The organism is Actinomycetota bacterium (genome assembly GCA_018333515.1).
GTDB lineage: Bacteria > Actinomycetota > Aquicultoria > Aquicultorales > Aquicultoraceae > Aquicultor.
In genome coordinates, this window is sequence record JAGXSZ010000030.1 from 232,694 (window position 1) to 290,364 (window position 57,671).

At 51.9% G+C, this 57,671-nt stretch carries 52 protein-coding genes, 1 tRNA gene and 1 pseudogene (2 of these 54 running past the window's edge); 43 read left to right on the forward strand and 11 right to left on the reverse strand.

Going from position 1 to position 57,671, the window contains the following annotated elements; translation table 11 throughout:
• The 5 genes from KGZ93_08310 to KGZ93_08330 all read left to right on the forward strand — a co-directional run.
• Nucleotides 1-1,439 carry the 3' portion of a DUF3656 domain-containing protein gene (locus KGZ93_08310; GenBank protein MBS3909611.1) on the forward strand. 1,075 nt of this gene lie to the left of the window's left edge, so the window shows 1,439 of its 2,514 coding nt (coding positions 1,076-2,514); its start codon lies off the left edge, out of view; it ends in the stop codon at nt 1,437-1,439.
• A gap of 156 nt (nt 1,440-1,595) precedes the next feature.
• Nucleotides 1,596-1,901 (forward strand): hypothetical protein, encoded by a 306-nt coding sequence (locus KGZ93_08315; protein MBS3909612.1) that lies wholly within the window; start codon nt 1,596-1,598, stop codon nt 1,899-1,901.
• Between the two features lie 17 nt (nt 1,902-1,918).
• Nucleotides 1,919-2,881: an ornithine cyclodeaminase family protein gene (locus KGZ93_08320; protein MBS3909613.1), complete on the forward strand. Its 963-nt coding sequence runs from the start codon at nt 1,919-1,921 to the stop codon at nt 2,879-2,881.
• Nucleotides 2,882-3,031: 150 nt separating this feature from the next.
• The gene (locus KGZ93_08325; GenBank protein ID MBS3909614.1) at nt 3,032-4,762 is read left to right on the forward strand and encodes an aldehyde ferredoxin oxidoreductase family protein; all 1,731 of its coding nucleotides are present in this window, start codon (nt 3,032-3,034) and stop codon (nt 4,760-4,762) included.
• 91 nt (nt 4,763-4,853) lie between these two features.
• Nucleotides 4,854-6,026: a class II aldolase/adducin family protein gene (locus KGZ93_08330; GenBank protein ID MBS3909615.1), complete on the forward strand. Its 1,173-nt coding sequence runs from the start codon at nt 4,854-4,856 to the stop codon at nt 6,024-6,026.
• A gap of 38 nt (nt 6,027-6,064) precedes the next feature.
• Here the strand turns inward: KGZ93_08330 and KGZ93_08335 are convergent, their stop codons facing one another.
• Together KGZ93_08335 and KGZ93_08340 are read right to left on the reverse strand one after the other, a co-directional pair.
• Nucleotides 6,065-7,582 (reverse strand): trehalose-6-phosphate synthase, encoded by a 1,518-nt coding sequence (locus tag KGZ93_08335; GenBank protein MBS3909616.1) that lies wholly within the window; start codon nt 7,580-7,582, stop codon nt 6,065-6,067.
• A gap of 88 nt (nt 7,583-7,670) precedes the next feature.
• Nucleotides 7,671-8,918 carry a glycosyltransferase gene (locus KGZ93_08340; GenBank protein MBS3909617.1) on the reverse strand — a complete coding sequence of 416 codons (1,248 nt, stop codon included), beginning with the start codon at nt 8,916-8,918 and terminating at the stop codon, nt 7,671-7,673.
• A gap of 278 nt (nt 8,919-9,196) precedes the next feature.
• Here KGZ93_08340 and KGZ93_08345 point away from each other — a divergent pair, with 278 nt between their 5' ends.
• A complete protein-coding gene (locus KGZ93_08345; protein ID MBS3909618.1) occupies nt 9,197-10,246 on the forward strand; it encodes a glycosyltransferase family 4 protein in 1,050 nt (349 codons plus the stop codon).
• A gap of 723 nt (nt 10,247-10,969) precedes the next feature.
• Complete coding sequence (locus KGZ93_08350; protein ID MBS3909619.1) at nt 10,970-16,123, forward strand: GAF domain-containing protein; 5,154 nt, start codon at nt 10,970-10,972, stop codon at nt 16,121-16,123.
• Between the two features lie 4 nt (nt 16,124-16,127).
• On the opposite strand, the gene KGZ93_08355 is transcribed toward KGZ93_08350, so the two are convergent.
• Nucleotides 16,128-16,811: a hypothetical protein gene (locus KGZ93_08355; GenBank protein ID MBS3909620.1), complete on the reverse strand. Its 684-nt coding sequence runs from the start codon at nt 16,809-16,811 to the stop codon at nt 16,128-16,130.
• A gap of 314 nt (nt 16,812-17,125) precedes the next feature.
• On the opposite strand from KGZ93_08355, the gene KGZ93_08360 reads away from it, so the two are divergent.
• The 4 genes from KGZ93_08360 (at nt 17,126) to tusB (ending at nt 18,554) form a co-directional block, all read left to right on the forward strand.
• A tRNA-Pro gene (locus KGZ93_08360) sits at nt 17,126-17,199 on the forward strand.
• Nucleotides 17,200-17,469: 270 nt separating this feature from the next.
• Nucleotides 17,470-17,829: a sulfurtransferase complex subunit TusD gene (tusD, locus tag KGZ93_08365; protein ID MBS3909621.1), complete on the forward strand. Its 360-nt coding sequence runs from the start codon at nt 17,470-17,472 to the stop codon at nt 17,827-17,829.
• A gap of 9 nt (nt 17,830-17,838) precedes the next feature.
• On the forward strand, nt 17,839-18,216 hold the full coding sequence (gene tusC, locus KGZ93_08370; GenBank protein MBS3909622.1) for a sulfurtransferase complex subunit TusC: 378 nt from the start codon (nt 17,839-17,841) through the stop codon (nt 18,214-18,216).
• Nucleotides 18,217-18,260: 44 nt separating this feature from the next.
• On the forward strand, nt 18,261-18,554 hold the full coding sequence (gene tusB / locus KGZ93_08375) for a sulfurtransferase complex subunit TusB (GenBank protein ID MBS3909623.1): 294 nt from the start codon (nt 18,261-18,263) through the stop codon (nt 18,552-18,554).
• A gap of 3 nt (nt 18,555-18,557) precedes the next feature.
• On the opposite strand, the gene KGZ93_08380 is transcribed toward tusB, so the two are convergent.
• Nucleotides 18,558-19,883 (reverse strand): hypothetical protein, encoded by a 1,326-nt coding sequence (locus tag KGZ93_08380; GenBank protein ID MBS3909624.1) that lies wholly within the window; start codon nt 19,881-19,883, stop codon nt 18,558-18,560.
• A gap of 155 nt (nt 19,884-20,038) precedes the next feature.
• A pseudogene (locus tag KGZ93_08385) lies at nt 20,039-21,274 on the reverse strand (NAD(P)/FAD-dependent oxidoreductase).
• Nucleotides 21,275-22,179: 905 nt separating this feature from the next.
• Here KGZ93_08385 and KGZ93_08390 point away from each other — a divergent pair.
• The 6 genes from KGZ93_08390 to qmoC all read left to right on the forward strand — a co-directional run bounded on the left by KGZ93_08390 (nt 22,180) and on the right by qmoC (nt 30,410).
• Nucleotides 22,180-22,407, forward strand: a complete 228-nt coding sequence (locus KGZ93_08390) for a sulfurtransferase TusA family protein (GenBank protein ID MBS3909625.1) — start codon at nt 22,180-22,182, stop codon at nt 22,405-22,407.
• A gap of 701 nt (nt 22,408-23,108) precedes the next feature.
• Nucleotides 23,109-23,537, forward strand: coding sequence for an adenylyl-sulfate reductase subunit beta (gene aprB / locus KGZ93_08395; GenBank protein ID MBS3909626.1), 429 nt, complete (start codon nt 23,109-23,111; stop codon nt 23,535-23,537).
• A gap of 15 nt (nt 23,538-23,552) precedes the next feature.
• Complete coding sequence (locus tag KGZ93_08400) at nt 23,553-25,538, forward strand: adenylyl-sulfate reductase subunit alpha (protein ID MBS3909627.1); 1,986 nt, start codon at nt 23,553-23,555, stop codon at nt 25,536-25,538.
• Nucleotides 25,539-25,853: 315 nt separating this feature from the next.
• The gene (locus tag KGZ93_08405; GenBank protein MBS3909628.1) at nt 25,854-27,119 is read left to right on the forward strand and encodes a CoB--CoM heterodisulfide reductase iron-sulfur subunit A family protein; all 1,266 of its coding nucleotides are present in this window, start codon (nt 25,854-25,856) and stop codon (nt 27,117-27,119) included.
• Nucleotides 27,120-27,123: 4 nt separating this feature from the next.
• Nucleotides 27,124-29,268, forward strand: coding sequence for a hydrogenase iron-sulfur subunit (locus tag KGZ93_08410; GenBank protein ID MBS3909629.1), 2,145 nt, complete (start codon nt 27,124-27,126; stop codon nt 29,266-29,268).
• A gap of 11 nt (nt 29,269-29,279) precedes the next feature.
• Complete coding sequence (qmoC, locus tag KGZ93_08415; GenBank protein ID MBS3909630.1) at nt 29,280-30,410, forward strand: quinone-interacting membrane-bound oxidoreductase complex subunit QmoC; 1,131 nt, start codon at nt 29,280-29,282, stop codon at nt 30,408-30,410.
• Between the two features lie 135 nt (nt 30,411-30,545).
• Here the strand turns inward: qmoC and KGZ93_08420 are convergent, their stop codons facing one another.
• Nucleotides 30,546-32,078 (reverse strand): PAS domain S-box protein, encoded by a 1,533-nt coding sequence (locus tag KGZ93_08420; GenBank protein ID MBS3909631.1) that lies wholly within the window; start codon nt 32,076-32,078, stop codon nt 30,546-30,548.
• 223 nt (nt 32,079-32,301) lie between these two features.
• Here KGZ93_08420 and KGZ93_08425 point away from each other — a divergent pair, with 223 nt between their 5' ends.
• From KGZ93_08425 to KGZ93_08440, 4 genes are all read left to right on the forward strand, one after another.
• On the forward strand, nt 32,302-32,601 hold the full coding sequence (locus KGZ93_08425) for a hypothetical protein (GenBank protein ID MBS3909632.1): 300 nt from the start codon (nt 32,302-32,304) through the stop codon (nt 32,599-32,601).
• 30 nt (nt 32,602-32,631) lie between these two features.
• Nucleotides 32,632-33,192, forward strand: a complete 561-nt coding sequence (locus tag KGZ93_08430) for a polysaccharide deacetylase family protein (GenBank protein MBS3909633.1) — start codon at nt 32,632-32,634, stop codon at nt 33,190-33,192.
• 57 nt (nt 33,193-33,249) lie between these two features.
• A complete protein-coding gene (locus KGZ93_08435) occupies nt 33,250-33,735 on the forward strand; it encodes a GNAT family N-acetyltransferase (GenBank protein MBS3909634.1) in 486 nt (161 codons plus the stop codon).
• 96 nt (nt 33,736-33,831) lie between these two features.
• Nucleotides 33,832-34,422 (forward strand): NAD(P)H-dependent oxidoreductase, encoded by a 591-nt coding sequence (locus tag KGZ93_08440; GenBank protein ID MBS3909635.1) that lies wholly within the window; start codon nt 33,832-33,834, stop codon nt 34,420-34,422.
• A 35-nt stretch (nt 34,423-34,457) separates the two neighbouring features.
• Here the strand turns inward: KGZ93_08440 and KGZ93_08445 are convergent, their stop codons facing one another.
• A complete protein-coding gene (locus KGZ93_08445; GenBank protein ID MBS3909636.1) occupies nt 34,458-34,958 on the reverse strand; it encodes a DUF4829 domain-containing protein in 501 nt (166 codons plus the stop codon).
• A 295-nt stretch (nt 34,959-35,253) separates the two neighbouring features.
• Complete coding sequence (gene sat / locus KGZ93_08450; protein MBS3909637.1) at nt 35,254-36,474, reverse strand: sulfate adenylyltransferase; 1,221 nt, start codon at nt 36,472-36,474, stop codon at nt 35,254-35,256.
• Nucleotides 36,475-37,493: 1,019 nt separating this feature from the next.
• Here sat and KGZ93_08455 point away from each other — a divergent pair.
• From KGZ93_08455 to KGZ93_08525, 15 genes are all read left to right on the forward strand, one after another.
• Nucleotides 37,494-37,664 carry a hypothetical protein gene (locus KGZ93_08455; protein ID MBS3909638.1) on the forward strand — a complete coding sequence of 57 codons (171 nt, stop codon included), beginning with the start codon at nt 37,494-37,496 and terminating at the stop codon, nt 37,662-37,664.
• 14 nt (nt 37,665-37,678) lie between these two features.
• Entirely contained in the window at nt 37,679-37,816 is a 138-nt protein-coding gene (locus KGZ93_08460) for a hypothetical protein (GenBank protein MBS3909639.1), read from the forward strand.
• Between the two features lie 23 nt (nt 37,817-37,839).
• Nucleotides 37,840-39,066, forward strand: a complete 1,227-nt coding sequence (locus tag KGZ93_08465; protein ID MBS3909640.1) for a sulfite exporter TauE/SafE family protein — start codon at nt 37,840-37,842, stop codon at nt 39,064-39,066.
• A 96-nt stretch (nt 39,067-39,162) separates the two neighbouring features.
• The gene (locus tag KGZ93_08470; protein ID MBS3909641.1) at nt 39,163-39,615 is read left to right on the forward strand and encodes a universal stress protein; all 453 of its coding nucleotides are present in this window, start codon (nt 39,163-39,165) and stop codon (nt 39,613-39,615) included.
• Between the two features lie 311 nt (nt 39,616-39,926).
• Nucleotides 39,927-40,697, forward strand: a complete 771-nt coding sequence (locus tag KGZ93_08475; GenBank protein ID MBS3909642.1) for a hypothetical protein — start codon at nt 39,927-39,929, stop codon at nt 40,695-40,697.
• Between the two features lie 23 nt (nt 40,698-40,720).
• Nucleotides 40,721-41,197: a Na+/H+ antiporter subunit E gene (locus KGZ93_08480; protein MBS3909643.1), complete on the forward strand. Its 477-nt coding sequence runs from the start codon at nt 40,721-40,723 to the stop codon at nt 41,195-41,197.
• A 2-nt stretch (nt 41,198-41,199) separates the two neighbouring features.
• Nucleotides 41,200-41,454 (forward strand): cation:proton antiporter, encoded by a 255-nt coding sequence (locus tag KGZ93_08485; protein ID MBS3909644.1) that lies wholly within the window; start codon nt 41,200-41,202, stop codon nt 41,452-41,454.
• Between the two features lie 11 nt (nt 41,455-41,465).
• Nucleotides 41,466-41,783, forward strand: a complete 318-nt coding sequence (mnhG, locus tag KGZ93_08490; protein MBS3909645.1) for a monovalent cation/H(+) antiporter subunit G — start codon at nt 41,466-41,468, stop codon at nt 41,781-41,783.
• A complete protein-coding gene (locus KGZ93_08495) occupies nt 41,780-42,346 on the forward strand; it encodes a DUF4040 domain-containing protein (GenBank protein MBS3909646.1) in 567 nt (188 codons plus the stop codon). Before mnhG ends, KGZ93_08495 begins: the two co-directional genes overlap by 4 nt.
• Nucleotides 42,343-42,807 (forward strand): Na(+)/H(+) antiporter subunit B, encoded by a 465-nt coding sequence (locus KGZ93_08500; protein ID MBS3909647.1) that lies wholly within the window; start codon nt 42,343-42,345, stop codon nt 42,805-42,807. Before KGZ93_08495 ends, KGZ93_08500 begins: the two co-directional genes overlap by 4 nt.
• Nucleotides 42,800-43,174 carry a cation:proton antiporter subunit C gene (locus KGZ93_08505; protein ID MBS3909648.1) on the forward strand — a complete coding sequence of 125 codons (375 nt, stop codon included), beginning with the start codon at nt 42,800-42,802 and terminating at the stop codon, nt 43,172-43,174. Before KGZ93_08500 ends, KGZ93_08505 begins: the two co-directional genes overlap by 8 nt.
• A gap of 2 nt (nt 43,175-43,176) precedes the next feature.
• Entirely contained in the window at nt 43,177-44,658 is a 1,482-nt protein-coding gene (locus KGZ93_08510) for a monovalent cation/H+ antiporter subunit D family protein (GenBank protein MBS3909649.1), read from the forward strand.
• A complete protein-coding gene (locus KGZ93_08515) occupies nt 44,658-46,130 on the forward strand; it encodes a monovalent cation/H+ antiporter subunit D family protein (GenBank protein MBS3909650.1) in 1,473 nt (490 codons plus the stop codon). The genes KGZ93_08510 and KGZ93_08515 overlap by 1 nt, the downstream gene beginning before the upstream one ends.
• Before the next feature lie 78 nt (nt 46,131-46,208).
• Nucleotides 46,209-46,427, forward strand: a complete 219-nt coding sequence (locus KGZ93_08520) for a hypothetical protein (protein ID MBS3909651.1) — start codon at nt 46,209-46,211, stop codon at nt 46,425-46,427.
• Nucleotides 46,420-48,213, forward strand: a complete 1,794-nt coding sequence (locus KGZ93_08525; GenBank protein ID MBS3909652.1) for a Na(+)/H(+) antiporter subunit D — start codon at nt 46,420-46,422, stop codon at nt 48,211-48,213. Before KGZ93_08520 ends, KGZ93_08525 begins: the two co-directional genes overlap by 8 nt.
• Before the next feature lie 108 nt (nt 48,214-48,321).
• On the opposite strand, the gene KGZ93_08530 is transcribed toward KGZ93_08525, so the two are convergent.
• On the reverse strand, nt 48,322-49,878 hold the full coding sequence (locus KGZ93_08530) for a PAS domain S-box protein (protein ID MBS3909653.1): 1,557 nt from the start codon (nt 49,876-49,878) through the stop codon (nt 48,322-48,324).
• Nucleotides 49,879-50,355: 477 nt separating this feature from the next.
• Nucleotides 50,356-51,018, reverse strand: a complete 663-nt coding sequence (locus KGZ93_08535; protein ID MBS3909654.1) for a response regulator transcription factor — start codon at nt 51,016-51,018, stop codon at nt 50,356-50,358.
• 252 nt (nt 51,019-51,270) lie between these two features.
• Between KGZ93_08535 and KGZ93_08540 the strand changes: the two genes are divergently transcribed.
• From KGZ93_08540 to KGZ93_08570, 7 genes are all read left to right on the forward strand, one after another.
• Nucleotides 51,271-51,528, forward strand: a complete 258-nt coding sequence (locus KGZ93_08540) for a hypothetical protein (protein MBS3909655.1) — start codon at nt 51,271-51,273, stop codon at nt 51,526-51,528.
• A gap of 127 nt (nt 51,529-51,655) precedes the next feature.
• Nucleotides 51,656-52,900: a sulfite exporter TauE/SafE family protein gene (locus tag KGZ93_08545; protein MBS3909656.1), complete on the forward strand. Its 1,245-nt coding sequence runs from the start codon at nt 51,656-51,658 to the stop codon at nt 52,898-52,900.
• Nucleotides 52,901-52,902: 2 nt separating this feature from the next.
• Nucleotides 52,903-53,628: a hypothetical protein gene (locus tag KGZ93_08550; protein MBS3909657.1), complete on the forward strand. Its 726-nt coding sequence runs from the start codon at nt 52,903-52,905 to the stop codon at nt 53,626-53,628.
• 12 nt (nt 53,629-53,640) lie between these two features.
• Nucleotides 53,641-54,498: a universal stress protein gene (locus KGZ93_08555; protein ID MBS3909658.1), complete on the forward strand. Its 858-nt coding sequence runs from the start codon at nt 53,641-53,643 to the stop codon at nt 54,496-54,498.
• 36 nt (nt 54,499-54,534) lie between these two features.
• Nucleotides 54,535-54,675, forward strand: coding sequence for a hypothetical protein (locus KGZ93_08560; protein MBS3909659.1), 141 nt, complete (start codon nt 54,535-54,537; stop codon nt 54,673-54,675).
• A complete protein-coding gene (locus tag KGZ93_08565; protein MBS3909660.1) occupies nt 54,612-55,049 on the forward strand; it encodes a hypothetical protein in 438 nt (145 codons plus the stop codon). The genes KGZ93_08560 and KGZ93_08565 overlap by 64 nt, the downstream gene beginning before the upstream one ends.
• Nucleotides 55,050-55,371: 322 nt before the next feature.
• Nucleotides 55,372-56,238 carry a universal stress protein gene (locus tag KGZ93_08570; protein ID MBS3909661.1) on the forward strand — a complete coding sequence of 289 codons (867 nt, stop codon included), beginning with the start codon at nt 55,372-55,374 and terminating at the stop codon, nt 56,236-56,238.
• A 93-nt stretch (nt 56,239-56,331) separates the two neighbouring features.
• Here the strand turns inward: KGZ93_08570 and KGZ93_08575 are convergent, their stop codons facing one another.
• A protein-coding gene (locus KGZ93_08575; protein MBS3909662.1) for a DUF4445 domain-containing protein crosses the window boundary here: on the reverse strand, nt 56,332-57,671 show its 3' portion. 148 nt of this gene lie beyond the right edge of the window; 1,340 of the gene's 1,488 nt are visible here — the last part of the coding sequence; the start codon falls outside the window, past its right edge; the stop codon is at nt 56,332-56,334.

Below are 57,671 nucleotides of genomic sequence, written 5' to 3' on the forward strand. Positions count from 1 at the left end.
GCGTGCGCAACAAAGTCGAAAAGCTCTTTGTCGACGACAAGCAGGTTGAGTGCGCCCCCGCGGGTTCTAAGGCGGTCATAATAATCGACGAGAAACGGCACAAGATAAATACGGGTGACCGGGTTTTCAGGGTCCACAACGAGCGGCTGATACAAGCCGCGCGCGCTGCGATAACCGGCGGCGGCACACACAAGACGCCTATCGAGCTGTCGGCGCGGGTCGAGATTGGTGAGCCGGTCGAGATTACCGCCCACGTCAGCGGGCGTCCAAACGACGCGGCCCGGGTCGTAAGTGATTTTAAGGCGGAAAAAGGCGAGCGGCGAACGCTAGCCGAAACCGATGTCATCGCGCAGCTTGACCGGCTGGGCAATACCGTCTATGAGGCTGTGGCGTGGGATATCAGGGTCGGCGAAGGCGTGATGGTGCCGTTGGGCCGGCTCAACGAACTTCGCCGGGATCTGATAGACGCGCTCGACGCGGTCAGGTTGCAGGCGCGGCCTCGCACGAAGGTCTCGGTCGGCAAAGCGCGGCGGCGTCTCCAAGAGGATATGGCGCCTGAAAAAGCGGTCGCGCGGCGCAAACCGGTTATTAGTGTCGATATAAGTACGGTCAAGCAGGCCGTCAAGGCGGTCGAAAACGGGGCCGATTGGCTCTATCTTAAACCCGGTTTCACGCGGCAGGCCGGAGCGAGCATCGCGGAGGTCTCAAAAATCGCGGCGGCGCAAGGGGTACGTCTCGCATTGGCGAGCGGCAACATTCTCCACCAAGCCGAACTCGCCGCGTTTATGAAATACGCCCGGAGCAATAAAGCGATGCTCGACGCGTTGCTCGTCGACAATTTCGGCGTCAACCGGGAGGCCAAAGCGCTCGGTTTGCCGGTTTTTACGGATTATCATATCAACAATTTCAACACGCTGAGCGCCAGGCTTTTTCGCGATGACGGGGCCTCGAGGATATGCCTATCGGCCGAGCTGGCGCTGGAACAGATAAAGGATATCGCGGGCGCGGTCGATGTCGAGTTCGAGGCAATCGTCCATGGGTGGCTGGAGGTAATGACGACCGAACATTGCGTCGTCAGCGCGGGGAAAGAGAGTTGCTCGGCGTGCGAATCGCGCATGTTTTACATCGAGGACACCAAGGGCTTCCGGTTTCCGGTCGAACAGGACACCAGGTGCCGCTCGCACATCTATAATTCGCGTGAACTCTATCTCTTGCCGAACGTAAAGGAGATAATCGATGCCGGCGTCGCATCGGTAAGGCTCGTTTTAGACCGTTACGAGCCGGAGCTTGTAGGCGTCGTTACCTCCGCGTATAGGGAGGCGGTCGATTTGATTCGCCACGATATCGACGATATATCCAAGGTCATAAGGCGGGCGGAGAAGTCGTTTCCGCGCGGGTTCGAGTCGACGACCGGACACTACTTCAGGCCGGTTCAGTAGTCTCGGCGCCTTTCATAGGTTAAAACACGCCGTTCGTCCTACAATCGTTCCGCTTGCCGGAATAATATACCTACAGCCGCACTGGGATATTAAACTATAATTAATCCAAAACCATCTTCGGTTCCAGGGTTTTTAAAACAAAAGGAGATTTACCTGGTGATAGGTCAGCTAAGCAGTCAAGTCAGAATAGAGCTGTCGGAGAAGACCGGGGCGCGTAAGTGGAGCGTCGAGAAGGTCGAAAGCATAGTGGGGCAGCTCGGAGCCGAGCGCTGCGAGATCGCCTACCAGAGAAAGGTCGTCAAGCTCAGCGACCCGCTCGACCTCTATGAGTTTCTTTTAAAGATCGTTCCGGCCGCGCTCTCCGACCGGGAGCAAGCCCGCGTCTCTCGCCGCGAAAACCTGCTCCGTCTCGACGTCGGCGGATGGCGTTTCGAGACAAATACCGATTCGACCACCGGTTAAGGGTTGGAAAGGTGAGTATAAAGACTAAATTGCTTACCGCATCGGATATCTCAAGCATAATGCGGATGAAAGATGTTCTTATCGCGGTCGAGACCGCGTTTCGCGATTATGGAAGCGGCGTCGCGCAGATGCCGCCCAAACTCTATTTGACGCTAAGTCAATTCAACGGTGATTTTCGCGCGATGCCCGCCTACGTCGAGGGGTCGGCGGGGGTAAAGTGGGTAAGCGTCTATCCCGACAACCCGAAGATAGGGTTGCCGACCGTTATGGCGACTATCGTCTACAGCGACCCACAGACCGGTTTTCCGCTGGCCATTATGGACGCGACCGAGCTTACCAATTACCGGACCGGCGCGGCCGGCGGCGTTGCCGCGAAGTACTTGGCGCGGCCCGATTCGCGGACGCTCGGCCTTATCGGGGCGGGGGCGCAAGCGAGGACCCAGCTTCTCGCGGTGACGACCTTCTTCAGCTTTACAAAGGTCAAGATATGGAGCCCGGTCGGGGAGCAAATCGACGATTTAGCGGCGGAGTTTCCGGAGCTGCCTATCGAGCGGGCCTCTATCGACGAGGCCGCCGCGTGCGACATAGTCTCCACGACGACACCGGTGCGAGCGTTCATCATCGAGCGCGGCTGGGTCGGCGCCGGCGCGCACATCAACGCGATAGGCGCGGATGCGCCCGGCAAGCAAGAACTCGACCCCCAAATCTTAAAGGACGCCAAGGTGGTCGTCGATGATGTGGCCCAGGCCAGGCATAGTGGAGAGATTAATATAGCACTAAGCGGCGGCCTTTTTCTAGAGAGCGATATCTACGCGACGCTCGGCGAGATAGTAGTCGGCGCGAAAAAGGGGCGGGAAGCCGACGAGATAACGGTCTTCGACTCGACCGGTCTCGCCATACAGGACATCGCGACCGCGCGCATGCTCTTCGAAGTCGCCAAGCGTGAAGGCATCGGCTACGACTTCGATATGCCGGGGTAAGCTCGCAGCCGCGTTGAGTTCATTTTTAGAGACGCGAATCCGCTAAGCAACGAACTAAACCTTCACAGATGATGTGCATGTGTATTTGACCACCCCGCGTCCTTCCTGGTAACGTTGGACGTAGCACGCGAGGAGAATGGTGAGGCTATAGTGTTCGGCTGGACGGGAAAGATACTAAAAGTCGATTTGACGAGCGGCGCGGCGCACCGCGAGGATATCCCCGAAGAGATCTTATTGGAGTCTTTGGGCGGCAGGGGCCTGGGCGTGAGTTTTATGCGCGATTTTTACCGGCTCGACCCGTTCGACCCCGATATGCCGCTTATCTTCGCCGTAGGGCCGCTCTGCGGCACCTCTTCGCCGACATCGGCCAGGATGTCGGTCGTCTCACGAAGTCCCCTTACAGGGACGATTTACGACTCCTCCTGCGGCGGTCTTTTCGCGCACAAGCTAAAGGCCGCGGGGCTCGATGCCCTTATGATTACGGGCAAGAGCGACAGGCCGGCATATCTTAAGGTGATGGGCGAGGAATCGTCGGTCGCCGGCGCGTCGTCGCTATGGGGGTTCGATACTTTCGACACCATGACGGCCTTAATGGCGCACGGTAGCGTCGCGGCGATAGGCCCGGCGGGCGAAAACGGCGTGCTCTTCGCAAATATCATGGTCAATGCGGCAAACTCGGTGGGGCGCGGGGGGCTGGGAGCCGTCATGGGCGCCAAAAACCTCAAAGCGGTCGTGGTCGATGGGGGCGCGAAAACACTCGTAGCGGACGAGGCCGTTTTTAAGCAAGGCCGCGAGGATGTTATGCGCCTCTTTAAGGCATCGCCGATAATCTTCGGCGAGTTCGGGATAAGCGAATTCGGCACGCCGGCTCTGGTCGACCTGATGAAGCAGCGCCGGATGACGCCGACCGCCAATTTCAGCAAGACCTATTTCGAAGCGGCGAGCGATTACGCCGGCCCGGCGCTCAAGCGGACCTACCAGGCGAAGAAAGAGGGCTGCTTCGGCTGCCCGATACGGTGCAAGAAGGTCGACTCGTGCGGCAAAGCGCTCCCCGAATACGAGAGCGCGTCGCACTTCGGCGCGCTCAACAATAACAGCGACATCCACTCTATAGTCAAATCGAACGAACTCTGTAACGCGCTCGGCATGGATACGATAAGCATGGCGTCGACGATTGCCGCCTACGGTGAGGCCAAAGGCAGGTTCTTCGCGCCGGATGAGATAATCGAGCTGGTCGAGAAGACGGCTCTGCGAGTAGGAGAGGGTGATGACTTGGCGCGCGGCTCGGCGAGGGTCTGCGCGTCGCTCGGGGCGCCGGAACTCTCGATGTCGGTCAAAGGCTTGGAGCTGCCCGCCTATGACCCGCGCGGCGCCTACGGTATGGCGTTGGCTTACGCGACGAGCAATCGCGGCGGATGCCACCTGCGCGCGTATCCTATCGCCAACGAGATTCTGCGCAAACCCGTTGCTACCGACCGGTTTTCATTCTCGGGCAAAGCGCGCATCATCAAAATCGCCGAAGATACGAATGCGGTAGCGGATTCGCTCCTTACCTGCAAGTTCGCAATTCTGGCGGCCTCGCTCGAAGAATACGCGCACATCCTGACCGGTGTCACAGGGGGAGAGTATTCGGCGCAGAGCCTGCTCAAGATAGGCGAGCGAATAGTAAAAGAAGAGCGGCGTTTCAACTGCGATAACGGCTTTTCGGCCAAGGACGACGTGCTTCCTAGGCGTTTCTTTACCGAAGCGGGGACATCCGGCGACGGCATAGAGATACCACCCATCGACGAGGCTCGTTTTATCGAGGAGCTTAAGAAATATTATAAAATGCGCGGCCTAGACGCCAACGGGTGTTTTGAACAGCAAGCAAAAGAAGCATAAAGCAAGCACTAAAAAGAAACGGCAAGCACTAAACAACATACGCGAAATAGCAAGCCATAAGTGGTAAACCCTAAGAGGGAGAGGTTGATTCTTGCGCGACCAAATCGAAAAATACGCCAACAAACTGATCAAAGACGGCTTGGCAATGCCCAGGTCGATACGCTTTTACGCGCTCGACGACGAGTTCATAGTTTCAAAAGACGACGACTGGAAACCGGTTTTCGAGGCAGTCCTAGATGAAATCAGCGTCGTCGGCCTGCTTTTGGCCGCGCCCACGTTGCCGTTTGCCGATTATCTAATCGCGCGTTCGCCTGAGAGAGATTCGCGCATTTATCCGAAAGATAGCGAGGTCAAGACCTTTCTCCACGATATCCCGTTTATCAGGAGAAGCGCAATTGGCGAGGAGGGCGATTTAGCCGAGGCTATCGCGGCGATTTTGCGCGAGCGAAAGGGCCTCATAATCGAGGGCGTCGGCTTTGTCGCCACCGGCACCGTCACCCTTGAGCAGGCATATATCACGTACTCATCGATATTTCACGCGACCTTCATCAAGTATTTGCTGGAACTATTAGAGCACGGGTGGCGCCTTTCGGGCGAGCGAGAGGCTCTTGAGCGATTCAAGAACGACTGGTTGCGGCCGCCCGATGTCGAAAAACTTTCGTTTCGCGCCGGCCCGCTTGCCGCTCGTTCCGAAATAATAGAGGAGATATGCGCTGTCGGTCGCTACACCGTCGAGAGCGGCCTCGTCGACTCGTTCTTCGGCAACATCAGCCTCGTCGACGACGGCATCATCCATATCTCGCAGACCGGCGCGTCCCTGGACGAACTCGAAGGATTGATCGACCCGGTCCCGATGGACAATTCTTCGACCTACGGGATTACCGCATCGTCTGAACTCCCTGTTCACCGGCGCATATATGAGACTTCGAGCTATGCGACCATTATCCACGGTCACCCCAAGTTCTCGGTTATCATGTCGATGCTCTGCGCAAAGCGCGCGGCCTGCGATATCGTCGATTGCGGCAAGAACTGCCCGGAGACAAGGTTCATCGACGGCGTTCCAATCGTCTCCGGCGAAATAGGCGCGGGTGGAATAGGTAAAACGGTACCGCCGGTCGTTAAGGGGCATGGGCGGGCGCTCGTCTATGGCCATGGGCTGTTTTGCGCGGGCGCTGATGATTTTAAGGAAGCTTTTAGTCGGCTTGTTCAAGTGGAAAACCTCTGTCGCCGGCGCTATTTCGAGATGCTCGCCGCCAACCCTTAGCTTACCGGATTCAAAGCGCGTATATCCGCAAGAGCCGACTACAAAAGGTCGACCGACCTTTTCTTCTCCAGCTTGACCATATCTTTCAGCTGGTAGTGGAGCCATTTGATGGAGTTGTTGCGCGTCACTATCTCTTTCATAATAGCGGAGCGCGTCGCTTTGTCGCGCTCGGACATAGTAAGCGCCTCGTAAAGCGCGTCCGCTGTCTCGTCGATATCGAACGGGTTTACGACCAGGCCGACCTCGCGCAACTCCTCGCCGGCGCCCGCGTTTTCCGACAGCACCAGCACGCCGTTTCGCTCGTTGACGACGGGCCCCTCTTTGGCCACCAGGTTCATCCCGTCATATATCGGGTTTACCAGCAACACGTCGTAGAGTTTGAGCGCGGCGACCGATTCCTCGTAGTTATCGTAGAGGCGCAGGTAGATAGGCGTCCAGTCGGCGGTCTTTAAGCGGCTGTTTATATCCTCGACCGCTTGCTCGATCTCGAGACGGTAATCGGTGTATTCCTTGATGTTCTCCCTGGTGGGGTAGAGAAGGGCGAGGAATTTTACTTGGCCCGCCAGCTCGGGGTGCTTTTCTAATAGCGTCTCGAACGCCCGGAAACCCCGGACTATGTTTTTCGAAAGGTCGCTCCTATCCGAGCGCATGATGAGTTTAAGGCCCGCGTAATCCTTTTCCATTTGCGCTTGGTAGTCGTTGACGGTCCCGGTCTCGCTTAAGGTCCGCAGCGATTTGTGGTCGATAGAGATCGGGTAGGAGCGCACGTACACGTCGCGTCCTTGCCAACGGGCCGTCCGCCTTCGCCAGTTCACTCGACAGCCCAATAGCGTCCGGCAGCATAGCAAAAAGTTATTGGCATAGCGACGAGACTGAAACCCGAGAAGGTCGTTGCTGAGCATTCCTTCGAGCAACTCGACCCGGAATTGCCGTGGCAGGACGCTTAAATAGCCGGGTTCGGGCCACGGGATGTGGGTAAAGTGGAAGAGCAGGGGTTTATCGGTCATCTCGCGTATATGCTTCGCCGCTGTGTAGAGATGGTAGTCCTGGAGCATGATGATGGGGCGCTCATGTCCCCGGCACGCATCCGCCGCGGCCTCCGCGAAGATCTTGTTAGCCGCGACGTAACCGTTACGCCAGGCGTCGTGAATCTCGCTCGTAATCGACGGGTTCTTCGCCAGGTCCCAAATATAATGTTGCACAAACCAGAGGAGCGGATTACTGATGATGTTGTAATATTGGTTGTACATCGACTCCGGTATGTCTATCAAGCGCAGGTGGTAGAGCGGGTTCTCTTTAGGGAAAGCCAACGTGGCCCGCTCTCGCGCCAGCGAGCGCTCCGCGTCGGTCATCGCCGCCGATATCCAGGTCGCATGAGTTTCTTTACTGACGGCGGTCATCGCCGTAACGAGTCCGCCGCCGCCTCGTTTGGCTTCAATCCCTCCCGTTTCATCGTAATCGAATTGAATGGGACCCCGATTTGAAACAAGGATTATCGACCTGTCGGCAAGGAGTTTTTTGAGACTTCGTATGCGAGCCTTTTCTTTGCTTTGCAACTTATACCACCACTTTGCTACATAGGCCAACAAGGGCTTGCCGGGTCTATTGTCTATTATATCAGAACGATCGATAGCCGGGCCCTGATTACCCTATATGCAAGAACTTGAAGAGTTCCATATAGTCGGCGAGCTGGCGCGGGCTTAGAAAGTTCTTGCGGACATGCTCTCTGCCAAGTTTGCCCATTTCGGCTGATCTTTCCGGGTTTCTCAACAACTGCGCCAGCTTGTCGCCGCAATCCTCGGTGTCGCTGACGAGATAACCGTTGACGTCGTTGATTATCTGAAGCGGTATGCCCCCGACATCGCCGCCGATTACCGGTCGCTCCTTCCATAAGCCCTCGCTCACGACCAATCCGAAACCTTCACGGGTCGATTTCTGGATGATGACCTGCGAGGCGCGTTGGAATGCGTTGACCTCGAGATTGCCGACTCCTTCGAGGTTTGAGAGCAAGAAGATATCGGGGTCGCCCGCGGCGTGGCGCGATGTCTTCTCGTAATAGTGGAATCCTTCCGGGTCATCGCTTGCCATCGAGGCTATCATTAGAAGCTGCAACCCGGGGAATTCTTTTTTGGCTATACGATAGGCGTCGATGACGCCGAGCGGGTCTTTCCAAGGGTCGAACCTCGACACTTGTGTGGCGATAGGTCGATTCGGGTCTATATGATACCGGTTGAGGATGCTCCCTATAGTCTCCTCGTTGATATCCATGTTCTTTGAGCTTAGCGGGTCGATCGTCGGCGGCACGATGGCGATTTTGTCCATTTTAAAGCCGTCTTTTACATATTGCTCCATCGTGAAGACGGCCGCGTCGTATCGTTCGATATATGGCTCGAGGAAACCCCAGACGCTTTGGCGCGCATCGGTCAGGTCGATGTGGCAGCGCCAAATCCATTTACCCGTTTTCTTACCCTGTTTTTCAAGGTACGAGAGCATGGCGGCCGGTTGGGGGTCGTGGACCATGATAACGTCATACTCGCCGCCGAAGAGTTCCGCGTTGTTGAGATTTTGTTTTAGGTAGGTCTCTATCATCTCGGGGGTGGCCATGAGTTCCATGCCTTGGAGGGCGTTATGGAAGAGCTTGGTCACCGTGAAGAAGTCTTCACTGCCGGGGATTACCTGCCAGTCCGCGTCGAGACCGACGTCTTTCATCAGCGGTATCAGCGTGTAAAGAAGCTCAGCGACGCCCCCGCCAAAAGCGGTCGAGCTTATATTGAGGATTCTGGCGCCCTTGAGGTCGCGGCCAAGCCCTCGAACCTTTTCGATTATCTCCTCGTCGACAATACCCTCATACTCTTGGAGCGATTTAGTACCTACAGGCACGGAAGTCAACATGGTATCATTCTCCTTCTCGTTCGATTATTCCCATTTAATGTCGTAAAAATCTGTCTAAAGTTTCATGCCCCAAAAAGCACATAATACGCGACCTTCTTTAATTTTCAAAGCTCTTATGCATTTCGTATCAAAAATATCTAAAGTCCCTTTAGGCTTAGACGATATTTCTTCTAAACGTATCGGATTCTATCACGGTATCTGAAGAACCAGATGCGACATAATCAAACAAAGTAGATTTGAAGCTTGGTCATATCACACATGAAAGAGGAGATGAAGTAATGAAAATTGCGCAGATTGCACCGATTTGGTACGCGATACCCCCCAAAGGATACGGCGGCATAGAATATGTCGTTCACTGTATCACCAGGGGCCTCGTCGAAAAAGGCTACGACGTCACGCTCTTCGCTTCGGGCGATTCTGAGACAAAAGCCAAGCTCATAAGCGCATACGACGTCGCGCCGAGTGAGCTTATCGGTCAGACATTCCCCGACCTCGTCCACGTAATGCAGGCTTATTTGAAGTCGGACGAGTTCGACATCATCCATGACCACAGCGGGATAATAGGCCCTGTCATCGGGGCGTTTGCCGGTGTTCCGGTTATCCATACGCTCCATGGGCCGGCCACCGATGATGCCCGGAGTTTCTACGGTAAGCTCAAGGACCGCATTTATTTCAACGGTATCAGCGATTTTCAAAGGGAGAGATTTGGCGACCTCAATTTTGTCGGCACGATATACAACGGTATCGAGGTCGATAAATACGAGTTCAATGACGAAAAGGAAGATTTTATGTTTTTCCTCGGGCGCATGAATCCTGAGAAGGGGGCTCATGTCGCGTTAGAAGTGGCGAAGAAGACCGGCAAGAAGCTTGTTATGGTATCGAAGATGACCGAGCCGCACGAGAAGGCTTACTTCGAGAAGGAAGTAAAGCACTTGCTTGCGCCAAACGTCGAACTCATGGGAGAAGTCGATACCGAAACAAAGATCGAACTCTTCAAGAAGGCCGGCTGTTTCTTATTCCCGATACAGTGGCCGGAGCCGTTCGGGCTGGTAATGGCAGAAGCGATGTCTTGCGGAACACCAGTGTTAGCCGTCAATAACGGCTCGGTTCCCGAGATCATCGCTCACGGCAAGACCGGGTTTATCTGCGACACGACCGAAGATATGGTCGAGGCGCTCAAAAAGGTGGATCAAATCCAGCCGGCCGATTGTCGTCGCCATGTCGAGGAGAATTTCAGCACCGCTCGTATGGTCGAGCGATATATCGAAGCCTACACGCGTATACTCGAAAAAGAAGGCAAGAGCGGCAAGGCGGTAAAAGCCGCTTAGATCGGCAAGCGCTAAAAAGCATAGCAATTCGGTGCGAAAAGGCCGGGATAACCCCGGCCTTTTCGTTGTCTCGCCGACAAAGACGTAATCGCGGTATTATTGACACCGCCGTCTAGTACTCCATCACGCGTTTTATGAGTTGTCATTCTGAGTGAAACGAAGAATCTCTAAAGCTTGAGATTGTTCGGTCGTTTTCAACTCCCTCAGAATGACGGATACTAGTCGATGTATCTGTGATGGAGTACTAGTCTAGTGACCGCTATAATGACATGCGCATAGTAGTCTAACGGTAATTGAGCTTTCAGTTGTCTAACAGAGCAAGCCGCAATGAATTTTAACTGCTCACGCGGCGGCGCTATTTCGCATAAGCGTTAACGAAATGCCGCTCAAGCGAGAACGCTCCTTTGAAGTGGCCTTTTTCCTGGGAGTCTCTATAATCGCTCGGTATGCAATCGCACTATCTGCGGCAGTTCGTCTTATCCGACCGGAACTCAAGTTTTCCGGTTTTGCTTCAAGTGGTGCCGGTTATTTGTTATAAGATTAGAGAGTAACTCAAATGCGCAGGTATTCGGCTTGTTGGGCAAGCGCATACTGATATGGATAAGGTTTAAAGAGTCTTTTTGTGGGGTAGCTTAAACTTTAGTGCTTTTAGTTACCGCTTGTTGGTTATTGTGCGGCTTCAGAACAAAAATATTTTAGAACCACATAGGGGGCACCGCGTGTATGTCAGGTAACGATCGTAACTCCGTCCTCGAGCACATGGCCTGTCTCGAGGAGTTCGAAGAACTACCGGCCGGTGAGAAAAAACCCGCCCTGGGCTTGCTTGATAATAAATTCTGGCAGCAACTTATTGACAACTATGCCGCTGTCACCGATATGTCGATTGTGGTTGTCGCGAGTTCATATTCCATCGTCGCGTCGTCCGTAAATATACCGGAAGCCTTTATCGATACGGTTTTTCAAGGACATAAGCCGACCGCTGTCGATCTGTTGGCCAGACCGGACGCGGAAGCATATCTGCAGGCTCTTAAGTCTGAGACGAGGGTTGTATATCAGGGTGCATTCGGTCTGTTTCGCGCTTGGCTTCCGATAAAGATGAATGATGTTATGGTAGGCGCGATGTGGCTTGGTTGTTCGACGGGCGAACACGGCGATGATGACAGAATCGAGCCTGATTGTGCCGCAAACGGTTTAAACCCGGACCAAGTCAAGGATGCTTTAAGTAATGCCGGGTTTATGTCTATGAACGAGTTTATGGCTCAACTGAGTTTTATCGAGTTCAGTCTGGCTTCGGTGGCGCAAGGGCAGTTTTACCAGATGAAAAACATCAAAGCCGAGAAGCAAAATGTCTTTATCAATATGATTCAAAATAGTTTTGAGGTCGACAAGAACCTCGAAACGGTTCTCTCAAACGTGCTCGACTCGATACTGGCGTTGCTCCAAGCGCATATCGGCATCATCATGCTCAGCACTGAAGACGGAGAGTTCTACACCGAAACGGCCAGCCGGGGTTTTGCGGGTGACCACCCAATCGTCATCGACCGGCGCGGCGATGTAAGTGACAGCCTTCAGGCTTGCCTCTCGGACGATGTGGTCGCGCGTGGTTACGGGTTTGAGGTAATAGAGCTTAAAGCAAACGGTGCGCGACTTGGAATTTTAGTATTATATATACCGCGCGCGGTTTTGGATAAGCCGGAGAGCCGCAGAGTTCTCAACCTCGTTAAAGAGCATGTAAGTGCCGGCATCGTCCGAACGCGCGCCTATGACAAGATAAAGCGGCGCGACCTGTTGGCGAAAGCGAGTCTGATGCAGCTTGGCCGGGCTATGGGGAGCACACTAGACCCCAAACGCCTAACTCGTCAGATAACCCAGGCCGCAATGGCGGTTATGGAAGCCGAACTCTGCGATTTGCTCCTGATAAAAAATAATAACCTCGAGTTTCAGGTGGCGTCAGGGTTGAACAAAATTCTTAAAGGTTACGGGAATGTACCGCTCAAATTCGACCCGGCCTCGAACATCATCAAAAAGGGGAGACCGTTTGTTATTCGCAATATACGCTCAAATAGCCGGTTTTATGAGCGTCCATGGCTGAACCGGGAGAAGTTCAAGTCATATGTCGGCGTCCCCATAAAACAGGACGATAAAGTAATCGGCGTTCTCGAGGTCTTCAGCCGGGCTCCTTCAAGATTCGAACACGACGATGTGCGATTGTTGCAGTCGTTGGCCGGCCCGGTGGCCGCGTCGCTTAGAAACTTAGAACTCTTCAATGAGACCACAAAAAAGGCCGAAGAGCTGAAAACGCTCCATGCGCATACGTTGCGCATTGTCGCCGAAAAAGATATATCGAAGACGATGAAAGAGATAGTGGCGGCAGCCAAATCGGCCGCGGGTTCGCTAATGGCCGCGGCTGCCCTATACAACCCCGACACCAGCCATTTCGAGCATCGAACGACCAGTATCGACCCGAGTTTGGGCGAGCGGGCGCTAACCGAGACACAAGGCAAAACGGCGTCTTATACCGAGAAGGCTTATGCGCGGATATTGCGGACGGGCAAACCGGTCCGTCTAGACGATATCACGCTACTGCGGGAGGTGGGAGAAAGGCCCGCCGACCGACCCCCTCGCGGGTTCCTGGGAGTACCCTTAGTAGGCCAGGATATGAAACCCTGCGGTGTCGTTATGGTCAGCTTCAAAAAGGACGGCACGCTATTTACCGGCGCCGACGAGGAAGTCATTACGACCTTGGCCAACCAGGCTTCCATCGCGATTCAAAACGTCACGCTCTACCGTGATTTGAGCAGTAACGCCCGGGCGCTCGAGATCGCCAACAAAATAGGGCAGTTGATCATCTCGACGCTCGAGCTGAAAGAGGTCATCGAACAGATACTCAATTATACCTCGGCCCTGCTGGGGGTAGAGAGAGTCTGTGTCGCGCTTATAGACGAAAACAAGAGTTCGCGATGTCTTGTCTACGAAGCCGGGTTGGACGCACACAATATTCAAGCCCAATTCGTTCGCACATTGACGACGCGAGCTATTGAACAAGGCGATATTTCGGTCGTCGGCTCTGATGAGCTGGAGTCGACGGCAAAAGAGCATTCCCTAAAGTTCGGGGATGAAGAAATCCGGCAGATTCTATCGGTGCCCCTCGTCATCTTCGGCAAAGAACTCGGCGCGATACACGCGTTTGAAACCGTTGAGCGTACCTTTACGGCCGAAGAATTGACGATAATGCGCTTCTTTAGCGTGCAAGCCGGAATCGCGATCGACAACGCGCGCCTCTATCGCCAGCTCGAATATAGGGCGAAAGGATTAAAGAGCCTATTTTCGATAAGCCAGAAACTAAACGCATCCCATGACAGCAAATATATCGAGAAATCGATAATCGACGCGGTCGCTGATTTTGCCGAGTCGAAATCGGTCTTCATAGCCCTTTACGACGAGTCAGAAGATCTCTTCGAGGTCTCGCAAAGCATTTTCGGCGGCGTCGAGCATTATCCCAACGAAAGGTTGGTCCTTGCCGAGCGCAGGCGAGCGATGATCTTTGAGGAGAGGGAACTCTTTTACATCTCCGACACCGCTGAAGACAGGGGATTGGTCTTAGGGGATGGCTTGATAGAAGAGTACTTCCCATCTTTTCTTGGTATCCCCCTAGTCGTGAAGGACAAGGTCTTAGGCATCCTTGGCATGTCGGCCGATAAAGCGGACAATGAGCAACAGTTCGAAGAGGACTTGGAGTTGTTGCAGATATTTGCCACACAGGCGGCTATCGCGATAGATAATTCGCTTCTGTATGAGGAGACGCAAGCAAGGGCCGAGAATCTCTCAACCGCGCTCGAGGTATCTGAAATCGTTACCAGCGAAATCGACCTGAATTCGATATTCGAGCGCATAGCCCAGGCGTTAGACAAGATGTTCAGTGTCGATAACGGGTGTATTTTTTTGAGCAATCGCGGCGCGGAAGAACTGGAGCCGGCGTATATCTGGGGTTTGCCGAATACCGCGTTCAAGGAGACCCACCTCTGCCTTACAAGCGATTACGCCATAGTGAGAGCGCTCCGTGAAAAACGCCAGATCACTATAGATGATTCGGGTAGCGACAGTTCCGGCGAGAACAAGTGCATCGATTTCGGCGGGGATTTCAGGTCGGCTGTGATTATTCCGCTCATCGTAAAAGGTAAATCGCTCGGAGTCATGAAACTCTTTTCTACAGAGAAGGACTACTTCACGCGGGAGCGGATCATGTCCATAACGTTGTTTACGAACCAGTGCGCGATAGCTATTAGAAACAACCAGCTCTACGGGCGCGTTGTAGAGGAGGAGATAGCGCGGCGCGAGGCGGAGATATCCATCGAACTCCTCGAAGAGAAAGCGAAGAGTTCAGTTGTTATCGAGGGCACTACTGAAGGTATCTTCATGGTCGACGCGGACTTCAACATCGAGTTGTTCAACCCCGCGTTGGAGCGGATGACGGGCAAGAAAGCGCCACGGGTCATAGGAAAGAAGTGTTTCGATGTATTCAAAGATATCTTCGTCGAGGGAACGGTTTGCGAGCACTGTCCCATGATAACGGGGGAAGCATCGAAGCAGCTGAGCATCAAATCGAACATCCGACTTAAAAGCGGCGAGCTGCGTTATGTTCAAATAAGTCATTCGCTGATAGAGCACGAAGGCAAGAGGGCGGCGATAGGCTCGGTGCGCGATATTACAAAAGACCATGAGTTGGAGGTATATCGCCATGACCTCAGGGTCGCGACCGAGGTGCAGAACAACTTGTTGCCGCGGACTAAACCTTATGTCAAAGGGCTCGATATCGGCTTTATCTGTAAACCGGCCAAACAAATCGGCGGGGACTATTTCGACTTCATACCCCTCGGCAACGACAAGCTCGGTATCGCCATCGGGGATGTTGCGGGCAAAAGCCTACCCGCGGCGCTCCTGGTTTCGATGCATAAATATATCCTGCGTTCGGCTGCGGCCAACACCGATTCGGTCATTTCGCCGCTCCGTGCGGTAAATCGGATACTGTGGGAGGATACCTCGCCCGAGGTCTTTGTTACGACCATCTACGGGGTTTACAATTCGAAGACGTCGACGTTTGCATATGCTAACGCCGGCCATCTGCCGCCTCTTTTAGCCTCGAAAGGGGTGGTCGAATATCTCTGGGACCCGCAGACTCCGCTGGGAATACGCGAGAGCCTTTTCGTCGACCAAAAGCAAGTAGTGCTGGGAGCCGGTGATGTTCTGGTACTTCTGAGCGATGGCGTAACCGATATACGCGACAAGCGCGGCGGGTGTTTCGGTTTAGACCGCTTGAAACGGCTTGTTAAGAAAAACGTGACCTTGGGTGCCCAAAGGCTTACGGATTTGATCTACAGGCGAACCATCGCTTTTTCAGCGGGTGAGCTAAACGACGATTTCACGATAGTTGTTTTAAAGTCCACCGAGGAGGCGAAAGCGCCGGCTTTGAGCGAGTTCGTCGTGGCCAACAAGCCGGTCGCCGTCAACGATGTCAGGCGTTTCGTCGCGGAAGAACTGAAAAAAGCGGGCATGCCGCGAATCGACACATCGGACGTGCTGGTCGCGGTCTGCGAGGCTGTGACCAACTCGGTTATGCATGGGCAGTCTCCGGATGGCGAGAATAACAATATTCGCGTTACATGCGCCTTGGGGGACGATTGCTTTAAGATACGTATCGCCGATAACGGCATAGGCTACAATCCCAACCTTGCCGAGTGGCGGCCGCCGGATCTGATAAGGGATAGGGGGAGAGGCATTTTCCTCATGCAAGAACTCGTCGACGACATCGACTTTATCGCCACCGACCGAGGGACGGCTGTCCAGTTGAGTAAGAAAATCGAACTCAATGGTGAATAAGCGGTTACGCGAGCCTGTCCTTGATGAGCCGGATTATCTCACTTCTCATTCGCGGGCTTAACTCGTCCAGCGATAGTTCGACATTGAACTTTATCTTCATGCCCTTGTCGTCCGCAACCGGTTCGAGGACTGTCGAAACCGGTATCGTCGGCATCTGTACCGGTACACTTTCGGGTAGAAGCGGTGTTTCGTTTAAGATAAAGCGATCGCTTGAGTTCTTCTCGATAAAATCGGCCGTGAGTAGCCAGTCTATCAGGACGGCTGCCTTTTCTTTGTTGAGATCGACATCGGGAAGTTTCGCTTCGACGAGCATTCTTTGAACCAGCGAATCTTTATCGACTGCGCCCACCAGGCGTAAGAGTTCGCGTATGAATGAGCCGAACCATGTTTCGGCGACTAGCGCCCGCAGCCGCTCCTGGGCGGAATAGTTCTCCCCGTCCGCGAAGTAGTTGATTATTCGCACCGCTTCTTTTGTGGGCCGGTATTTATGGCCCTCTTTGATGAGCAGGCCGATATCGACTAAGAAGCGGTGGCATTTTGAAATCCGGTCGCTTTTGACCGGAGAGAGCGCTTTTATTTCTTCGATTCTAACCGGATTCGCGCCGTCACCGCTTTTCTGAACATAGATCTTAACGAGCGAAAGCTGGTTTTGCGCCGAAACCTCGTTGGTCGGGAGCGAATATCTCATAATGACACCCGTCTTAGAGTAGCGTGCGCTAAATTAATAATAGCGTGTCGCGAATTTCTTACCCGCTATTATATCAAAGATAAACCGCGAAACGTCAATATTTAGTCGGTGCGCGGGCAAAAACATCGATCATCATGGCTATCGAACGCGTATCGAATGGTAGCTAGCCGGCAGAATAATAGTGCGCGCCATGGTTTAATGCGCAACTTTAAAAGTAGGCGCGGCTAATCTGACGATGTCGCGGCAGAATAATAGTGCGCGCCATGGTTTAATGCGCAACCGAGATTTGCTATAATGTTGCTGCATTACATATACGGGGCGTAGCGCAGTTTGGTAGCGCACACGGCTGGGGGTCGTGTGGTCGCAGGTTCAAATCCTGTCGCCCCGACAAAGTTTGGGCCTTGTGAAACATGCTTTCGCAGGGCCTCTTCTTTCGTGGGGTAATTTTTTGGTCTTGGCTCGCGCAGCTATAGGCCATGGTAGTATGGGTATAAATAACAGCAGAGCAGTTAAGCCCTGTATAAGCTATTGACACGATACCCTACGGGGTATATGATAAGATATCATAAGTATAGTTTTTGCGTATTCGACACCGGCTCGATAGAGGGCCAAGTCTTTGCGGCAACGTAGATTTAACCATGTGGAAGGAGCGATGAGTATGAAGTTCGGCGTTTTGGTTCAGGAGGGTCCGTATCAGCACGAGTCTTCCGACAGCGCCTATCAGTTCGTCAAAGCCGCTATGGAAAAAGGGCACGAAATCGTAGGCGTCTTCTTTTATCACGACGGAGTTATCAATGCCACGAAATTGACCGACCCCCAGCAGGATGACCGCAATGTCGTCAAAAGATGGTCCGGGCTGTCCGAAAAGGGCATCGACTTAATCGTCTGTATCGCCGCCGCGAAGCGCAGGGGTATCAACGACGACGTATTAGCCCCGGGCTTTAGGATATCGGGTCTCGGCCAATTGACGGAGATGGCTATCAATGCGGACAGGTTTGTCACATTTGGAGCTTCTTAGACAGAAAGGATGGATAACCTCTTGAGCGATATGAGAAAGATCATGATTATGATGCGTAAAGCACCATACGGGACGATATACTCATTTGAGGGCCTAGAATCGGTATTGATTATGGGCGCGTACGAGCAGGATATCACGATGATATTCATCGACGACGGCGTCTATTCGATAAAGAAGGGGATGGACACCTCAGCGGTAGGCATTAAAGATTTCTCGCCGACATTTAGGGTTCTTGAGATGTACGATATCGAGAAGCTCTATGTGGACAGGGAATCGATGGAGGCCAGGGGCTTGACGGCGGATGACTTGATTGTCGGGGCCGAAGTGGTCGACACAGAGACCATAACCAAGCTTATGGAAGAGCAAGACGTGGTATTGCCGTTTTAGTGACGGTTTTAAGTGTTAATTCTAGTCGGAGATGAGGAGGCACGATGCTTCATTTAGTAAATAGGTCGCCATATGTTTCAACCAGCCTGGACAGTTGCGTCAAATTCGCCAAGAAAGGCTCGCCGATTCTGCTCATAGAGGACGCGGTCTACGGAGCGATGGCGGGAACCGCGCTCGAGAAAAAGATGGAGTCCATCATGAAGGACTTTACTGTTTATGCTTTAAAAGAAGACCTTTTGGCGCGGGGCGTGGTTAACGTCATTGCCGGGATCAAAGAGGTAGACTACACCGGGTTTGTCGACCTTGTCGAAGAGCATAAACCGACGACCTGGACCTAGGTTTTATCGCCTTCGAAGAAGCGTGAGCACCAACTCGTCTATCTTGTCGAGGATGTCCTTGAAGGGACCACCAAAGCTCTTCGTGTTTGAAAAAAGCTTTTCCCTCAAGGCCCGTATCTCGGGGTCGTCGCTTTTTAGCGGTGTGATATATCCTTGCCCGATAGCTCTTTCTTCAAGTTCGAGCAGCTTTTTGGCGTCGTCGGCAAAGGATAAGACTCGCGGGTAGGCTTCTTCGAGCGCGCTCCCAAGATGTATATTATTCCCGGTCTCTTCCGCCACCAGCTCGGAGAGCGCTCGCAGCATGATAAAGAGCGTGCAATATTCGATGCCCCTGACACCGCGCCGCCACTGGATAATCCAAGGGTTTCTCCAAAACCACAGACCGAGCTTCTCACCGAAACCTATGAGGTCGAGCGCGGTAGCCTCTAAGGCTTGGGCCGCGGTGACGGCTTTTGTGCTATCACCGGTGACAGGGGAGGGTGCGGCTTTGGCTTGGCCGCTCGGCGCGTGCTTTTTCGACAGCGGGCTTTTGCCTGCCCCGAGATATGAGAGCATGTTAAGGAGGACGGCGTGCCCCAGGCTGTCGCCGGGTGTCTCGAAGTGGAGGTAGGATAAGAGCACTCTGCCGTCACCGTAGGTCGTCTCGATAACCGCCGGTTCGCCTTGGATGCGCGCCGGGTTCAAGTTGGTTCGGTACTCACGTTCATGTTTATCCCAGTCGACCGAAGGCTCGACCATCAGGTCGGCTACGTATGAGCCGGCTTGCGCGCCCCCATAGCGCGCGAGGGTTTTGACGCGGGCGGTTTCCTCAACTGAGAACATGCCGGGCCACCAGGCGTAAAAAGAGCTTCCTTCAGCTATGCCGTCCCATATCGGGTGGTCTGACGCAAGCTCCCTAAGCTCGATTTTACCGCTAAAGCTCGGTACGCGCGCGTCCGTCGGTTTTCTGCCGACCGGCGCGAGCGCCAGCCCGTTCTCATGCGCGAGCGCCAGCCCGGCGCCGCCGCAAAAACCGAGATAGGAACCGCCGTTACCGACAAAGCTGCGAATGCGCTCAACACCGTTTGCCTGAAGCGCTTTGATTTTATTGCTCGCCCAACCACCGGGAACGAATAGTATTTCATAGGAGTCGAGCGCGCCGTCCCTGATATCGGCGGCGGCCACAAGGTCGAAATCGGCGCCGGCCGCGCTCAACGTCTCGTAGGCGATAAGTCCCCAAAGAAACGATTCATCCCAGAAGAGTGCTGTCTTCGCGCTCGACTTCGCGTTTGTTTCCGCAATGCTATCGGCGATCGTCTTTGCTCTGTCGCTTGGTGCGGAGTCTGTCAACGGTCTTCTCCGGGTCCACGATTATCGGCGATAACGCCCATCATCAGTATCATCATCGGCTTGCCCTCTGATTATAAAAGATAAGGCCGCTCTCGCGGCCCTTATCTTAATGTTTTAACGCTAACGCGACGAATAAGTTTGCCGCAATCGAATTACTATTCGTGATCGATGTCCTTGCCGCAGAACGGCATCGACGACTCGCCCATGTGGCGTCCTGGGAGAAGAGCCGCCCAATAGAGATAGCTAAACGCCTTCTTGCCATACCAGTTCGCCCTGGTGTCTTTGAGTAGCGACATCGGACCCCACGCGTATGGGAATTTGCCGTGTTGCGGCTCGACTTTGTAGTTGAAGTCGATTAGTACGGAGCTTCCAGCCCCGGTAACTATAAATCAGGTCGCATGGCCGTCGAACATCGGCATCGCCTCACCCCCGCAAATCTCGCTGAGGATGTTGTAAAGGACGACTTCCACCTCGTAGTGGACGACCGAGCCCGCTTTCGAAGTCGGGACGTTGGTGGCGTCACCTAAAACATAGACGTTGTCGTGCTTCTTCGCTTTCAGGGTGTGGTGGTCGGTCGGGACATAACCCATGCCGTCGTCGATACCGGAGTCGCTGATGGCTTTGTCTCCGATTGTAGTTGGAATCGAGACGAGCAGGTCATAATTGATGCGCTCGCTCGCCTGCAAGTTCTCTATCCACTTCTCGTCGCCGTTCGCCAAGCCGAGGCCGAAGTTAGCCGTGATATTGATATTCTTCTCCTCGGCTATCTTTGTCAGTACCTTGGTCGCTTTAGGCTTGGTAAACGCGCCCGGGCCCGGCGTTACAAAATGGATGTCGACTTTGTCGCGCATCTTTCTAGTCTTAAAATACCAGTCGGCCAGGAACGCGAACTCAAGAGGCGCCACCGGGCACTTGATGGGGAGAGACGAGATGTCGACAACGAGCTTGCCGCCTTGGAACTCCTTGAGCGCTCTGCCAAGCTGTATCGAGCTATCTAAGTCATAGAAGGTAAAGACGTCGTTGCCCATCGCTTCGGCGAGGCCGTCATCTTGAGTCGGATCCGGGCTGCAACCCGTGCTGATGACCATAAAATCATATTCGAAGTTTGTGCCGCTCTTCGTAGAGACCTTTTTGTTCTCGGTATCAATATTAGTAATCTCATCCATTACGAAATTGATACCGGGTTTGATGTACTTGTTTCTCGGCTTAACGATCTTTTTCGGGTCGTCGAGGCCGAACGGGATCAACAGCATGCTCGGCTGATAGATGTGCCGGTTATCTCTGTCGATAACGGTGATGTTCCAATTCTCCGTTGAGAGTTCATGTCTGAGTTTGTTGGCGATCATCGTTCCGCCGTTGCCGCCTCCAAGAATCAGAATGTTTTTTGCCATCTTACATCTCCTTCTGCTTAATAAAGGGCATATGAGACCCGCGTCTCACTTACGCTACCGCTCCTTAAAAGACCGAACTATGCGATTTGTCTAGCAAGCACAGGCTAATAAGGTTCTTTCCGCGGAAAACCCCGCCACCTCCGTTCGCTTAGTTTGAAACCTAAACCGGCTAGGCGCCCGAGGACAAAAGTCATCACACGCCGACATCGAATACCTGAGCAAGTCCGCCGTATTTATTAATTACCCCATTTGCATCCATCAAATTCCAATACAATATTTATGTTAAAGAAGCGATCATTTCCTAAGTTTCGGATTTGACGTAATGCCGATTTAGATAACGATCGATTCGAATGTCGTGTCGTCCGTGCTTGATACAAAATCGAGCCGTGCTCGTTGAAGCGACGGTACCGACGTTGCCGCGAAAACCGGTTTAACATATTCGTGTAAAGCGGGCATGCGCACAACTTCTATTATAGCATAGAGCGTAATATGCGCTCTATGCTATAGTGCGCTCATGCGTTGCGAAAACATTAAGTGTAAAGTGCGCTGACCGTTGCAGCAACTCAAAATCAAGAATGAAGCCGTAGCGAAATCGAGTATTTAACAGTTTGTAACAATTGCAACACGATGTTAGCAGTTAGCTCAATCTTTGTCAAGGCTGGATTGCAGGTAAAGTGTTGTGAAACCCGGTTTGACGGCTTTTCAATGAGCGAAACCCGAGGGGCGATTATCAGCGCCAAGTATGTCGGCTCGACGGCAAAGAGCTTAAGCGCGGCGGTTGAAATTATCGCCGAATTTTGTTATTAACCATAGAGAGAGTTCTTTATATGATGATAAGATATAAGCGGAGTGTCGTTCTCAGGCTCGATTTCAAGGATACCCGTTCAAAAGGAGGGATATTTAGTATGCAAGCAGATGAAGTTTTAAATGCTCAAGGTGACGTTTGCCCAATGCCGATTTTGAAAACAAAAAAGGCTATGGATAAACTATCTACAGGCCAGGTGCTGCTTTTGCAGAGCACCGACCCCGGTTCACATCAGGATTTGGTCTCATGGTGCGAGCGCACAGGAAACAAGCTTGTCAAGCATGAAGAAAAAGACGGTGTTTATAGCTATTGGGTCGAGAAGAAATAGCCTATAGCGCGCGAGCGCCGGTCCCGCCGGCAAATTCAGCGCAACCGTCCGCGCATCGGGTGGGCTCCGAAGCCTAGGCGCGGCCTTCGAATTGGAAGTATGCCTTCCAGGGTTCGACCAGGTCTAGGCTTCGGAGCCTAGACCCAACTCGGTTGAATCCCCGTCGTAGATGATAATCCTCGACGGGGATTATCATCTACGTGCGCGGCGGGGAATCAGCTTTAAGTCTGCTATGTGAACCGGGATGAGTTTCGCGCTTAAACGAGGAAAATTTGTTTGATAGGCTCTTGACAAAGAAAAGGGTAATTGCTATCATCCATGTAACAATTGGTACATGAGTCGCGTGACCATTGGAATTTCTTTCCCGAATTTCTTTTTTTGTATTAATCGAATGATTAAGAATGACCGCGGGCCACTATTGTTTTGGCTACAGTTGTTTATATGCTTACAGTCCTCGATGCACTCACAACCGAAGACACTCGACGGTAATTTAGCTCGATGAGGCAATCCAAGCTCAATGAGCTTAACATACGCAAAGTGGATTGCATAATTGCATTAGCTTGTCTATATTGGCACGAAAGGGGGTCTGTTAACAGGCCGAGAAGCGGTTATGGAGGCATTCTCCATGTACAACGGCTAGCGCTTATGATAGCGCACTGTAAGGCTAGATTTAAACTCATAACATTGTAGGGAGGTAATGTATGCCCAGTTTCGTAATCAAAGAAAAATGTGACGGCTGCAAGGGGCAAGATAAAACAGCGTGCATGTATATTTGCCCGCACGACCTTATGACACTCGACAAAGACGGGTCGGAAACCGGTACTGAGATGAAGGCTTATAACCAAGAGCCGGAGCAGTGCTGGGAGTGCTATAACTGCGTTAAGATTTGTCCGCAGCAAGCAATCGAGGTTAGGGCCTATGCTGACTTTGCCCCGTTGGGTGCGAGCGTTATCCCGATGAGGGGTACCGACTCCATCATGTGGACGGTAAAGTTCAGAAACGGCGTTCTCAAGAGGTTCAAATTCCCTATCAGGTTGGTTCCGGAAGGTTCCGTAGACCCGTATGCGGGGACACCGGAGCCTAATTTTGATGATATCAAAAAACCAGGGTTCTTTAACTATCCACTATAAGGGAGGAGGGATAACATGGAGAAAGAAGTAAATAATTTTCAATTTGTAGAGAAACCGGAAGTCGTGGAAATAGAGACCGATCTTCTATTTATCGGCGGCGGTATGGCCGGCGCGGGCGCCGCTTTCGAGGCATGTCGCTGGGCAAACGCAAAAGGTCTGAAAGTCGTTATGCTCGACAAGGCGGCCGTTGACAGAAGCGGTGCCGTCGCGCAGGGTCTCTCGGCCATCAACACCTACATCGGCGAGAACGATGTTCAGGATTATGTCCGCTACGTAAGGGCCGACCTGATGGGTATCACCAGGGAGGACTTGGTTTGGGACCTCGGCAGGGTCATCGACAACTCCGTACATCTCTTCGAAGAATGGGGTCTCCCGATTTGGAAGAGAGCCGACGACGGCTCGTCGATGGACGGTTTCCAGGCTCGCGATGCCGGCAAAGCTCTGTTGAAAGACGGCGGCGCGCCGGTTCGTTCCGGTAAGTGGCAAATCATGATCAACGGTGAGTCCTACAAGGCCATCGTCGGTGAGGTTGCCAAATTAGCTCTCGAGTCCAACAGGCAAGCAACCGGTATGGACCAGAACCTCTATGAGAGGGTCTTCACCACCAGGCTCCTTCTCGACGCCAACGTCCCGAACCGTGTCGCCGGCGCAATCGGCTTCAGCGTACGGGAGAACAAGGTCTATGTCGTTAAGGCAAACGCTACTCTTAACGGAGCGGGCGGCGCTGTAAACATCTTTAGGCCGAGGTCGGTCGGCGAGGGCATGGGCCGCGCATGGTTCCCGGTATGGAACTCGGGCTCCGGTTACGCTATGGGTATCCAGGCCGGCGCCGAGCTTACCCTCATGGAGAACCGCTTCGTCCCGATGCGGTTTAAAGACGGTTATGGCCCGGTCGGCGCATGGTTCCTCTTCTTCAAAGCCACCGCGACAAACGCGCTCGGCGAGGATTACTGCGTGAAATATGCGGATCACCTCAAAGAGATGTATGCACCGTACGATAGCCCGATGACCACCAACCTCAGAAACCATGCCGCTATGCTGGACATGAAGGCCGGTAACGGTCCGATCTGGATGCACACCGACAAAGCGCTCCAAGAGATGGCTAAGACGATGGATGCCAAGAAGCTCAAGCACCTCGAAGCAGAGGCGTGGGAAGACTTCCTTGACATGACCATTCCGCAAGCTGGTCTCTGGGCGGCAAACAACATCGAGCCGGACAAAGTACCGTCCGAGCTAATGCCGTCCGAGCCGTATCTCCTCGGCTCGCACGCCGGTTGCGCCGGTTTCTGGTGCAGCGGTCCCGGCGATATCCCGGGCGCACCCGCCGATTGGTCATGGGGCTACAACAGGATGTCGACGGTCGACGGTCTCTTTATGGCGGGCGACGTCGTTGGCGCGTCGGGTCACAAGTTCTCCTCAGGCTCACACGCCGAGGGCCGTATCGCCGCTAAGTCGATGGTATCATGGTGCCTCGATCACGCCGACTACAAACCGGCGGTCAAGGAGAGCATAGATGACCTCGTAGCCGAGATTTATCTGCCGATGGAGATCTACGGTAAGTACAAACAATACACGACATCACCGGATAACGTCGATGTAAACCCGAACTACATCAAACCGAGGATGTTACAGTTCAGGCTCATGAAAATCATGGACGAGTATGTGGGTGGCGTTTCAACCTGGTATGTGACGAGCAAGACGATGCTCGATGAAGGCCTCGCAAGGCTCGCGCTCCTCAAAGAGGACTCCGCGAGGATGGCCGCAAAAGACCTCCACGAACTTCTGCGCTGCTGGGAGAATTATCACCGGATTTGGGCCGCGGAAGCTCACGCGCGCCACATCCTGTTCAGGGAAGAGACAAGGTACCCGGGTTACTACTATAGGGGCGACTTCCCGAAGATCAACGATACGGATTGGAAATGCTTCAACAACTCGAAGTTCGACCCGAACACAGGCGACTGGGTCAACTTCAAGAAAGATTACGTCAAGTTGGTTGACTAGTAGAAGAAACTCATCTCCAGGCGCCCTTGCGGCGCCTGGAGAGTTTTTGTGTTTTGCGATTCAAAATTTATCAGTTGAACCGGAGTTATTCCTTAAGCTTAAAATTTTGATGGCCGCGTTTTTAGTGTATAATTTGCATAACCAAGGGCCGGCCCGGCATGGAAGCGGGAGCCGCAACACTCTCTTAAATTCCTCGAAGGTTTTGGCCCGGCGGTGAAGCCGGGGCAAGCTTCACATAGATTGTGTATTGTGACGATTAGATACTGGTTGTTGTGATACTTACCTTGAGAAAAATCACAACCGGGAGGAACACAAATGTCAGAAGAGAAAAATTTAGGAAGCATTCTAGTTGTTGGAGGGGGAATAAGCGGCCTGACGACCGCCATCGAAGCCGCCGAGGTAGGATACGACGTATACCTGGTTGAAAAGAACCCATATTTGGGCGGCAGGGTCGCTCAGCTCAACAAGTATTTCCCAAAACTATGTCCGCCGGCGTGCGGCCTTGAGATCAACTTCCAAAGAATCAGGAAGAACCCCAAAGTGAAATATTTGACGATGGCCGAGGTGGAGAGCATCTCCGGTCAGCCAGGCGATTACGATGTGACCGTCAAGGTCAAAGCGCGCAAGGTGAACGAAAATTGTACGGCGTGTAACGCTTGTGTCGAGGCTTGTCCCGTCGATAGACTTAACGACTTCAACTTCGGTATGGACTCGACGAAGGCCGTTTACTTGCCGCATCAAATGGCATTTCCGATGAGGTACGTTATCGATGAAAAAGCCTGCAAAGGGTCTTCGTGCGCGAAGTGTGTCGAGGCTTGCAAGTACGATGCCATCGATTTGGAGATGGGGGCCGATACCGTTAACTTCAGAGTAGGTTCGGTGGTATGGGCGACCGGTTGGCAGCCGTACGAGGCATCACAGATAGAGACACTCGGCTCCGGCAAGGTGCCGAACGTCGTCACCAATATGATGATGGAGAGGCTGGCGGCCGGCAACGGCCCGACCGGTGGTCAAATCCAAAGGCCGTCAGACGGGAAAGTCCCCGAGACCATCGCGTTCGTACAGTGCGCGGGCTCAAGAGACGAGAATCATCTGGCATATTGCTCGTATATTTGCTGCATGGCTTCGCTGAAGCAGGCGACCTATATACTCGAGCGGAACCCCAAAGCCAAAGTTTACATATACTATATCGACCTCCGGACCCCCGGCAGGTACGAGAAGTTCTTAAAGAATATCGAGGCCAACGAGAACGTGGTCATGATAAAAGGAAAAGTCGCCAATATCACGGCGGACCCGGAATCGGGCGACCCGGTGGTCGTGGCGGAAGACATTCTCGGCGGCGGCCTGATAAGGCAGAGAGTCGATATGGTCGTACTCGCTACCGGCATGCAGCCTTCGACCGCCGAGAAGAAGGCGCCGCTTGATTTCAAATATGACGAGCATGGGCTAATCCTAGAAGATCCACAGGCAGTCGGGGTTTACGTTACCGGGTGCGCCAAAAATCCGGTAGATGTTACCTCGGGCGTAAAGGATGCTACCGGAGCGGCATTGAAGGCCATTCAAACTATGGTGAGGAGGTAGCGCTGTGGAGAAGAAACTAGGAATATATATCTGCACAGGCTGTAGTATAGGGGACGCCCTCGATATCGAGAAACTGACGGCTCTTGCGGGGACGCAGGGCGCCGCCGTCGTCAAGACAGACGAGTTTCTTTGCGGGGACGAAGGCGCCAAGGTAATAGAGAATGACATCTCGGGAGAGGGCGTAAACACGGTCGTTATCGCGGCGTGTTCGCAACGTGTCAACTTCGATGTCTTCAACTTCCCCGATACGATAATCGAACGTGTTAATTTGCGCGAGCATGTCGCGTGGTCGCATACGCCAAACGACGAAGATACCCAGATGCTCGCCGAGGACTACCTGAGAATGGGGGTAGCCAAAGCGAAAAGAATGGAGCTTCCCGAGCCGCATATCGAAGAGGACATCTCGAGGACGGTTCTCGTCATCGGCGGCGGTATCTCGGGCTTGACGGCCGCGTTAGAGGTCGCCAAGACCGGCTACGACGCGGTCTTAGTCGAGAAAGAAGCGGAACTCGGCGGCTTCATGAATAAGATGCATAAAGTCGTCCCGAGAAGGTATCCGTTCGCCAAGCTCGAGGCCCCGAGCATCGGCGCGGTTATAGGTGAGGTTACGGGCGACCCGAATATCAAAGTATACACTTCGTCGCAGGTCGAGAAGGTAGAGGGGCAGCCCGGTAAGTTCAAAGTCACAATCGCTTCGCCGCAAGGCGCGGTCGAGACGCCGGCCGGCGCGGTCATCATGGCGAGCGGCTGGAGGCCGTATGACGCGAACAAGCTCGACAATTACGGCTTCGGGCAGTTCCCGAACGTTATAACGAACGTAATGATGGAAGAGATGGCCAAGAACGGCCCGATAACTCGCCCGTCGGACGGCGCGCCCGCGAAAAGTGTCGCTTTCATACAGTGCGCGGGCCAGAGGGACGAAGAACACCTGCCATATTGTTCATCGGTATGCTGCTTGGGTTCGTTGAAGCAAGCGACTTATGTTCGCGAGAAAGACGCGAACGCGAAAGCATATATATTTTATAAAGACATGAGGACACCCGGCCAGTACGAACTCTTCTATAAGAGCGCGCAGGACGACGAGGGCATCTTCATGACAAAGGGTAATGTCACCAGCGTAGGCGAGGGCGACGGCAACAGCCTCGTCGTCGAAGTCGAAGAGACCTTGCTCGGCGAGCCGGTCAAGGTCGGCGTCGATTTGCTCGTGCTGGCTACCGGTATGGTTCCGACCACCGTCGACGACCCGGTTCTGAACCTGGCTTACAGACAAGGCCCGGGCCTTCCCGACCTCGAACTCTACAACGGGTTCGCCGATTCGAATTTCATCTGTTTCCCGTATGAGAGCAGAAGAACCGGCGTCTTCCCGACCGGTGGAGTTAAGATGCCGCTGAGCGGGGCAGAGAGCATCGAAGATGCGACCGGTGCGGCGCTCAAAGCTATCCAGGTCATCGAATCGGTAGCGGTCGGCAAGGCCGTTCACCCGAGGTCCGGCGACTCGACATATCCGGAGTTCTTCCTCCAAAGGTGCACGCAGTGTAAGCGTTGCACGGAGGAGTGCCCGTTCGGCACGCTCGATGAGGACGAGAAGGGCACGCCGCTGCCGAATCCGAACCGCTGCAGGCGATGCGCAATCTGCCTAGGCGCTTGTCCGGAGAGGATCATCAACTTCAAGAACTACAGTATCGATATCTTAGCCTCGGCCATTAAGGCGATCCATGTCCCGGAAGAAGAAGAAAACAAGCCGCGCGTAATAGCGTTTGTCTGCGAAAACGACGCGTATCCGGCCTTCGACATGGCCGGCATCAACCGTCTGCAGTATAATCCAAACGTCAGGATGATACCGGTACGCTGCTTGGGCTCGGTGAACACGGTTTGGATCGCCGACTCGTTGTCGGCCGGCATCGACGGCATCATGATGATCGGATGCAAATACGGCGATGATTACCAGTGCCACTTCGCGAAAGGTAGCGAGCTTGCCAATTACAGGATGGAGAAAGTCCAGGAGACGCTCAACAGGCTGGTGCTGGAATCTGACCGAGTCAAGATTCTACAGCTCGCCATAGACGACTACGATAAGCTCCCGAGCATTATCGATGAGTATATGGAACAACTTGATGGGTTTGGACCCAATCCCTACAAGGGCTTTTAGGGGGTATGAAGATGTCGGAACACCATATTGTCGAACCTGATTTGAAATTCATAAAGGACATGAAGAAGGCCGGCGGCGATTCTATGAAGAAGTGCTTCCAGTGTGCGACATGCTCTGTTGTATGCAACTTGACGCCCGACGACAGTCCTTTCCCGAGAAAAGAGATGATTTGGGCGCAGTGGGGTCAGAAAGAGAGGCTTTTGAGCGACCCGGATGTGTGGCTCTGCCATCAGTGCAATGACTGCACGGCGAAATGCCCCCGGGGAGCTAAGCCGGGCGATGTATTGGGCGCGGTAAGGAACATGTCGTTTCAGCACTTCGCGTTCCCGAGCTTTATGGGCACGATGCTCAGCAGGCCTGCGTATCTGCCGATAATCTTGACGGTGCCGGCTATAATCCTTTGGATTCTCGCGGGCATGTTCGGAAGTTGGGAATATCCGGAGGGGCCGATAATCTATGCGAATTTCTACCCGGAACTTCTCGTGGACGGCGCCTTTATGACCTTCGCGTTTCTCGCGGTCATTTCACTGGGTATCGGGTTAAACCGGTTCTGGAAGAGTATGGTTCACTATCACGGCGAAGCCGGCCTCATGGGCGCGCCGGTGCCGAACCTGCTCGCCGCGCTGCCGACGATATTCGCGCACAGACGGTTCAAGGAATGTGATGAGAGCAAAGACCGCTACTGGGGCCACATGGGCGTCTTCTACGGCTTTATCGGCCTCTTCATCACGACTATGATCGTTGCCGGTGCGTACTGGACCGGTCTCGGGCATACTCCGTATCCGATGAGCCATCCGCTCAAGTGGTTGGCGAACGCCAGTGCGGCGATTCTCGTGGTCGGCGCCATTATAATCACGGTAAGGCGTATAGCCTACACCAAGAGCGTATCGAGCTACTATGACTGGGCGCTTATCGTGCTCGTTCTTGGCCTCGGTGTGACCGGCTGGGCGACGCAGTTCGTGCGCTTGGCGGAGATGAAGGGCATCGCGTATCAAGTCTACTTCGTACACCTGCTCTTCGTCGCCTACCTCTTCTTGTATGCGCCGTATTCAAAGATGGCGCACCTCGCGTACAGGACCGTAGGCATGACGTTTGCGCGCCAAGCCCAAAGGGACCTCGTGGCGAAAGAGGATATCGCGTAGGGTGGTAGTATGGTCGTGTCGCGGCGCGAAGTGTCGCGTCGAATAAAATAAAGTACCCTGAAGGCGGGCGGTATGCCCGCCTTCAGGGCGCTCAGCCTATCGCTATGCGGTATTTCTTAATCAAGCGCTCTGATATTATGTTAGTTTCCGTTCCGAGATATCTTCGACGACGGCTATATAGTAGCGCGGCTCACCGTCGTCGTTTCTGACAACGGATGCGCTCAGATTGACCCACGCGATAGAGCCGTCTTTTTTGATATAGCGCTTTTCCATGGAGTAGGTCTCTATTTCTCCCGCACGCAGCGCTCGTAGTTGTCGCAGGTCATTCTCTAAGTCGTCGGGGTGCGTGATATCCTGGAATCTTAAGTTGGTAAGCTCTTCTTTTGGATAGCCGACGATATCGCAGTATATCTTATTGAGTCTGATGAACCTGCCTTCCAGGTCGACATGGGCGATGCCTACGGCGGCCAGCTCGAAGGTCGTTCGGAAGCGCTCCTCGCTCTCCTTTAGCTCTTCTTCGACTCGTTTTCGATTCGTGATATCGGTGGCGATACCGCAGAGCGCATAGACGTCGCCGTTAACGTCTCTCAAGGGGAACTTTACCGTAAGATAAGTATGGACGCCGTCATCATGGAGTGCCGTCTCCTCGAACTCCTGTAATTGTCCCGTCTCGAATATCTCCCGGTCGTTCGCCGCGAATCTCTCCGCGATGTCCGGCTCGAACAAATCGAAGTCGGTCTTGCCGAGAAGTTCTTCTTTGCCTACTTTAAAGACCTTCTCGAATTCATGGTTAACCAGGACGAAGCGCCCCTGAGTGTCTTTGACGAATATAATCGATGACGTGCTGTAGATGATGCCGTGGAGTAGCTGCTGGTTTTCCCGTAATTCCTGAGCTATTCGTTTTTGTTCGGTTATGTCTGAAAAAAAGACGGATAGGCCGTTTTTATATGGATATGCATCGACCTTCAGCCAAATCTCCAGGCGCGGATAGTATGCCTCGAACGAGACCGGCATGTTCTCCAACTTAGCCCGCTTGTACTCCCTGGAAAAAGTCGAGTCGACCTCTTCGGGGAACTCGGTCCAAATGTTGCGGAAGAGAAGCTCCTCTTTCCTTCGTCGCAGAAGCTTCTCCGCTCTCTGGTTGAGGTATGTAAAGCGCCAACTGTTGTCGAGCGCGTAAAAAGCGTCGCTGATGCTGTTGAGGATATCGATGACTTGTTTACGCGATTCCCGGACATCCTCCGCGCTCTGTTTGCGCAGGGTGATATCTTGAAAGATGCCGACCGCACCGAGGATGGCGCCATCCTCGGCCCTTATCGGAGCCGTGTTCATCAGTAGGTCGCGTCGCTCGCCATCGGGCCAAACCAGGGTGAGTTCGATACTCGTGAGTGTTTCTCCTTTGAGCGCCGAGCGTCTCAACGGGAGGTTTTCCGGATTATATGGTTTATCATCCGAATCCACAACCGTCAACGAGGTAAGCCCTTTAAAAGCGCTCCGGCGTGAGACAGGGTGGCTATAGAGTTCATCGGCAGCCCCGTTCGTCAGCACGACATCGCCCTTGCTGTCGGCGACGACGATACCTTCCGGCGCACTATCGATTATTGCCCGAAGCATGGCTATATCGCTCTCGAAATCGGCGAATCCTTTTTTGCGGTCGTTGTTGTCCAAGGCGGGCTCCTGTGGTAAGTTTCTTATATGATTTATTACCCAAATAGGGAGCGTGTCGAACCCAACCGTAACATGATAAGCGAGCGTGAGCTTAACGGCTTTCTAATGGCTGCTCCCGATTTGCCGACCGCAAACAGCCGGGGGCTACATGGGTCTCGTTAGGCTTTGCTTCAACCTGCCTTTTGGTTATTATTAGTATACCGCTTACAAAGGAGACAATATCTTGAACAAAAGGCCATTCATATTCTTGCTGTCCGTTATGCTAGCCGCAGGTTGTCTTGTCGGCTTCGGCGTTATTTACAAGCTCTCAGGACGCGACTTCGTCCCGCAGCAACCCCCGCCGACCGTTCGCGAGGCTGAAATATTGCGTGTTACCCGGGAGATGTCGCCGCCGGTCGTTGAGCGCGAAAGCGAGTCTGTGGCTGAACAAGAGGAGCCGGCTACTACTGTTGCTGAGACGGCGGTCGCAGGGGAAGTGACTCTGCCGCCGGTCTTGCCAGGGCTTATCGAGAACGGCTCGTGAGAGGCGTCGCAGGTGGCGCTCACCTTTGATTTGTGCGAAGGAGAAAGGGATAGCGCTGGTTTCGATGAGAAGATTGTGCGCATTCTACAAGCAAGGGACGTTAAGGCTACTTTCTTTATGGGCGGCAAGTGGGCCGAGACGCACCCCGATGCGGCGCGAATGCTCGGCTCTGAAGGGTTGTTCGAGATGGCCAACCATTCGTACTCGCATAATCTCTTCACGGATATTTCGAGCGATGAGATGAAAAGCCAGGTCTTGAAAGCACAAGACAGTATTCGTCGGAATACAGGTGTAACTCCGAGATATTTCAGATATCCCGCGGGCGCCTATAATGGGGCTGCGCTACAAGTGGTCGCCGGCTGCGGGCTTGTGCCTATTCAGTGGGATGTGGTCACCGGCGACCCCGACCCAAATGTGAAAGCGACGGCGATAATTCGCGTCGTGAAGGAGCGGGCGCGCAACGGCTCAATCGTTATCATGCACGCGAACGGGCGCGGTTGGCACACAGCCGAAGCCCTGCCGGCCATAATCGACGAGCTGCGCGCGAAGGGTCTTGCGCTGGTGACGGTTTCGGAGTTGTTGGGGGAGTAGTGCGGCATCGCGAAGCGAATAACTAAACTCGGCTGATGTATGGAAGGAGCGGCGAAGATGATAAGAGAGTGCACCGAGCGGGACTTCGAGGGCATATATTCTATTATCAACGAAGCGGCGCAGGTGTATGAGGGCGTTATTCCGGCGGATAGATTCAAAAAGCCATACATGTCGAGAGAAGAGCTTCGACACGAAATCGATAAGGGCGTCTCGTTCTGGGGCTTTGAAGAGAATGGCGAGCTTGCCGGTATTATGGGCATCCAACCTGTGCGCGACGTCACGCTGATACGCCATGCCTATGTCCGTCCGGATATGCAAAGAAAGGGCATCGGGGCGATGCTGCTGTCACATCTTAGGGGCCTTACCGCAACGCCTATCCTCATCGGCACGTGGGCCGACGCTTTCTGGGCGATACGGTTCTACGAGGGCCACGGCTTCAGGAAAGTTGACGTTGAGGAGAAAAACAGGTTACTAAAGACCTATTGGTCGATTCCTGAGCGCCAGGTTGAGACATCGGTCGTCTTGGCCGGCTACGAGCGCTAACGCAAGTGATGTATCATCATGAAGGGTTGAAACGCGCGGAAGGTTTCGCTAACGGTCTCGATGACGCAAGCCAAATGATCTAGCACAGGAGTAGACATGAACATATCGGTAATACTTGCCCATCCGTCAAAAGACAGCTTCAACCATGCGATTGCGCATATTGTCGACGAGACGCTTCGGGCTAATGGGCATGCGGTGCGTCTGCGCGATCTCTACGCTGAAGGCTTCGACCCTGTATTGCCCGCTGAAGAGATAATAAAAGGCGCGAAGCTCGACGTCGTTGTCAGCGCGCATTGCGAGGAAATCGCGACAGCGGATGGGATAGTCATTATCCACCCCAACTGGTGGGGACAACCCCCGGCGATTCTTAAAGGCTGGGTCGACCGTGTCATCCGCCCTGGTATCGCATATGGGTTCGAAGAAGGGGATGGCGGTGAGGGTGTGCCCGTCGGGCTGCTCAAGGCGCAGAGCGCGCTTGTCTTTAACACCTCCAACACACCGCCGCGGAGAGAACTAGAAGCCTTTGGTGACCCGCTGGAGACATTGTGGAAGAACTGCATCTTCAGTCTTTGCGGCGTTAACGAATTCTATAGGAAGATGTATGCTGTAGTCGTGACAAGCACACCCGAAGAGCGGCAAGCCTGGCTCGAGGATGTTAGGGTGACAATCGACCACTTCTATCCGTAAGTCCCGCGTTGCTTATCTATGCCATTGTCTGTTCATCAAGGACCGCTCCCGATGCCGATTATTCTCCAGGGCGATTCTTTTGTCTCTTTTGCGACATAGACGAACATCGACTCTTGACCGCTTGGCGAAACACCGCCGCCCATCTGCCAGGCGCTATACTCGACATAGTATAGCCGTTCGTCGTAATTAGTACTGTACATGCCTTTGAGCCGCAGTCGTGCTCCTTTGCTGATTTTGACGTCGCCTAGCCAGACGGTATATATGGGGCTGATGCCTGCGAGTTCGCGGCGGTAATCATCCGAGAGGCATCGATTCGCGCCGGCGGTATCGGTCAGGGCTAATCTCTTGTAATAGGCTAATACCAGTTGCCGGGGCCCTAAAGCATCGATATCGGGCATCGGCTTGATAAAGCCCAAGAATACGCCTCGTATTCCAGAGAAGCCGGCAATTATGAATATGGCCGCAAAGACGCCTACCAGTATTTTCTTATACGGCATTCGCAACTTCAAGGTTAGCTGCTTTCCATGGGTTCGCATCGCATAGATCCTAAATGCCCGTGGTCACTACAATAATCCTATTAGTAAATGATAGCAGAGGAGTGGAGTGCTGAATAGCAGGAATCGGGCATTGAATAGACACAAGAAAGCGCATAATAATCGGCCCAGAGGGAGGCTCGCTCGCAATATCACACCGCAGAAAAAACCACGCCCCGTGATGAGGCGTGGTTTTTGTGCTAGTGCGCCCGGCATGGGCGATAGCCTGGCGGTGAAAGTCCGCTATATGCTTGGCGATAGGCTTACACCATAAACCCCGGGCACCTTACCGGGCGGCCTACTTCTCGCCTTCGGAGTATTTGTGAAGCTTGACTTCGACTTTCTCCTCGAGGCCCTCATAGTACTCTCTCAATATCTCGAGTACCTCCGGGCGGCTGAAGTGGTCCGGCACCTCTTCGTTCTGGGAGAGCATGCTTCTTAGCTTAGTACCGCTCAGTAGCATCCGGTCTTCTTTGCCGTGCGGGCAGGTTCTCATCGAGGCCATGCCGTCGCACTTGGTGCAGTAGAAGGTCCAGTCGATTTTGAGCGGCTGGGTAAGGAGCGCGCCCTTCGGAATCTCGTCGAAGATGTGGTGCGCGTCGAACGGGCCGTAGTACTCGCCGACGCCCGCGTGGTCGCGGCCGACGAGGAGGTGGCTGCAGCCGTAGTTCTGCCTGAAGGTCGCGTGCAGGAGCGCTTCGCGCGGACCGGCATAGCGCATCTCCATCGGATAACCCGCTTGGATGACGGTGTTGTTTACAAAATAAAGCTCCACGAGTTTGTCGATTGCTTTAACCCTGACCTCGGCCGGGATATCGCCGGCTTTAAGCTTGCCGACGAGTTGGTGGATGAGAACGCCATCGGTTACCTCGACGGCGATTTTCGCGAGATACTCGTGCGAGCGGTGCATCGGGTTTCTGAGCTGCAGTGCCGCAACGGTGCTCCAGCCCCTCTCCTCGAACGCCGCACGGGTCTCGGCCGGGCGCATGTAGACGCCTTCGAACATCTTAGGGAAGTAGCTTTCGCTAAATACTCTCACGTTACCGGCGATGTTTACATCGCCTTGCGCCATGACCTTTTGGACACCCGGGTGGCCCTCCATGTCATCGGTTCTAAATACCTGCTTGCACTCATGGACCTTGTCGATCTCATAGGTCTCGGACACCGTCAAGCTGCCCATCAGCTCGCCGCTATCGGTATCGATGAGCGCCACCTCTTGGCCTTCTTTGAGACCCGCAGCTTGCTCTTTCGACGTGGACAATGTGATCGGTATCGGCCAGAAGACTCCGTCGGACATCGTGTACTCGTCTACGACACCCTGCCAATCGGCTTTGTTCATGAAGCCGTCGAGCGGGGTAAACGCACCGATACCCATCATGATAAGGTCGCCGGTCTCGCGCGAGGTCATCATTACCTTCTCGAGAGTTTTGGCCTTTTCCATCTCTTGCTGCAGCTCGGCGCCGCTGAGCAGTAGCGGTTTTAAATCACCGCCACCATGTGGGGGAACTAATCCTGCCATTTTACCTCCTTATACTGGTAGACGCTATTGATATTGGATGTTCGACACAATCTAAATTCAAGGCTGCGAGCTTTTTTTGTGGTTCCTTCTCTAAGGTTGGAAATACCCAAAAAAGCGGATTGCCGCCTGAAAAACCGAAAATTAACAAAAGACACCCCAGGCAATATGTATGCCCGAAGTAGATAAAGCTTGAACCTGCTGCGTTTAATCCGAAGTATTTGCGCGCCCATGGTGGACGACCTCCGGTAATGTGACCGCTACGAGTATGTAACAATTGTTCCAATTAGCGTATCATTTAGGATTTTCTTTGTCAAGCTCATAGCAAAGATATATTGCCCGAGGGCAAGGGGGAGAGCCAATCGAATTAAGGGAACCGCGACCTGTTTCAACATCCGGTCTTATTCGGTCTCGCACCAACAAGCATTCGGACATTGGGTGTCAGAGACCGGGGTATGGTTGAAAGACCAGTTCGAGTAATGGATGCACAGATGGGCCTACAAAAGAGGGATTAGAGCGATAACGCTTGGTTGCTGAGAGAAAACACTCTAAAGAAACTAGCGAAATTACGTATTTTGGTGTTGACGATAACACTTATAGTGATATAATGCAGTTTATACAGTTGGTACAAGCGCACAAACCGCAACGGCATGTATTGCTGAAGCGTAAAACTATTAATTACATTCCTGGCGTGATGGATGAGTTCATGCGCTAGATCGGGAAGCCTGCTTTTTTAGGTATTTGCGCTCAAATAAGCGTAAAGGCCAAGTCATGCCCTGGACATTTATGCCCCGGACAGCTTTTGAAAAGGCCCTTGAGGCTCTTATATCACTTTAAGCTTTACCTATTGATTCGCTTTAAGTTTCGTGATTGTTCGCGATTAATGATGTTTTAGGATTACTAGAACCTATCTCACAAATGCCATTTCGGCCCGACCGAAACCGTGTTACCCGGAAGTTTGTTTATCGCGGCGTATTTCTGAGACGAGTTCTATTCAAGAACAGGGGGAAGGGGGTGCGACGATGGACGGCATTAATAATTGGCTTGTGGAACTGAACAAAAACAGTCCCATATGGTTTGGAGTGGTCACAGTTTTAACTATGTCGGGGATGGGTGTAATTATCGCCACTATCATAGAGGTTTTATTCAAATTATTGGGTGTAAAGGGTGAAAGAATAGAGATCCATCACTAGTTCGAGGAGGGGCCATGGAGGTCGTAGTTTTGAAATTAGTTCCAGTTGTGATCACAGCCCTAGGGCTTATCGCCTTCATGGCGATTGCATTAATTGTAGGCAATGTTTCAGGTAGGTTGTTGAGAAAAATTCTGGGCATAGGAGGCAAATAGAAATGGAGATATTTTCAGCTCAGATATATCTGCCTATATCGGGTGTAGAAATCGCGATCTGGAAACTCATACTCCTCGGTTTTACGGTGGGGGTGATTGGAGGCTTCTTCGGTGTTGGCGGCGCTTTTATGGTTACGCCGGCGCTGAATGTATTCGGATTTCCAATGGCGTACGCGATTGGGACCGATATGGCTCATATAGCGGGCAAATCAATTGTAGCGACCGCAAAACACAGAAAATTCGGCAATGTGGATATGAGATTAGGCGTATTAATGATAATCGGAACGGCGATAGGCATAGAGGGCGGCGCTATGACTATCATGTGGCTAGAGAAGTTGGGACAGGTAGATTTTATAGTAAGAATAACATATATGGTTCTGCTATTCGGTCTCAGTAGCTTTATGCTTTATGAGTATCGTAAGCTTACAAGAGGGTCAACGCCGGAGAAGGCAAAGGCCGTAGCGGATGCGGGAGCCTCAGGGCTTGCGTTAAAGATGCAGAAATTAAGAATACCGCCGATGATAAATCTTAAGGTCTCAGGATTCCAAATGTCTTTATGGGTGATTATCATAGTTTCAGCATTTACCGGTTTTCTTGCGGGGTTCTTAGGGGTCGGCGGCGGATTCATAAGGATGCCCGCTCTTATGTATGTTATCGGTTGCCCGACAAGAGTAGCGGTCGGTACAGACCTCTTCGAAATCGTCGTTACCGGAGCTTATGGCGCATTCAGCTATGCGATGAAGGGAAGGGTCGAGCTTGTAGCGGCAGCAGTAATGCTCATCGGAGCAGCGGTTGGCGCTCAGTTTGGGACACTTGCAACTCAATATGTGAAGGGTCTGAAAATACGGCTCTATTTTGCGGTCACAATGGCGCTTGCGGGCTTGTCCGTTGTCTTTAAGCACATCGCCGGCACTTACAAGGCAGTTTATAGCTCAAGCCTTAATGCCTGGGTAGAATCGAACCCGAAGTTTATTGAATGGGTAAAAGCGGGAGGTTCATCAGCAGATTCCATTAAGCCCCAAATCGCGGAGTGGATACAGATGAATAAAGATGCGGTTAAAGGCTGGATGGCTCAGCAGTCAGACGTGGTTCAGCAGGCCAAGGCAATGGAAACAATGTGGACCGATTATTCAGGCTATCTTATGATCGGCGCCGCGACTGCTCTGAGCGCTCTTATTATTATAAGAATGCTCCAAGGCATAAAGCTTGAGAAAAAGCTTTTGGCGGAAAATGTGGGGAAGCAACCGTAGGCGTTATCAGATAAAACATAGTAAGGAAACCTGGAGTGTATAGGATATGGATGAGATTGTGTTCCGCGGACTTAAGGCCCTGAAAAGGAGAGTTCGATGAAAAAAATACTTGTTGGCATAGATGGCTCGCAAGCATCTATGAATGCCCTTAAATATGCCGTAAAAATGGCCAAGCTTATGGGCGCGCAGATTACGGGAATCAGTGTAATCAATGAGCCTTCGTACAGGGAATATTATAGAGATATCTCGAGTAAGCTAAAGGCTGAAGCAGAGGCTGTGCTGAACAAAGCGATATCGGAGGTTAGCGACGAAGGAATTACGATAACGACTGAGGTCGATATCGGGTCTCCTGATGACGTCCTTGCCGAAGTGGCAAATAATGACAAGGATGTCGTCATGATAGTGGTGGGCGCAAGCGGAAGGGGAAGAGGATCCAGGATTTTTGTGGGAAGCATAACGCATGCGCTTGTGAATCATGTGGCCGCGGGACTTCAATGCCCGGTTGTCGTAGTTCCGGGAAGTTCTGAGGAATTTCTAAAGTTGATGTAACTACAGCTAAATTTTTTGAAAAAAGTTGATTTAAGAATATGCATGCCTGGACCGGGGGACGAACTGTTAAACCTCCGGTCCAGGCATGCATCGCTGATGTTCTGTAAACCGCTAAAAATGTTCTTCTGTAAACTCCTCGATGCGCTGGTCTGTCAAGGCGAAATACATATTGCCTCATCTAAAAATGTACCTCAAGAGGTGGCACGAAAGCTCCGGCTACAGGGGCGGCGGAGATATGCGCCGCGCAATGTTTCGAGCGCGAAAGTGCGATGGCAGCTTGGGGTTGCTTCGGCGGAGAGTGCGGAGAAGTTATGGTCAGGCAAAGGATCGAGCGCTATAATGTTGAAAAAGATAGGTATGGAAGGGAGATTATGGGCACGGTTGATGTGTTGCGGTCGTATTTTAAAAATGTCGTGGACGAAACGACGTATATCGATGGGACGAGCGAGGCTTTGGGCAAGCTGGGATTTACCGCCGACAACAGCATAGCATGCGTCGGCGTCTGCCGGGACGAGATATCGCAGCCGCTGGTCGAAGCGGTCCGGCGAAATTGGGGTCTCACGTTCAACCTTTCGAGCCTGGCGGCTATGTTTTTCGCGGGAAAGACCGGCTTGACGGCGGCGATGCACCACGCGCCCAATCTGGACGGAAGAGAGCGCTATGTCTTCTATAGCTTTCCGCATATAGCAATCGATGACGACGGATGTATCGGTGTCTGCGTGCGGGATGGGAGATATGGCGGCTCGAGCGCCTGCGGGGCTCTAGGTATTTTCCAAAAGATGGTCGCTGAAGGCACAGTCGATGAGACGATTTACATGGACGACCCGGAAATCAGCTTAATTAAGGCGCGCCTCACCAAGGAGATACCGGCGGGCGAAACGCCGGATCTGCTTCGAGTTACGAGAATCGCGCAGCGCGCGACCCAGGCCGACCTCGAGGCAGCGCTTGACGCTCTGGTCGACCGGGAGAAGAGCGACTACGCGGTTATTACCGGCATCCAGGTTCATGGTTCGGATGGTAATTATATTGCCCCGATAGAGGCTTATGCTTACGTAGACGCCATAAAGCACGAGATAGCATAGCTTTTTGGATAATGGAAGGATTCATGAGCTTCTTATTGACCGCTGTAGTCATGTTCATATTTTGGATGCTTCTTTCAGGGGAGTTCAGTTTTATACTGATTTTGTCCGGTGTTATATCGAGCCTGCTGGTCTCGTATTTATCACACGATCTTTTGGTCGGAAACGCGGATATTAAGCTTAGCGCGCTTAGGATCTATAGGTTTGTTAAGTATTTGCCGTGGCTCATGTGGCAAATTGTGCTTGCGAACTTCGATCTAGCATACCGTACTCTTCATCCCAGGATGCCGATTGACCCAGGCATAATCACGTTCAAAAATGAGTTTAAGACAGAATTGGGAATGGTAACGCTCGCCAATTCTATAACTTTGACACCGGGCACAGTCACTATCGAAGTCAACAAGAACGAATTTATTATTCATGCCATTGCAAAAGGCCCCGCGGAAAGCTTGATGGCCGGAGAGATGGAGCAGCGAGTAAAGAATATAGAAGGTTGTGGTTGAAGATGTTTGAAGTTGCCGCCACGATTATCGTTTTAGCGGCGATTCTCGTTCTCTACAGGGCCGTAAAGGGTCCAAGGGTTTACGATAGGGCATTAGCGGTAAACGTTATAGGCACCAAGACGGTGGTCTTGATCGCCTTAATAGGGTTTATCGATGGTCGTCCGCACTTTCTGGACATCGCGCTTGTTTATGCGCTTATAAACTTCATTGCAACCATAGCGTTTCTTAAATACAGAGAAACGGGCGGGTTGGACTAGAGAGGGCATGAATGGATGCTAAAACGATTATAACCGCTATTTTTTTGGTTCTCGGCTGCTTTTTCATCGTTGTGGCCTCCGTGGGAGTTGTGCGGTTTCCGGATTTTTATACCAGAATTCACCCCGCAGGCAAAGCCGATACCCTTGGACAGGTGCTCGTGTTTTTGGGGCTCATGGTTTACGAGGGGTTTTCGTTTATAAGCATAAAGCTCTTGATTATCACGGTGTTCATATTTATCGCAAACCCGACGGCAACGCACGCTTTGGCAAAGGCCGCCTACTCGCAAGGCGTTGAACCGTGGAAAAAGGAAGACAAGGAGACTAAATGATCGATTTATTACTCCTATTGTTTCTTGTAGTCTGCGCGGTCGTAGTAGTTCAAATGAAAGACTTGCTCAGCGCCGTCATAATGCTCGGGGCTTACAGCCTTATAATGGCCGTGGTGTGGACGAGGCTTAACGCCGTTGATGTTGCCTTTACCGAGGCTTCCGTCGGGGCGGGGATTACTACCATGCTGCTGATAGCGGCATTGAGCAGAACAAAAAGAGGCGAGGCGAGCAATAACACTAGCGATAAACGGTTGAAATCATCGCGTCATCAAGTACCGGCTTTAATACTGGTACTTATTACGGGCGCTGTCTTAATCTACGGCACTATCGATATGCCGAACTTTGGAGACCCCAACGCGCCCGCAAATCTTCACGTAGCCCCAAGGTATATAGAAAAATCATATAAAGAGACCGGGGTCGTTAATTTTGTCACAGCTGTTCTTGCAAGCTATAGAGGATACGATACTCTTGGTGAAACGACGGTTATATTCACCGCTGGAATATGCGTGGTTTTGCTTCTGAGAAAAAACGACGGTGCGTCTGGGCGGAAGAGTCAACGATGACAGTTCCCGGGAGAGACAGGACAACGCGAGGACATATAGTAGGCGAGCATGTAATCGGAAGAACCGTTGCGAAGTTACTAATTCCTTTTATACAGCTTTATGGCTTTTATGTCATAGCCCACGGTGAGCTTGGCCCCGGCGGTGGATTCCAGGGCGGTGTTATTTTGGGAGCGAGCATAATCCTCTATACGCTTGCGTTTGATATAGAGGCGGCGAGAAAGAGGCTATCTCAAAAGGTAAGCGACCTTCTGAGTTCGACAGGTGTATTGATATACGGCGGCATCGGCTTGTTGTGTATAGCAGCAGGTGGAGCCTATCTAGAATATGGCAAACTACCATTAGGCGACGCGGCGTTCGCCAGCCACTTAGGTATCTACGGAATTGAAATAGGCGTCGGCATTACGGTAGCCGCGGTGATGATAACGATATTTTTTGAGACGGCGAGGCGAGAAGATGCTTGAGTTCATCGCGGGGAAATATAATTATTGGATACATGTAACGCTTATGATGATCGGCTTTTATGCGATTATAGCCAAAGGAAACCTGATCAAGAAGGTAATAGGAATGAATATCTTCCAGACGGCGGTATTCCTGTTTTATATTTCAATCTCAAAAGTAAAAGGGGGGACCGCCCCGATTGTGTGGGATGAGGCTGTTTTATACAACAACCCTCTGCCCCACGTTTTAATTCTTACCGCGATCGTTGTCTCCGTCAGCACGACAGCGGTCGCCCTGGCTCTAATCATCAGAATATACAGGGAATATGGAACAATAGAAGAGGACGAAATTCTGGCGATGGGTGGGGAAAGGATAAATGCGCAAAGATGAACATAGCGGAGCACTTTCCGGTACTAGTTATTGTAATACCTCTGCTATCGGCGGTCATAATTCCGGTTGTTGGGCGAAACAACACTCTCTATAGCTGGTATATAACGGTCGCAGTCACCCTCTCATGCTTTTTAATCTCCCTTTCGTTACTCAATACAGTGATGAGCAAAGGGAAGATAAGTTACTGGCTCGGTGGTTGGGAGCCTCCATGGGGTATCGAGTATGTTGTCGATTATCTCAATGCTTTTGTTCTCATCGTTGTAGCGTTCATAGCCTTTATCGTCTCGCTGTATGCTAAGAAAAGCGTCGAGAAAGAGATCGATGAGAACAAGATAACGCCTTTTTATTCAATATACTTGCTGTTTGTCGCGGGACTTATGGGCATCGTTATAACCGGCGATATATTCAACTTATATGTCTTCCTGGAAATCGCGTCTCTTGCGGGGTATGCCCTTATTGCGGTGGGAAGGAAAAGAGCCGCGCTCATGGCGAGCTATAACTACCTGATACTCGGCACAATCGCCGCGACATTCATATTGCTCGGCATCGGCTATCTCTATATGGTGACCGGCACCCTCAATATGGCTGATTTACGGGATAGGCTGCCGATGCTTTACGAGTCTAGGGTCGTGCGCACCGCCTTCGCATTTTTTACGGTGGGCTTAAGCTTAAAGCTGGCGCTCTTTCCTCTCCATGCCTGGCTTCCAAATGCTTATACCTATGCGCCATCGGTTGTAAGCGCCATAATGGCCGCGACCGCCACAAAGGTCGGCGCCTATGCTTTGCTGCGGGTTATGTTTACGGTGTTTAAGCCGGAGTTCGATCTGCAGGTTGTGCCGGTTACAAAAATACTGATCGTTCTCGCTCTTATCGCCATAATTGCCGGCTCGGTGCTGGCTGTCGCTCAGACAAATCTCAAAAGGATGCTCGCCTACTCCAGTGTCGGCCAGATAGGCTATATAGTTTTGGGCGCCGCGCTTGCCAATCAAGTCGCCATGACCGGAAGTCTTCTTCATATTTTAAACCACAGCCTGATGAAGGGGGCGTTATTTCTGGCGGTCGGGGCGGTCGTTTACAAGCTGGGGATAGAAGAAATTTCAGGCCTTAAGGGCATGGGAAAAAAGATGCCTTTTACCATGGCTGCCTTTACAGTCGGGGGTATTTCGATGATAGGCGTGCCGCTTACAGTCGGTTTTGTTAGCAAATGGTATATTGTGCTTGGGGCATTAGCCTCTGATATGTGGTTTATCGTCCCCGTAATTCTTCTTAGCTCGTTGCTGACTGCCGTATATTTTTGGAGAATCATCGAGGGGATATATTTCGCGGTGCCGGACGGGGCCGGCCAGATAAGAGACGATGCTCCGCTCGGTCTGCTCGTGCCGACCATGGTGCTTGCGGGGCTTTGCATATTTTTCGGGGTCGCGGCTGTTATCCCGGCATCGATAGCGGGTAAGGCGGCGAATATGCTCTTGGGAGGTGTGTAATGGAGGTGGTTCAGTCGGCAATGCCTCTTTACGCCATAGCCGTATCGCTCGTCGCGGTTGTTTTGATTGGAATTTCAGGTAAAAAACCTAATATACGGGAATTTTGGACCATCGCCGCCGCAGTAACGAAATTCGCGATCGTAGTATCGATGCTGCCGGTTGTTCTTGAGGGAAAAGTCATAGAGTATTTCCTGGTCAGCGTTGTCCCGGGGCTTGATATTGAGTTTAAGGTCGATGCTTTGGGGATATTTTTTGCGCTGACGGCGTCTTTTCTCTGGATTATTACGTCATTCTACTCGATTGGGTATGTAAGGGCGCTGAAGGAACACGCACAGACAAGATATTTTATGTTTTTTGCCGTCGCGCTCTCCGCGACCATAGGTGTCGCGTTTTCGGCGAATATGTTCACGACGTTCATCTTCTACGAGATTATAACGTTCTCCACGTTTCCGCTCGTCGCCCACAAAGGGACCGCGGAGGCGCTTAAGGGCGCGAGGAGATATCTTACATATTTACTCGGTATGTCGGTAGCTTTTCAGTTGTTTGCCATAATTCTTACTTATAACGCGGCGGGCACGCTCGATTTTGCAAGCCACGGGATACTTGCGGGAAAAGGTTCGGACCTGCTGCTGGCCGCGATTTTTGTGCTCTTTATGGCGGGGATAGCCAAAGCGGCCATGATGCCGTTTCATTCGTGGCTTCCCGCCGCAATGGTCGCGCCGACACCGGTGAGCGCCCTTTTGCACGCCGTTGCGGTAGTCAAAACCGGCGTATTCGTTGTTTTAAAGGTCGTTCTAAATATTTTCGGCGTAAACCTTTTATCGCAGCTTGGGATGGGCGCGGTCCTCGCGTATTTCGCGTCTTTTACAATAATTACGGCATCGATTATGGCGTTAAGGCAGGATAACCTGAAGGCGCGCCTCGCGTATTCAACGGTATCCCAGCTTTCTTTTGTAATGCTCGGCGTCGGGCTTCTGACACTATCGGGCATAACGGGCAGCATTATGCATATCGCGTTGCACGCGTTTGGCAAGATAACACTCTTCTTTGCGGCCGGAGCGATATATGTCGCCGCCCACAAGACTAAGGTGAGCGAACTCAACGGCATAGGCAGGCAGATGCCGTTTACGATGGCGGCTTTTACGGTCGGTGCGCTCTCCATGATAGGCATCCCGCCGTTGGGCGGCTTTTTGAGCAAGTGGTACATAGGAATGGGAGCCATTGAGGCCGGAATGTTGCCTATTATTGCTGTGATTGCGACGAGCACGATACTTAATGCCGCCTATTTTCTGCCGATAGTGCATGCCGCGTTTTTTAAAGAACTACCACCGGGAGAAAGGGCAAAGAGACATGAAGCGCCGGCCATTATGGTAATACCGCTTACGCTGACGGCCGCGGGTGTATTGGTGTTGTTCGTCCGGCCGTCAATATTTCTTAAGCTTGCTAAGATGGTTGCGGCCGGTGTGATGTAGGGTGCCGGATGTGCCACATGAATTCCAACAGAAGGGAACACCTTGATGAGCGGGCAGAACAATAAGCATACTTTGGATATGTCTAAAAATCTAAAGAGGCTCTTGTATGGTTTTTATGCAATACTCGTCTTACTGATTGTTGTCGATTTGTTCATCCCCAAACACCCACACTTCTCATGGGAAAAGTACCCATCGTTTTATGGGGCATATGGATTTTTTGCTTGTGTGGGGCTCGTTCTGGCAGCAAAATATCTTCTGCGAAAGGTTGTTATGAGGGAGGAGGATTACTATGATTAGCATGCTTCCCCCGGCGGCGATATTTATCGTCGGCGCGTTTCTCGTGCCGTTTTTTAAGGGTAGGGTCAAATCCGCGTACCTGCTAATTTTGCCGGGCGTCGCTTTTATAAATCTGTTAAATATCCCGGAGGGGACGCATTGGGTCGTTCGTTTCCTGGAATACAGCATAACTTTTGGTAAAGTCGACAAGCTAAGCATGGCCTTCGGCTACATATTCATACTGATAACCTTTATCGCAAACCTATACGCACTCTATGTGAAAGATAACGGGCAGCACGTGGCGGCGCTGCTTTATGCCGGAAGCGCAATAGGGGCTGTTTTTGCGGGCGACATGTTAGCGCTCTTTGTATTCTGGGAGATAATGGCAGTAACGGCGACATACCTAATTTGGGCGAGTAGAACAAAGGCTTCTTATGGCGCGGGGTTTAGATATCTTTTAGTTCATATATTTGGGGGTCTTTGTTTTCTCGCAGGCGTAATCCTGCTTGTAAGCAATACCGGCTCAATCGAATTTGGGTATATTGGCTTAAACGGATTAGCATCCTATTTGATATTTCTTGGGTTCGGCATAAACGCCGCCTTCCCGGTTTTGCATGCCTGGTTGCCTGACGCATATCCCGAGGCGACCGTTACGGGCGCGGTGTTCCTAAGCGCCTTTACCACTAAAACGGCGGTCTACGTGCTGGCAAGGGCGTATCCCGGCGCCGATATTTTGATATGGATTGGGGCAGCTATGGCAGTGTTTCCCATGTTTTATGCGCTTATCGAGAACGACCTGCGAAAAGTGCTTTCTTACGGTCTTATTAGTCAGCTTGGATTCATGGTGGTTGGAGTTGGGATTGGAACGGGTCTATCCCTAAACGGCACGGTTGCTCACGCTTTTAGCGGTATTTTATATATGGCACTTCTTTTCATGTCTATGGGCGCTGTTTTACATCAGACCGGTAAGATTAACGCCACGGATTTAGGTGGTCTGTACAAGACCATGCCGTTAACGGCCATATTTTGCGTAATAGGCGCCGCGTCGATCTCCGCATTTCCATTTTTCAGTGGATTTGTAAGTAAATCGATGATCGTAAGCGCCTCGGGCTATGAGGGCTTAGCCGCCCTATGGCTTGTTTTAATATTTGCTTCCGCGGGCGTCCTTCATTACTCAGGCATTAGAATACCGTATTCTGCATTTTTCGGACGTGATTCGGGGATAAGGACAAAAGAAGCGCCGTTTAACATGCTTCTTGCCATGGGTATTGCGGCTTTCTTGTCTGTTTTTATAGGCGTTTTTCCGGGCGCCCTCTACAGCATTCTTCCATTCCCGGTCGATTATGTGCCGTATACGGCTGCGCACGTCATAGATCAACTTCAGTTGTTGCTCTTCTCAGCGTTGGCGTTTACGCTTCTGATGTTGTCGAGAGTTTATCCCGCGGAAATAAGGGCCGTTAATCTCGACACAGACTGGTTCTACCGTAAAGGCGCCGGAGTTCTTATGTGGCTTGTAGGCAACCCTATGGCTAAAGTGGGGGCGGCTATTAATAGGGCGGCTTTTGAGACCGTCCCCACATCTTTAGGCTGGGCGAGTAAAAATCCGCAGGCGGCTTTAAAGATCGCATGGGATACCGTGCTTTTGCAGTTCGGTAGCCAAGAGAGAAGAGCGGAGATTGCCGAGCGGATTAAAAGAGAAAAAGAGATTTACCCCGGCGATATAGTCAAACATTGGCCCATTGGCACAACGGTGCTGTGGGTGACGCTGTTTTTATTCGCGTACCTACTGGTATATTATTTGTCTTAACGTGTGGATGGGTCGCGTCGATGCCGCAAACTATATTATAAGCTGGGGGATGAGCGGGGGGAGCGTTATCGGAGGCTCCAGGATTTTGCGGATGCTCTTACTGTGCTCCTAGGTAGGAATGGTGACGGTTAGCGTAGTGCCCCGACCCGGTTCGGATTGTATATCGAAGGTGCCGCCGACTAGGCGGGCGCGTGTTTGCATGCCGTCTATCCCTAGTTTTCCAATGCGTGAAAACTCGCCGATACTTACCGGCAGTTCGAAGCCCTTTCCGTTATCGGCGATAACAAGCTTCGTAGCGGTATCGTCAAAACCAATAGAAAGTTCCGCGCTCGTTGCCGCTGCGTGCTTTGCTACATTTCTCAAGGCTTCTTGAGCGATCCTAAAGAGAGCCACCTCAACCTCTGGTGAAAAGCGTCTCTCCTCGCCTGATACCGTCAAGCTTGCTGATATTTTATGCTCTGTTTTCAGTTGTTCCGTCAGCCACTCCACAGCGGGAATCAGACCTAAATCATCGATAATCGACGGCCTTAAATCGCGGCTTAAGCGACGCACCTTCTGTAGAGAGTCTTTGAGGTGGTCATGGAGCCCCCACAAGAACCTTAATTTGGCCATTGGCAGCTCTTTGCTTGCCTGGCAAAATTCCTCGAGCTGGTGGAGCGCCGCGATAAGGTTTTGCGCCGTGCTGTCATGGAGGTCGCGCGAGATACGCAACCGTTCCTCCTCGTGTCCTTTTGTTATCTGCCGCAGGTAGAAATGCTGGTTTTCTTGCAACCTGACTTCTTTTGTTATGTCTCTGCCGATAAATTGAAAGCCGTCAGGGTGCCCATTGCTGGAGATTAGATTCGTAGTTACTTTAAGGATAGCCTCGGTACCATCTTTTCTGATAAGCTTTTGTGTATAAGGCTGTTTGTCTGTTTTATCATCTAGCAGGTTGTCTTGGATCGTTTCTGATACGGTGAGGCTCTCTTGCGGCAGAAACCGGTGACTGTCGGCCCCGATCAACTCTGATAGTCGAAAGCCCAGGAGATTGGCGGCGGCTATGTTGGCGTCCGTGATTTTACCATTCAGATTCTGAATCCAAATCGCGTCGTGTGCGTTCTCAAAGAGCTGTCGATATTTTCTTTCAGAGAATCTAAGCTGTTCGTTGGCCAACTCTCTTTCATGGTAGAGACCGGAATTATCTATAGCGATTCCAACAAGGTTTCCGAGGGCGGAAAGCAGTTCGATTTCCGCTTCTTGAAACCGGCGTTTGTTGCATGTGGCTATGCAAAGCGTTCCCATAATCTTATCTCGAGCCATTAAGGGCACGCTTAACTGGGTGTGTAAGCCTTCCTCTCTTGCGGTCTCAGTATAAAAATCCGGATTATTTGCGATATCCTCTACTAATATCGGCTTTCCCGAGTCGGCAACGCAACCGCAGAGACCCTCCCCTAATTTCATCCCATCCAAAGCTTGCGCCGAGCGCTCTTTTATGCCTTTGAAAGCAATCAAATTTAATTCTTGCTCATTCCTGTTTCGGGAAAAAATCAAAACAATATCGACATGCATTACCTCCATAATCATTTTAATGGCGTTATTGAGAACTATTTCTATATCCAAGGAACGGCTGAGCATCTCAGTAAAGGCATTGATAACGGTGAGTTGCTTTTCCTGCTTTATCGACATTCGGACCTTAGACTGCAGTTTCCGCTGCGATGATTCAAAACACGCTCTGGCCTGTTCAAGTTGTTCACTTCGCTTTCTAAGCGTGTTCGCCGAAATTGGCGCGACGGACCCTATTAACGTTATCATTATGGTTTCGATGATGGCCGTGCTCGGTGTTGGTGAGATAAATATAGCCCGCGGCAACATGAAAAGAAGAGCGATTATTATGGCCGCAGCACCGCCTTTTAAACCAAAAATAAAGCTACTAAGGATAATGGGCACCAGATATAGGATTCTGTCGACGGTATGTCTTGTTATGCCAAAGTAAGTATCCGGAATGGTGAGTAGGATGAGATTGGTCTGGTCGTTATAGTGGTGAAGAGTTATAAGGACAAAGATGCTTACGATTGACCAAAAACTAGGGTTAAGGATGAGACGTTCCTGACGTGTTGTGTGATGTTCAGTCTCCGTGTTCACGCTTATCCCTCGTCATGCAAACTATTCTAGCCCGACCCAACCATTTTTTAGAGCAAGAATTACCGCTTCGGTGCGAGAGCTAACGTCTAATTTATCGAATATATGGCCTAAGTGGGCTTCGGCGGTACGCACGCTTAGGCTAAGCTCTGTAGCGATTTCTTTATTGCTTCTGCCTTGTGCCGCTAGATTAAGCACCTCTACTTCACGGTTGGTTAACAGCTCAAACGGCCTTAACTCATGGTTTCTTGCCGTGTTGCTAAACCGCTGCATTACTTTTCTTGCAATTGTGGGGTGGAGCACCGAATCTCCCCTATGTATTGCATATATGCTATCGATTAACTCTTGTCCGGTGATATCTTTCAAAAGATAACCGGCTGCCCCCGATTCGAGAAGGGCGAAAATATATTGATCGTAGTCGTATGCGGTAAGTATAAGTATCGGCACAGAGAGAGGCAATGCTTTTATAGCTCTAGTGGCTTCTATACCGTTAAGTTTCGGCATGGAAACATCGGCTATAATGATATCGGGCTTGAGCTTGGTCGCCAAAGCAACCATCTCTTCTCCGTCTCCGGCTTCACCGACTACTTCTAAGCCCGATTCTTTTTCTAAGAATCGACGGATGCTCTCTCTTACCAGCACATGATCTTCAGCTAACAAAATTCTGATGTTCTTACTCACATTAATTTCATTATAAACCTCCACGTAGATTATTTCAAAACGGTAGGACTACGTAGCGCTGGTAAGTAAAATTACGCATTTACTAGAACTTTAACTATAGCGTAATCACTCATGACCAATAAAAATTACACGTACTGCTTATGATGCGCAACAAGGTATTTCGCGAAAGTAAAAAGCGGTAGCAGCACCGATTCTATATTGCCTGGACAGTGATTCAATTAAAGCACCAGGTAAATCAAGCATGAGAGGAGGTATAGGGTGCCAATGAGAGCCTATTTGTTGGTAAGCGTGGTCGACGACATGGGCCAGGATTACTTTATAAAAGCGGTTCGAGCGCTGGAAGAGATGCAGGGCGTCGAGTTTGTCGACCCGGTTACAGGTAGTTTCGACATGATAATAATGGTAGAGGCGCCGCTGACCATCGAGACCTTGGTAAAAAAAATAAACTCCAAGTCGTGGGTTAGAAGGGTAGAGGTACTTCGCGTCGTCAGTATATTTGAGCGATGCAAAGCGTAAGACGCGCTACCTGTGACCAAACCCCAAAACGACGCTCGGCAACTTGTTCGTGCGTGGCGGAGTGCGTGGCGGAACTGGTGTAAAGTAAAAGATTTTTGATAATCAATCTAAAAAAGGAGGCGATTGAATGAGTGGACCAAGACAGGTCTTCGAATTAATGAAGGCCGCGTCGGAGGCGCATGCCAGGTGGGACTATGAAGTATCCATGAGCATCCTGGCAAGCCGAAAGAAGCTTATGCTTCTTCTCTTAATGACGGTACCGATACTGTTGATGTCGGCCGCCGAGGCCGCCGACATGCTGGGATCTAAGACCGCATATGCTCCGGCTTTTTATTCTACCGATGTTTTTCTTGTTTCAATTCTTATAGGCTTAGCAGCCGGTTTAATCACAGGCGCTATTGGCGCGGGCGGAGGGTTTATAATCACGCCGGCTCTGATGGCAATAGGTGTAAAGGGTATCCTCGCAGTAGGAACGGACTTGTTCCATATTTTTGCAAAAGCTATTATGGGTACGGTCGTGCATAAAAAACTCGGCAATGTTTCAGTGAAATTGGCGGCGGCATTTCTTGTTGGAACATTTGCGGGTACTTTTATCGGCGGCTATATAAACAAGACTCTCTACAATATAGACCCCGCGCTTAGCGACGCATTTATTAGCGTTGTCTACGCTGTGCTCCTTGGCTTTTTAGGTTTTTATTCTCTTGCGGATTACTTAAAGGCTAAAAAATCGGGCGATACCGGAGGTGCGCATGGAGGCGGCTCCGCGGGCCTTACACCTTTCGCGCAGAAAGTACAGAATATAAATATCCCTCCGATGATAACATTCGATGAGGATTTTGGAGGCAGAAAAGTATCTGGCGTACTCCTTGCCTTGGGTGGAGTTGTCGTAGGTACGGTCGCGGCCATAATGGGGGTAGGCGGCGGCTTTATCACCTTCCCCATGTTCGTCTACATGTATGGAATATCGACCATGACGACTGTCGGGACCGATATCCTTCAAATCATCTTCACCGCCGGCGTTGCGGCGATAGGCCAGTACGCTATTTACGGATATGTCTTTTACACCCTGGCGATGGGCATGTTGCTCGGCTCGCTGGTCGGCATCCAAATCGGGGCGCTTACCACGAAGGTCGTAAAAGGCATACACATAAGGGCGTTCTACGCGATAACTATTCTCGCCGGCTTCATAAACAGGCTCTCCGTTTTGCCCAAGAAGTTAACTGAAATGGAGTATATTAGTTTATCAATGTCGGTGGTTAACGGCATAGAATTGGTTGGAAATATACTGTTTTGGGTGGTAATAAGCTTTTTTGGTGTCTGGATATTTAGCAAGTTCTTCGGTAATCTCCATGTTCTAAGAGGGGAGGGCTAGGGATGATCAAAGATAAGAAGCATTTCAGCCTTGGCCTCATGCTTTTGGCCTCATTCTTTATAGTGCTGTTCTGGATATTTACCCCAACGTTTGGCAATGGCATGAACGGGCTGCAGTATGCCGATGATATGTTCAACAAGCTCTCAAAGGGCTCTTCTTACTTTATTCCGAAAGTTGCGGAAAAGAATGAGAAGTTTTACGGCAAAAACTTTGAAGTCTCAATCGATCTAGGAAAACCCGAAGTCGCGGAAAGCGCGGCGATCCTCTTTGAGCATGCGGGAGCGGCGGTAGTCGCTAACGGTACCGAGCTGAAAATTAAAGGAGACCTCGGCAAAGTATTGGCAAGCGCTTTGGAAGACGCCGACGCGATGTACAAAAACAAAGGAACGGATGTTACCACAAAATACGGTTACGACAATACTAATACCAAAGATGAGAAAGTAATATTTGGTAGCTGGTGGCATGCGTTGAGCAAAATCGATAAGAGATTGCAGTTGGACGGAAAAGTCAAAGAAGCGAAAATGGTCGGCGATGTTATGAAAAAAGCCGTTGAGCCCGGCTACAATTATTATGGGATAGAAGCCAAAAGCGTCTCCGAGAAGGCGGTATTAATGACGGCTCTGCTCGTCTTTTACGTGATTTATACGCTGTGGTTTGGCTTTGGTGTGTTCTATCTATTCGAAGGTATGGGGCTTTCTATGAAGAAAGGGGCCAAGTCAGAGGCCTAGGAGGGGTATCCTATGAAAGTATTAGTTCCCGTCGACGGGTCGAAATCGTCGATGCAAAGTGTTCATGCAGCTCTGGATTTTACCAAGAAAGCAGAGGCAGGCGTATGTCTGTTGACCGTTGTTAGGCCTATAGTAGATTTCGATTATGAACTATCGGCTTCGCAAAGGGAAGCCGTAATGAAAACGCTGATGCAACATGCCGAGGAAGTCATCGAGAAGGCAAAGGAAGTTTTTGTTGCGGGCGGCGTAAACCCCTATTGTGTGATTAAGACGAATGCGAACTCTGTGGCCGATGAAATATGCGACCTTGTTGAGAAGGAAAAATTTGACCTGGTAATAATGGGCAGAAAAGGCCTTAAAAGGACTGAACGGGCTATTATGGGATCGGTAACCTCACGGGTTATAAAATGCAGCCCGGCTAATGTTCTAGTAATGCCAAGCGATGCTGTTCTCAAGTGGCGGAGGATTCTTCTTGCCGTTGATGACTCGAAATGCGGTGAAGTTGCCGCACAGGTAGCTTTAGATATGGCTAGTGCTTTTGGGCAGGAACTTAAGGTGATTTCGGTTGTTGATATGCCGGAGGAGACTTACTCCGTAATCCCAAACGCTATCGCCAAGCTTGTTGATAGTGCCCGCAGTGTTGCCGATTCTGTAAAAAGCAGGGCGGAAGCGCTAAATATTAAAACAGATATTTATATAAAAGAAGGCGATACCGCATGGATAATAACAGACTTTGCAGAGAAAGAAAATGTGGATCTGATTTGCATAGGGAGCTATGGCAAAACAGGCCCAAATCGATTTACCGTCGGAAGCGTTGCTGAGAAAATTATAGGGGGCGCATTGTGCCCTATACTTGTTGTTAAATGTTAAAGACTAAGCAAGAAACTTAATAGGCTCGGTTTTTCGATTGACAACACTATTGCATGCGTGGGCGTGTGCGGGGATGAGTTATCGCAGCCGTTGGTTGAGGCTGTAAACAAGAGGTGGGATATGCGTTTAACCTTTCAAGTCTCGCGGCGATGTTCTTTGCCGGCAAGACCGGCCTGACAGCGGCGATGCATCATGCCCCAAATTTAGATGGCAAAGAACGCTATGTGTTTTATAGTTTTCCGCACATCGCCATTGACGACAAGGGACGCATCGGTGTCTGCGCTCGGGAGGGCAGACACGGCGACTCGAGCGCATGTGGAGCTTTAGGTATATTCCAGAAGATGGTCGCTGAGGGTGCGGTCGATACAACGACTCTCGTGGACGACCTTGAGATAAGTCTGATAAAGGCGCGGCTGTCGAAGGAGATACCCGCAGGTGATACGCCCGACCTGCTTCAAGTCACAAAAATCGCGCAGCGGGCAATTCAAGCCGACCTCGAGGCCGCTCTTACGGCCTATGCTATCGTAGGCGGCACGAAGCACGACCTATAAGAAAGATAGCCCGCTATTAGTGGGTGGCAAGTTCTTATCGGCAGTGAAGCCGCCGAAAGCACGCTGGAGGCGGGGAAGCCCGCTTTCGGCGTTTCATTTATACCGCATGGAGCGCGTCTTTCGTTTAAAGCGCGACCTAACGTGGAAGAATGAATGTACAAGTATTTAATATCCTTGGGCTTGCTTGAAGCATAGACAAACAGTATGAACGGTTGTGGGTTTGACGAACCTGCAAATCATCGCTGGATTGTTGATTTTATGATAGCGGATTGAGGCTTAGCCCGATGACGACATGCGGCTTGGGAAAACAGGGGTGGAAAAGATGAGATTTTTAGTCGCCGTTGATGGTTCGGAGACCGGCAAGAACGCGCTCAAGCAAACGCTTGCGTTTGTCAAGCAGGCGGGTGGTGAGGTCATAGCGATAACGGTACCGTTTTATTACGGGGCTGAGTTTGAGCTTGGGCTTGTGGGGACCACTGAGGAGGTCTTTACCGGGCCGGCTGAGGCTGTTTTGACGGAAGCGCGCGAGGCCGCGAAGGAGATGGGCGTCGAAATTAATACGGTCATGGAGACCGGAACAGTCCATCAAGCCATTGTTAAAACAGCAACCGCGAATGACGTTGATTTAATTGTTATGGGTCGGCGCGGTTTGACTAGGTTTGAGCGAGCGTTAATGGGAAGTGTTACGTCGAGGGTAATCGGCTACAGTCCGATAGATGTTCTAGTCATTCCTCGCGAGAGTGTTTTGAAGTGGGATAAGGTTTTACTACCTGTCGATGGCTCGAAATATAGTGATGAGGCGGCTAAGCGCGCAATTGAGTTGACTAAGAATTATGGCGGGAAGTTAACCATTCTCACGGTTGTCGACATAAACCCCGAACTCTTCGCTATCGCTCCGGATATCGCCGACCAGGTTGAGATGGGCGCGAAAAGCATCGTTGACGAGGCCAAAGCGCTCGCCGAAAAAGCCGGCATTGACGCCGAGATGGTATTGGTCGAGGGTGAGCCATACGAAAAGATTATCGGTGTGGCGAAAGATGTGGGTGCCGGGTTGATCTGCATGGGCAGCCACGGGCGCACGGGCATAGGGCGGCTTATGATGGGAAGCGTCACCGAGCGGGTCATAGGCGAGGCCACAACTCCGGTGCTGGTTGTAAAGACTTCGCAGGCGGCGCCGTTAATCAAATAACGGTTTTGACGAGTGATTTTATTTCTCTCGTAGCTCGGGGCCTGTTTGCGCGGGTCGATTTCGCGCCGCAACATCGTTGCGCTTTAGGCGCGGCTATATATACCTTGCTGACCTGAAGATATCCATGAATTCGGGGTGGACGTTGAGTTCGAGGTAGGTGATGGTGTCGGCGATGTGCTCGGCCTCGGCGATTCGCTCCGCATCGAGCAGGATGGCGCGGGCACCGGCAAGTGAGCCGTTGCCGAGCGTTATAAAGCGCTCTTTAGGCAGTTTCGGGTAGAGGCCGATGGTCGTGGCTGAATCGACATCGATGTGGATGCCGAACGAGCCTGCGGTGTAAATGTGCTCGATATCTTCGAGCGCCACACCTACGCTGTTTATAAGGATGGTCGTTGCGGCTATCATCGCGGCCTTGGTCGTCAGCAAGTTGTGGATGTCCTTTTCAGTGATGTAGGTCGGCGTTTGTCCGTTGGCGCCCTCGGCGAGAACATAAGACATGCGCCCGTTTATCTCCCTCCAGCGCGCGGTTTTCTTGTCGAGGACGAAGCGCCCCGTAGGGTCGAGCAAGCCCGAAAGATATAGTTGCGCGACGAGGTCGATAAGCCCCGAGCCGCAGAACCCATAGGCCGGCGCTCCGGCGATGGCCGAATAGGTCGGCTCGAATGTCGCCGGGTCGATGGTCGCGCGCTCGATGGCGCCCGGCTCGGCGCGCCGCGCGCAATCCGCGACACCGGCTTCGAGGGCTGGGCCGGCCGAGCCCGCAATCGCCACCATCCACTCTTTATTACCGAGGATGGCCTCGACGTTGGTGCCGATATCGAGCAAGAGCGACACACCCTCGCCCCCGGCTATGCCTGAGGCGATAGCCCCGGATATCAGGTCGCCGCCGAAGTAGCCGCCGACACTCGGGAATACGTAGACCGTGGCGTTGGGAGACGTTATTAACGAGACGTCCTTTGCCCGGAGTCTCGGGATATGGTTTATCGACGGTATGTATGGTTCAAAGCGCATGACGGCCGGGTTGAGCCCCAGGAAAAAATGGGCCATCGAGGTGTTGCCGGCTACCGCCACCGCCATAACTTCGGTCGGCGAAATACCGGCTGACGCGCATGCCTGTTCGATGAGACCGTTTATTGTAGCTCGCAGAACTCCTGTGAGCGTTTCACTGCAGCTCTGTCCGGCGAAGTGGAGCCTGGTCAGCAAATCCTCGCCGTACCCGGCCTGGCCGTTTACCTCACCAAAGGTTGCGAGGCTCTCGCCCGTTATGAGGTCGATGAGTTCGACCGCGACGACAGTGGTGCCGATATCGACCGCTATGCCATAGTTTCTCCGCGAGGTATCGCCCGGCTCGATGCCACAGACTATGAGCGTTTCTCGCACGATGCTCCCCGCAACCGTCACCTTGCCCGCAGTCTCGCGCAAAACGCTTGCCG

Coding starts and splice junctions, on each gene's coding strand:
- KGZ93_08340 (MBS3909617.1), bottom strand. CDS start 8,918: ATGTTGACTTCCGTGCCTGTAGGTACTAAATCGCTCCAAGAGTATGAG.
- KGZ93_08345 (MBS3909618.1), top strand. CDS start 9,197: ATGAAAATTGCGCAGATTGCACCGATTTGGTACGCGATACCCCCCAAA.
- KGZ93_08350 (MBS3909619.1), top strand. CDS start 10,970: ATGTCAGGTAACGATCGTAACTCCGTCCTCGAGCACATGGCCTGTCTC.
- KGZ93_08355 (MBS3909620.1), bottom strand. CDS start 16,811: ATGAGATATTCGCTCCCGACCAACGAGGTTTCGGCGCAAAACCAGCTT.
- tusD (MBS3909621.1), top strand. CDS start 17,470: ATGAAGTTCGGCGTTTTGGTTCAGGAGGGTCCGTATCAGCACGAGTCT.
- tusC (MBS3909622.1), top strand. CDS start 17,839: ATGGATAACCTCTTGAGCGATATGAGAAAGATCATGATTATGATGCGT.
- tusB (MBS3909623.1), top strand. CDS start 18,261: ATGCTTCATTTAGTAAATAGGTCGCCATATGTTTCAACCAGCCTGGAC.
- KGZ93_08390 (MBS3909625.1), top strand. CDS start 22,180: ATGCAAGCAGATGAAGTTTTAAATGCTCAAGGTGACGTTTGCCCAATG.
- aprB (MBS3909626.1), top strand. CDS start 23,109: ATGCCCAGTTTCGTAATCAAAGAAAAATGTGACGGCTGCAAGGGGCAA.
- KGZ93_08400 (MBS3909627.1), top strand. CDS start 23,553: ATGGAGAAAGAAGTAAATAATTTTCAATTTGTAGAGAAACCGGAAGTC.
- KGZ93_08405 (MBS3909628.1), top strand. CDS start 25,854: ATGTCAGAAGAGAAAAATTTAGGAAGCATTCTAGTTGTTGGAGGGGGA.
- qmoC (MBS3909630.1), top strand. CDS start 29,280: ATGTCGGAACACCATATTGTCGAACCTGATTTGAAATTCATAAAGGAC.
- KGZ93_08435 (MBS3909634.1), top strand. CDS start 33,250: ATGATAAGAGAGTGCACCGAGCGGGACTTCGAGGGCATATATTCTATT.
- KGZ93_08440 (MBS3909635.1), top strand. CDS start 33,832: ATGAACATATCGGTAATACTTGCCCATCCGTCAAAAGACAGCTTCAAC.
- KGZ93_08445 (MBS3909636.1), bottom strand. CDS start 34,958: ATGCGAACCCATGGAAAGCAGCTAACCTTGAAGTTGCGAATGCCGTAT.
- sat (MBS3909637.1), bottom strand. CDS start 36,474: ATGGCAGGATTAGTTCCCCCACATGGTGGCGGTGATTTAAAACCGCTA.
- KGZ93_08455 (MBS3909638.1), top strand. CDS start 37,494: ATGGACGGCATTAATAATTGGCTTGTGGAACTGAACAAAAACAGTCCC.
- KGZ93_08460 (MBS3909639.1), top strand. CDS start 37,679: ATGGAGGTCGTAGTTTTGAAATTAGTTCCAGTTGTGATCACAGCCCTA.
- KGZ93_08470 (MBS3909641.1), top strand. CDS start 39,163: ATGAAAAAAATACTTGTTGGCATAGATGGCTCGCAAGCATCTATGAAT.
- KGZ93_08475 (MBS3909642.1), top strand. CDS start 39,927: ATGGTCAGGCAAAGGATCGAGCGCTATAATGTTGAAAAAGATAGGTAT.
- KGZ93_08480 (MBS3909643.1), top strand. CDS start 40,721: ATGAGCTTCTTATTGACCGCTGTAGTCATGTTCATATTTTGGATGCTT.
- KGZ93_08485 (MBS3909644.1), top strand. CDS start 41,200: ATGTTTGAAGTTGCCGCCACGATTATCGTTTTAGCGGCGATTCTCGTT.
- mnhG (MBS3909645.1), top strand. CDS start 41,466: ATGGATGCTAAAACGATTATAACCGCTATTTTTTTGGTTCTCGGCTGC.
- KGZ93_08495 (MBS3909646.1), top strand. CDS start 41,780: ATGATCGATTTATTACTCCTATTGTTTCTTGTAGTCTGCGCGGTCGTA.
- KGZ93_08500 (MBS3909647.1), top strand. CDS start 42,343: ATGACAGTTCCCGGGAGAGACAGGACAACGCGAGGACATATAGTAGGC.
- KGZ93_08505 (MBS3909648.1), top strand. CDS start 42,800: ATGCTTGAGTTCATCGCGGGGAAATATAATTATTGGATACATGTAACG.
- KGZ93_08515 (MBS3909650.1), top strand. CDS start 44,658: ATGGAGGTGGTTCAGTCGGCAATGCCTCTTTACGCCATAGCCGTATCG.
- KGZ93_08520 (MBS3909651.1), top strand. CDS start 46,209: ATGTCTAAAAATCTAAAGAGGCTCTTGTATGGTTTTTATGCAATACTC.
- KGZ93_08525 (MBS3909652.1), top strand. CDS start 46,420: ATGATTAGCATGCTTCCCCCGGCGGCGATATTTATCGTCGGCGCGTTT.
- KGZ93_08530 (MBS3909653.1), bottom strand. CDS start 49,878: ATGTCGATAAAGCAGGAAAAGCAACTCACCGTTATCAATGCCTTTACT.
- KGZ93_08545 (MBS3909656.1), top strand. CDS start 51,656: ATGAGTGGACCAAGACAGGTCTTCGAATTAATGAAGGCCGCGTCGGAG.
- KGZ93_08550 (MBS3909657.1), top strand. CDS start 52,903: ATGATCAAAGATAAGAAGCATTTCAGCCTTGGCCTCATGCTTTTGGCC.
- KGZ93_08555 (MBS3909658.1), top strand. CDS start 53,641: ATGAAAGTATTAGTTCCCGTCGACGGGTCGAAATCGTCGATGCAAAGT.
- KGZ93_08570 (MBS3909661.1), top strand. CDS start 55,372: ATGAGATTTTTAGTCGCCGTTGATGGTTCGGAGACCGGCAAGAACGCG.